This is a genomic window from Micromonospora echinospora, from assembly GCF_900091495.1.
Classification (GTDB): Bacteria; Actinomycetota; Actinomycetes; order Mycobacteriales; family Micromonosporaceae; genus Micromonospora; species Micromonospora echinospora.
The window spans coordinates 3,644,006-3,699,997 of the sequence record NZ_LT607413.1 but is presented as its reverse complement, the minus strand read 5'-3'; the positions used below and the strand labels follow the sequence as shown (position 1 = coordinate 3,699,997).

54 protein-coding genes, 1 tRNA gene and 1 pseudogene (2 of these 56 only partly in view) are annotated in these 55,992 nt (G+C 73.2%); 26 read left to right on the top strand and 30 right to left on the bottom strand.

All coding sequences use genetic code 11. From position 1 onward, the window contains the following. Positions 1-289, top strand: partial view of a hypothetical protein gene (locus GA0070618_RS16855; protein WP_088982496.1) — the 3' portion only. Its footprint begins 1,739 nt before the window's first position; 289 of the gene's 2,028 nt are visible here — the last part of the coding sequence; its start codon lies off the left edge, out of view; it ends in the stop codon at positions 287-289. 329 nt (positions 290-618) lie between these two features. On the opposite strand, the gene GA0070618_RS16850 is transcribed toward GA0070618_RS16855, so the two are convergent. After that, the gene (locus GA0070618_RS16850; RefSeq protein WP_088982495.1) at positions 619-1,158 is read right to left on the bottom strand and encodes a hypothetical protein; all 540 of its coding nucleotides are present in this window, start codon (positions 1,156-1,158) and stop codon (positions 619-621) included. Positions 1,159-1,268: 110 nt separating this feature from the next. Here GA0070618_RS16850 and GA0070618_RS16845 point away from each other — a divergent pair, with 110 nt between their 5' ends. Next, positions 1,269-1,595, top strand: coding sequence for a hypothetical protein (locus GA0070618_RS16845; protein ID WP_088982494.1), 327 nt, complete (start codon positions 1,269-1,271; stop codon positions 1,593-1,595). Between the two features lie 68 nt (positions 1,596-1,663). Here the strand turns inward: GA0070618_RS16845 and GA0070618_RS16840 are convergent, their stop codons facing one another. The 4 genes from GA0070618_RS16840 to GA0070618_RS16825 all read right to left on the bottom strand — a co-directional run bounded on the left by GA0070618_RS16840 (position 1,664) and on the right by GA0070618_RS16825 (position 4,485). Then, positions 1,664-2,131: a ribose-5-phosphate isomerase gene (locus GA0070618_RS16840; protein WP_088982493.1), complete on the bottom strand. Its 468-nt coding sequence runs from the start codon at positions 2,129-2,131 to the stop codon at positions 1,664-1,666. 86 nt (positions 2,132-2,217) lie between these two features. Further along, positions 2,218-3,417, bottom strand: a complete 1,200-nt coding sequence (locus GA0070618_RS16835) for a DUF1015 family protein (RefSeq protein ID WP_088982492.1) — start codon at positions 3,415-3,417, stop codon at positions 2,218-2,220. 46 nt (positions 3,418-3,463) lie between these two features. Beyond that, positions 3,464-3,676: a hypothetical protein gene (locus tag GA0070618_RS16830; protein WP_143740357.1), complete on the bottom strand. Its 213-nt coding sequence runs from the start codon at positions 3,674-3,676 to the stop codon at positions 3,464-3,466. Between the two features lie 188 nt (positions 3,677-3,864). After that, on the bottom strand, positions 3,865-4,485 hold the full coding sequence (locus tag GA0070618_RS16825) for a DsbA family protein (protein WP_088982490.1): 621 nt from the start codon (positions 4,483-4,485) through the stop codon (positions 3,865-3,867). A 238-nt stretch (positions 4,486-4,723) separates the two neighbouring features. On the opposite strand from GA0070618_RS16825, the gene pepN reads away from it, so the two are divergent. Further along, the gene (pepN, locus tag GA0070618_RS16820; protein ID WP_088982489.1) at positions 4,724-7,273 is read left to right on the top strand and encodes an aminopeptidase N; all 2,550 of its coding nucleotides are present in this window, start codon (positions 4,724-4,726) and stop codon (positions 7,271-7,273) included. Between the two features lie 201 nt (positions 7,274-7,474). Here pepN and GA0070618_RS16815 read toward each other — a convergent pair whose 3' ends face one another. From GA0070618_RS16815 to GA0070618_RS16800, 4 genes are all read right to left on the bottom strand, one after another. Continuing rightward, entirely contained in the window at positions 7,475-7,882 is a 408-nt protein-coding gene (locus GA0070618_RS16815) for a DUF5130 family protein (protein WP_088982488.1), read from the bottom strand. Beyond that, a complete protein-coding gene (gene ctaJ / locus GA0070618_RS16810) occupies positions 7,869-8,174 on the bottom strand; it encodes an aa3-type cytochrome oxidase subunit CtaJ (protein WP_435830280.1) in 306 nt (101 codons plus the stop codon). The genes GA0070618_RS16815 and ctaJ overlap by 14 nt, the downstream gene beginning before the upstream one ends. A gap of 54 nt (positions 8,175-8,228) precedes the next feature. After that, positions 8,229-9,695 (bottom strand): amidase, encoded by a 1,467-nt coding sequence (locus GA0070618_RS16805; RefSeq protein WP_088982486.1) that lies wholly within the window; start codon positions 9,693-9,695, stop codon positions 8,229-8,231. A gap of 77 nt (positions 9,696-9,772) precedes the next feature. Continuing rightward, positions 9,773-10,675 carry a tryptophan 2,3-dioxygenase gene (locus GA0070618_RS16800; RefSeq protein ID WP_088982485.1) on the bottom strand — a complete coding sequence of 301 codons (903 nt, stop codon included), beginning with the start codon at positions 10,673-10,675 and terminating at the stop codon, positions 9,773-9,775. Between the two features lie 144 nt (positions 10,676-10,819). On the opposite strand from GA0070618_RS16800, the gene GA0070618_RS16795 reads away from it, so the two are divergent. The 3 genes from GA0070618_RS16795 to GA0070618_RS16785 all read left to right on the top strand — a co-directional run bounded on the left by GA0070618_RS16795 (position 10,820) and on the right by GA0070618_RS16785 (position 13,129). Beyond that, positions 10,820-11,299, top strand: a complete 480-nt coding sequence (locus GA0070618_RS16795; protein ID WP_088982484.1) for an Lrp/AsnC family transcriptional regulator — start codon at positions 10,820-10,822, stop codon at positions 11,297-11,299. Between the two features lie 243 nt (positions 11,300-11,542). Continuing rightward, positions 11,543-12,079 (top strand): hypothetical protein, encoded by a 537-nt coding sequence (locus GA0070618_RS16790; RefSeq protein ID WP_088985586.1) that lies wholly within the window; start codon positions 11,543-11,545, stop codon positions 12,077-12,079. 285 nt (positions 12,080-12,364) lie between these two features. After that, complete coding sequence (locus GA0070618_RS16785) at positions 12,365-13,129, top strand: class F sortase (protein WP_231931910.1); 765 nt, start codon at positions 12,365-12,367, stop codon at positions 13,127-13,129. A gap of 261 nt (positions 13,130-13,390) precedes the next feature. Here GA0070618_RS16785 and GA0070618_RS16780 read toward each other — a convergent pair whose 3' ends face one another. Then, positions 13,391-13,948, bottom strand: coding sequence for an HNH endonuclease (locus GA0070618_RS16780; RefSeq protein WP_088982482.1), 558 nt, complete (start codon positions 13,946-13,948; stop codon positions 13,391-13,393). Positions 13,949-14,325: 377 nt separating this feature from the next. Between GA0070618_RS16780 and GA0070618_RS16775 the strand changes: the two genes are divergently transcribed. The 3 genes from GA0070618_RS16775 (at position 14,326) to GA0070618_RS16765 (ending at position 17,557) form a co-directional block, all read left to right on the top strand. After that, positions 14,326-15,303 carry a mechanosensitive ion channel family protein gene (locus tag GA0070618_RS16775; RefSeq protein WP_231931909.1) on the top strand — a complete coding sequence of 326 codons (978 nt, stop codon included), beginning with the start codon at positions 14,326-14,328 and terminating at the stop codon, positions 15,301-15,303. A gap of 287 nt (positions 15,304-15,590) precedes the next feature. Beyond that, on the top strand, positions 15,591-17,021 hold the full coding sequence (locus GA0070618_RS16770; RefSeq protein ID WP_231931763.1) for an MFS transporter: 1,431 nt from the start codon (positions 15,591-15,593) through the stop codon (positions 17,019-17,021). A 149-nt stretch (positions 17,022-17,170) separates the two neighbouring features. Beyond that, positions 17,171-17,557, top strand: a complete 387-nt coding sequence (locus tag GA0070618_RS16765) for a globin (protein ID WP_088985585.1) — start codon at positions 17,171-17,173, stop codon at positions 17,555-17,557. A 126-nt stretch (positions 17,558-17,683) separates the two neighbouring features. Here GA0070618_RS16765 and GA0070618_RS16760 read toward each other — a convergent pair whose 3' ends face one another. From GA0070618_RS16760 to ettA, 4 genes are all read right to left on the bottom strand, one after another. Further along, entirely contained in the window at positions 17,684-18,274 is a 591-nt protein-coding gene (locus GA0070618_RS16760; protein WP_088982480.1) for a type III secretion system chaperone family protein, read from the bottom strand. A 131-nt stretch (positions 18,275-18,405) separates the two neighbouring features. Next, on the bottom strand, positions 18,406-19,116 hold the full coding sequence (locus GA0070618_RS16755) for a hypothetical protein (RefSeq protein WP_088982479.1): 711 nt from the start codon (positions 19,114-19,116) through the stop codon (positions 18,406-18,408). After that, positions 19,113-19,565: an acyl-CoA thioesterase gene (locus GA0070618_RS16750; RefSeq protein ID WP_088982478.1), complete on the bottom strand. Its 453-nt coding sequence runs from the start codon at positions 19,563-19,565 to the stop codon at positions 19,113-19,115. The genes GA0070618_RS16755 and GA0070618_RS16750 overlap by 4 nt, the downstream gene beginning before the upstream one ends. A 2-nt stretch (positions 19,566-19,567) precedes the next feature. Beyond that, positions 19,568-21,244: an energy-dependent translational throttle protein EttA gene (gene ettA, locus GA0070618_RS16745; protein WP_088982477.1), complete on the bottom strand. Its 1,677-nt coding sequence runs from the start codon at positions 21,242-21,244 to the stop codon at positions 19,568-19,570. 329 nt (positions 21,245-21,573) lie between these two features. On the opposite strand from ettA, the gene GA0070618_RS16740 reads away from it, so the two are divergent. After that, the gene (locus GA0070618_RS16740; RefSeq protein WP_088982476.1) at positions 21,574-22,974 is read left to right on the top strand and encodes an alpha,alpha-trehalose-phosphate synthase (UDP-forming); all 1,401 of its coding nucleotides are present in this window, start codon (positions 21,574-21,576) and stop codon (positions 22,972-22,974) included. Then, entirely contained in the window at positions 22,971-25,574 is a 2,604-nt protein-coding gene (otsB, locus tag GA0070618_RS16735) for a trehalose-phosphatase (RefSeq protein ID WP_088982475.1), read from the top strand. Before GA0070618_RS16740 ends, otsB begins: the two co-directional genes overlap by 4 nt. A 73-nt stretch (positions 25,575-25,647) precedes the next feature. Here the strand turns inward: otsB and cobA are convergent, their stop codons facing one another. From cobA to cobC, 3 genes are all read right to left on the bottom strand, one after another. Further along, the gene (gene cobA / locus GA0070618_RS16730) at positions 25,648-26,874 is read right to left on the bottom strand and encodes a uroporphyrinogen-III C-methyltransferase (RefSeq protein ID WP_088982474.1); all 1,227 of its coding nucleotides are present in this window, start codon (positions 26,872-26,874) and stop codon (positions 25,648-25,650) included. A 76-nt stretch (positions 26,875-26,950) separates the two neighbouring features. Continuing rightward, positions 26,951-28,024, bottom strand: coding sequence for a nicotinate-nucleotide--dimethylbenzimidazole phosphoribosyltransferase (gene cobT / locus GA0070618_RS16725; RefSeq protein ID WP_088982473.1), 1,074 nt, complete (start codon positions 28,022-28,024; stop codon positions 26,951-26,953). Then, a complete protein-coding gene (cobC, locus tag GA0070618_RS16720) occupies positions 28,018-29,109 on the bottom strand; it encodes an Rv2231c family pyridoxal phosphate-dependent protein CobC (protein WP_088982472.1) in 1,092 nt (363 codons plus the stop codon). Before cobC ends, cobT begins: the two co-directional genes overlap by 7 nt. 155 nt (positions 29,110-29,264) lie before the next feature. Between cobC and GA0070618_RS16715 the strand changes: the two genes are divergently transcribed. Next, on the top strand, positions 29,265-31,397 hold the full coding sequence (locus tag GA0070618_RS16715; protein ID WP_088982471.1) for a transglycosylase domain-containing protein: 2,133 nt from the start codon (positions 29,265-29,267) through the stop codon (positions 31,395-31,397). Positions 31,398-31,417: 20 nt separating this feature from the next. Here GA0070618_RS16715 and GA0070618_RS16710 read toward each other — a convergent pair whose 3' ends face one another. Then, positions 31,418-31,987, bottom strand: a complete 570-nt coding sequence (locus tag GA0070618_RS16710; RefSeq protein WP_088982470.1) for a GNAT family N-acetyltransferase — start codon at positions 31,985-31,987, stop codon at positions 31,418-31,420. After that, entirely contained in the window at positions 31,984-33,432 is a 1,449-nt protein-coding gene (locus GA0070618_RS16705; RefSeq protein ID WP_088982469.1) for a cobyrinate a,c-diamide synthase, read from the bottom strand. Before GA0070618_RS16705 ends, GA0070618_RS16710 begins: the two co-directional genes overlap by 4 nt. A gap of 304 nt (positions 33,433-33,736) precedes the next feature. Here GA0070618_RS16705 and GA0070618_RS16700 point away from each other — a divergent pair, with 304 nt between their 5' ends. Continuing rightward, positions 33,737-34,603 (top strand): SURF1 family cytochrome oxidase biogenesis protein, encoded by an 867-nt coding sequence (locus GA0070618_RS16700; protein ID WP_231931762.1) that lies wholly within the window; start codon positions 33,737-33,739, stop codon positions 34,601-34,603. 21 nt (positions 34,604-34,624) lie between these two features. On the opposite strand, the gene GA0070618_RS16695 is transcribed toward GA0070618_RS16700, so the two are convergent. The 4 genes from GA0070618_RS16695 to GA0070618_RS16680 all read right to left on the bottom strand — a co-directional run bounded on the left by GA0070618_RS16695 (position 34,625) and on the right by GA0070618_RS16680 (position 38,659). After that, on the bottom strand, positions 34,625-36,217 hold the full coding sequence (locus GA0070618_RS16695) for an ATP-dependent DNA ligase (protein ID WP_172900301.1): 1,593 nt from the start codon (positions 36,215-36,217) through the stop codon (positions 34,625-34,627). A 150-nt stretch (positions 36,218-36,367) separates the two neighbouring features. After that, positions 36,368-36,574 (bottom strand): hypothetical protein, encoded by a 207-nt coding sequence (locus GA0070618_RS16690; protein ID WP_088982468.1) that lies wholly within the window; start codon positions 36,572-36,574, stop codon positions 36,368-36,370. A gap of 67 nt (positions 36,575-36,641) precedes the next feature. Further along, positions 36,642-38,009 carry a dipeptidase gene (locus GA0070618_RS16685; RefSeq protein WP_088982467.1) on the bottom strand — a complete coding sequence of 456 codons (1,368 nt, stop codon included), beginning with the start codon at positions 38,007-38,009 and terminating at the stop codon, positions 36,642-36,644. Beyond that, positions 38,006-38,659 (bottom strand): nucleoside/nucleotide kinase family protein, encoded by a 654-nt coding sequence (locus GA0070618_RS16680; RefSeq protein WP_088982466.1) that lies wholly within the window; start codon positions 38,657-38,659, stop codon positions 38,006-38,008. The genes GA0070618_RS16685 and GA0070618_RS16680 overlap by 4 nt, the downstream gene beginning before the upstream one ends. Before the next feature lie 92 nt (positions 38,660-38,751). Between GA0070618_RS16680 and GA0070618_RS16675 the strand changes: the two genes are divergently transcribed. Beyond that, positions 38,752-39,153, top strand: a complete 402-nt coding sequence (locus tag GA0070618_RS16675) for a rhodanese-like domain-containing protein (RefSeq protein WP_088982465.1) — start codon at positions 38,752-38,754, stop codon at positions 39,151-39,153. A gap of 46 nt (positions 39,154-39,199) precedes the next feature. On the opposite strand, the gene GA0070618_RS16670 is transcribed toward GA0070618_RS16675, so the two are convergent. The 4 genes from GA0070618_RS16670 to ssb all read right to left on the bottom strand — a co-directional run bounded on the left by GA0070618_RS16670 (position 39,200) and on the right by ssb (position 43,878). Next, positions 39,200-39,808: a hypothetical protein gene (locus GA0070618_RS16670; RefSeq protein WP_143740358.1), complete on the bottom strand. Its 609-nt coding sequence runs from the start codon at positions 39,806-39,808 to the stop codon at positions 39,200-39,202. 190 nt (positions 39,809-39,998) lie between these two features. Next, complete coding sequence (locus GA0070618_RS16665; protein WP_088982463.1) at positions 39,999-41,540, bottom strand: cobyric acid synthase; 1,542 nt, start codon at positions 41,538-41,540, stop codon at positions 39,999-40,001. After that, a complete protein-coding gene (locus tag GA0070618_RS16660) occupies positions 41,537-42,679 on the bottom strand; it encodes a cobalamin biosynthesis protein (protein WP_088985582.1) in 1,143 nt (380 codons plus the stop codon). Before GA0070618_RS16660 ends, GA0070618_RS16665 begins: the two co-directional genes overlap by 4 nt. 248 nt (positions 42,680-42,927) lie before the next feature. After that, the gene (gene ssb / locus GA0070618_RS16655) at positions 42,928-43,878 is read right to left on the bottom strand and encodes a single-stranded DNA-binding protein (RefSeq protein WP_088982462.1); all 951 of its coding nucleotides are present in this window, start codon (positions 43,876-43,878) and stop codon (positions 42,928-42,930) included. 419 nt (positions 43,879-44,297) lie between these two features. On the opposite strand from ssb, the gene GA0070618_RS16650 reads away from it, so the two are divergent. The 3 genes from GA0070618_RS16650 to GA0070618_RS16640 all read left to right on the top strand — a co-directional run bounded on the left by GA0070618_RS16650 (position 44,298) and on the right by GA0070618_RS16640 (position 45,980). Beyond that, positions 44,298-44,720 carry an HPF/RaiA family ribosome-associated protein gene (locus tag GA0070618_RS16650; protein ID WP_231931761.1) on the top strand — a complete coding sequence of 141 codons (423 nt, stop codon included), beginning with the start codon at positions 44,298-44,300 and terminating at the stop codon, positions 44,718-44,720. Between the two features lie 111 nt (positions 44,721-44,831). Then, a complete protein-coding gene (locus tag GA0070618_RS16645) occupies positions 44,832-45,788 on the top strand; it encodes an alpha/beta hydrolase (RefSeq protein WP_088985581.1) in 957 nt (318 codons plus the stop codon). A gap of 119 nt (positions 45,789-45,907) precedes the next feature. Further along, positions 45,908-45,980: transfer RNA gene (locus GA0070618_RS16640), tRNA-Arg, on the top strand. A 35-nt stretch (positions 45,981-46,015) separates the two neighbouring features. Here the strand turns inward: GA0070618_RS16640 and GA0070618_RS16635 are convergent. Beyond that, positions 46,016-46,672: a TetR/AcrR family transcriptional regulator gene (locus tag GA0070618_RS16635; RefSeq protein WP_170107873.1), complete on the bottom strand. Its 657-nt coding sequence runs from the start codon at positions 46,670-46,672 to the stop codon at positions 46,016-46,018. 132 nt (positions 46,673-46,804) lie between these two features. On the opposite strand from GA0070618_RS16635, the gene GA0070618_RS16630 reads away from it, so the two are divergent. The 3 genes from GA0070618_RS16630 (at position 46,805) to GA0070618_RS16620 (ending at position 50,046) form a co-directional block, all read left to right on the top strand. Further along, on the top strand, positions 46,805-47,830 hold the full coding sequence (locus GA0070618_RS16630) for a hypothetical protein (RefSeq protein ID WP_197701763.1): 1,026 nt from the start codon (positions 46,805-46,807) through the stop codon (positions 47,828-47,830). Between the two features lie 203 nt (positions 47,831-48,033). Beyond that, positions 48,034-48,474, top strand: coding sequence for a hypothetical protein (locus GA0070618_RS16625; RefSeq protein ID WP_094977973.1), 441 nt, complete (start codon positions 48,034-48,036; stop codon positions 48,472-48,474). Positions 48,475-48,627: 153 nt separating this feature from the next. After that, a complete protein-coding gene (locus GA0070618_RS16620; protein WP_088982460.1) occupies positions 48,628-50,046 on the top strand; it encodes a hypothetical protein in 1,419 nt (472 codons plus the stop codon). 169 nt (positions 50,047-50,215) lie between these two features. Here the strand turns inward: GA0070618_RS16620 and GA0070618_RS16615 are convergent, their stop codons facing one another. Beyond that, positions 50,216-50,821: a hypothetical protein gene (locus tag GA0070618_RS16615; protein ID WP_088982459.1), complete on the bottom strand. Its 606-nt coding sequence runs from the start codon at positions 50,819-50,821 to the stop codon at positions 50,216-50,218. A gap of 158 nt (positions 50,822-50,979) precedes the next feature. Between GA0070618_RS16615 and GA0070618_RS35560 the strand changes: the two are divergent. Together GA0070618_RS35560 and GA0070618_RS16605 are read left to right on the top strand one after the other, a co-directional pair. Then, positions 50,980-51,081 (top strand): annotated as a pseudogene (locus GA0070618_RS35560) (DUF397 domain-containing protein); the annotation flags it as partial. A 155-nt stretch (positions 51,082-51,236) separates the two neighbouring features. Then, positions 51,237-52,139, top strand: a complete 903-nt coding sequence (locus GA0070618_RS16605; RefSeq protein WP_088982458.1) for an NlpC/P60 family protein — start codon at positions 51,237-51,239, stop codon at positions 52,137-52,139. Positions 52,140-52,219: 80 nt separating this feature from the next. On the opposite strand, the gene GA0070618_RS16600 is transcribed toward GA0070618_RS16605, so the two are convergent. Next, complete coding sequence (locus GA0070618_RS16600) at positions 52,220-52,735, bottom strand: M23 family metallopeptidase (RefSeq protein ID WP_088982457.1); 516 nt, start codon at positions 52,733-52,735, stop codon at positions 52,220-52,222. 213 nt (positions 52,736-52,948) lie between these two features. Here GA0070618_RS16600 and yidD point away from each other — a divergent pair, with 213 nt between their 5' ends. The 4 genes from yidD to GA0070618_RS16580 form a co-directional block, all read left to right on the top strand. After that, the gene (gene yidD / locus GA0070618_RS35190) at positions 52,949-53,338 is read left to right on the top strand and encodes a membrane protein insertion efficiency factor YidD (RefSeq protein ID WP_269148493.1); all 390 of its coding nucleotides are present in this window, start codon (positions 52,949-52,951) and stop codon (positions 53,336-53,338) included. A gap of 65 nt (positions 53,339-53,403) precedes the next feature. Beyond that, entirely contained in the window at positions 53,404-53,730 is a 327-nt protein-coding gene (locus GA0070618_RS16590) for a hypothetical protein (protein WP_088982455.1), read from the top strand. A gap of 104 nt (positions 53,731-53,834) precedes the next feature. Beyond that, positions 53,835-55,064: a sensor histidine kinase gene (locus GA0070618_RS16585; protein ID WP_088982454.1), complete on the top strand. Its 1,230-nt coding sequence runs from the start codon at positions 53,835-53,837 to the stop codon at positions 55,062-55,064. Next, positions 55,054-55,992, top strand: partial view of a hypothetical protein gene (locus tag GA0070618_RS16580; RefSeq protein WP_088982453.1) — the 5' portion only. The gene runs 288 nt beyond the window's last position; only the first 939 of its 1,227 coding nucleotides appear in the window; the start codon lies at positions 55,054-55,056; its stop codon lies beyond the right edge, outside the window. Before GA0070618_RS16585 ends, GA0070618_RS16580 begins: the two co-directional genes overlap by 11 nt.

Sequence of the window (55,992 nt, the reverse complement as noted above, 5' to 3'; positions counted from 1 at the left end):
AGCGCGTCTGCGCACCCCGGCGCTGGCGGCCGGTCGCAGCCCCGACGTCGTGCCGTTCTGGGGCATCCCGGCGGTCCCGGCGCTGCCCTACACCGGAAGCGTGCTGGTCATGGTCGACAGCGGCTCGCCCGCGCCCCCGACCGGAAACACCCCGCCCCGCGAGGGTCTCGACCCGCACGGGCACCCCAGGAACTCACCGGAGATCCGGGCGATGATCGCGCGCTTCCTCGACTCCGGCACGCTGGTGGACACCTGCGCGGGAGTCCCCTGCACCGCTCCCACCGGCTGACCGCTCGGGCGCTCGCCGCGTGTGTGCGGCGTTGGGTGTTTCAGGGCGTTGAGTGTTTCGAGGCGTTGGGTGTTCGCAGGCGTTGGGTGTTTGCAGGGGCCCCCTGCTCGGCAAAAAGCGGTAACAAGGGGCCCCTGCTACCACCCACACCGGGCGGCGACACACCCGCCGGCCGTCCGGCGGCCCGGTGGGATGAACCGCGGTCGACCGGGTAAGCCCGGTCGGCCTGGTGGAGGAGGACCGCTGTCGCGGTGGGCCGCGACGACGACGCCCGGGCGGGGTGGCAAATGCCGACCCACCCGGGCGTCATTTCTGCCCTGCGGTACGCCTCAGCCGCCGGTGACCCAGTTCCAGGCGGAGACCACCCAGTCGGTCTGCTGGAGATAGGCGATACCGACACCGACCAGGAAGACCGCGGTCACCGCGTGGGCTCCCCGCGCGCTGCGCCGCACCCGGCCGAGCTGCCGTTCCCAGACCAGCCGGCCGAGCAGCCGGGCGAGCGCGAAGAGACCGGCGGCGACCAGGAGCGTGAGCAGGAAGGTCACCACCGGGGAGGTCAGGTCGCCTCGGGAGGAGATCGCCCAGATGCCCCAGCAGACGAAGGCGAACAGCCCTCCGGCGGCGCTCCACTCGGCCCCGTTGCGCCACTGCGCCAGATACCAGCTCAGCGGACGGCTGGGGCCGGGCGAGAACCAGCCTGTCGGCTCCTCCGGCTCGACCGCCGGGAACGCCTCGGTACGCGGGGCCTTCGGCCGGCCGACCGACGCCACTCCCCGTTGGAACCCGTCCCGTTGGGGAGGAACCACCGGGCCGGAGTCCTTCGGCACCTCCACGGTCCGCTCCGCCCACGGCTGTGTCTGGTCTGACATCTCATTTCCTCCCTGACGCCGGCCCTGCGGATCGGTCTGTCCCTTCCGAGGGTAGCCAGCGCGTACCGCAGGCCCCGCGCGCGCATCCCCCGGTGCGGTACCGTCGGCTGATGGCGGACACCGAGCGTCGGCGACGGCGCCTGCGTCACCCGACCGGGCACGACCGGGAGCAGGCGGGCGGTTCGGCGACGACCGCCGGGACGCACGACGGGACACCCGCCCCGAGCCGACGTGGTGGTCCGGAGGAGCGCGACGGCGACCGGGGCCTGCGTGGTCTGGTCGGCTCGGGCACCTCGCAGGTCGGCATCACGGCGGCACTGCGGGCGCGGGACGCCAGCCGCCCCACCGAGCAGGACCTGGCCGAGGCCGAGGCCCGCCTGGTGCTGGTGCGACGCAACTGGGTGCCCCGCGACGAACTGCCCCGCTCCGGTCGCTGACCCCCCGGCTGCGGGCCGGTCCGCCCATCCGGACCGGTCCACCCACCGCAGGGCAGGTCCGCCACGCCTCAGGGCAGGTCGGGCAGCTTGCCGGACGTCTCGTACGCGGCGACCTGGGCGATCCGGCGGGCATGCCGCTCGTTGCCGGAGAACGGCGTACCGAGGAACGCCTCCACGATCGCGGTGGCCTCGTCCAGCGTGTGCTGCCGGGCGCCGACCGCGACCACGTTGGCGTCGTTGTGCTGCCGTGCCAGCTGGGCGGTGTCGGTGTTCCAGGCGAGCGCCGCCCGTACCCCGGCGATCTTGTTCGCGGCGATCTGCTCGCCGTTGCCCGAGCCGCCGATGACCACCCCGAGGCTGCCCGGGTCGCGCACCACCCGGTCTCCGGTGTGCAGGCAGAACGCGGGGTAGTCGTCGTCGGGGTCGAAGGCGTGCGGGCCGACGTCGACCAGCTCGTACCCCTGCGTGGCCAGGTGGTTGGCGAGGTGCACCTTCAACTCGAAACCGGCGTGGTCGGAACCCAGGTAGACGCGCATACCGCGCAGTCTGTCAGGCCGTCCTCCGCGGTGTCGCCGAGGGCGGCACCGCGGAGCCGGTTCGTCACATCACCAGGGGGTACGGGTCAGCGGGACAGCTCTGCCACCACCAGGCCACCCCGGGCCTTCGGGGTGAACCAGGTGCTCTTGCGGGGCATCTTCTCGCGGGCCAGGTTGACCGCCACGAAGTCGTCCACGGTCACCGGCGCGATCAGGACGGCGAGTTCGGCGCGACCCGCGTCCACCTCGCCGGCCAGCCAGCTCGCCGGGTAGTCGCCGCCGACGTAGGTGATCCGCTTGTCGCCCGGGTCGAGCCCGAGGGCGTCGCGCAGCAGCAGCCGCTCGACCAGCGCGTGGTCGAGGTTCTCCAGCCGTCCCTGCTCGTCGTGGGGCAGGGTGACCGCGTACCCCCGGCCGGGGAGGCGGAGGTGCACGGTGCCGCCGGCCGCCGGGACCTCCACCGGGCCGTCGATCGGGCTGATCTCCGCGCCGGCCGCGCGGAGTCGGTCGAGCAGTTCCTCCGGGCTGGTGGTCAGCTCGCTGACCAGCCGGTTGTAGGGCTGGATCGCCACCGAGCGGGGCGTGGTGACCACCGCCAGGAAACGCGGCAGCTCACCGGTCTGGGCGGCCAGGCTGCGGTGGTTGCCGTCCGCGACCACCAGTTCGCCGCCGCCCGCGAGGGCGGTCAGCGCGTCCTGCTCCGGGCCCGCCCCGACCAGCCAGATCGCGTGCGTCCGACCGGCCTGGTCGGTGTCGGTGGCGGCGGGCGGGCCGGCCGCCTCGGTGGCGGCGGCGAGCCGGGCGTGCAGTTCCTCGCCGGTGCCGGTCTGCAACAGCAGCACCGGGGACAGCAGGTGCCCGAGCGTCTCGGCCAGCGCGACCCGTTCCCGCACCTTGGCGATGAAGACGTCCTCGTTCCGGATCACCAGGCCGGGTTCGTCCCGGCTCGTGGAGATCTGGTCGGTGTCGACCATCGCGAAGATCCCGTACGCGGGCTCCTCCCCCGCCGCACTGATCCGGTAGAGCACGACCACCTGCTCCGCAGGGGTGTAGCTGCCGTCGGCCTTGGCCTCGGCGAGCCGGGCCGCCGCGTCGGGCAGGGCGTCGAGGAACGACTTGCCCAGGCTTTCCGGCGCCCGGTGGGGCATCTCGATGCCCAGGGCACTGTGCGGGTTCGCCTCAATGATCGCGGTGATTTCCGCGTCGTCGGCGAACTCGTCGTAGTTCTGCGCGCCGGTGCCGCCAGTGGTGATCCAGGCCCGGGCGATCGGATGCACGACCGTCATGTGCGTTGACGCTACCGGGTCCACCAGGTGAAAAGAGGGCCCCCTGTCACCGCGGCCCCGAGCGCGGGACTCCTCCGCCGGAGGGGCCCGGCCGGCCGGGAGCCCGCGCCACCCCGACCACGATCGGTGGGGCCAGCAGGTCCACCAGGTGCGCGGGCAGGCCCGGCCGCACCGACGACCAGGCACCGGCGTCCACCGACCAGTACGACTCAGCGGCCGGCTCGGCGACGGGCCGGCGGGCGGCCTCACGGGTGGACACGCGGCGGTGGTTCGCCATCGGAATGCCTCCGGGTCGGGCACGGTCCGGTACGGACCGGCGGGAGCGACACCGGATGCAACGACCACCCCGATGCCCGGTGACGGGACGTGGCCGGCGAGCCGGACACCGGGTGCGGCCGGCGAGGGCCCGGCCGTTGCCTCGACAGGCGACGGCCGGGCCCGCCCCGGTCACTCGAAGCTGGGCTCGACGTCCCGGGAACGCTTCAGCTCGAAGAACCCGGGGGTGCCGGCGACCAGGAGGACGCCGTCCCAGAGTCGTCCGGCCGCCTCGCCCTTCGGGGCCGGGGTGACGACCGGCCCGAAGAACGCGACCGGCTTGCCGTCCGGGCCGGGAGCGTGGATCACCGGGGTGCCGACGTCGTAGCCGACCGGGTCCATGCCGGCGTGGTGGCTGGCCCGCAGCGCGTCGTCGTGGTCGGTGCTGGTGGCCGCCTCGGCCAGCGCCGGGTCCAGTCCCGCGTCGGCCAGGGCCGCGGCGATGGTCTCCGGGCCCCGCTGGCCGCCGAGGTGGATCCGGGTACCGAGCGCGGTGTAGAGCTTCCGGAGCACGTCGTTGCCGTACCGCTGCTCGGCGGCGACGCAGACCCGGACCGGCCCCCAGGCCGACCGCATCAGCTCCTGGTAGCGCTCGGGCAGTTCCCGACCCTCGTTGAGGACCGACAGGCTCATCACGTGGAAGCGGACGTCCACGGGACGGACCCGCTCGACCTCCAGCAGCCAGCGGGAGGTGACCCACGCCCACGGGCAGGTCGGGTCGAACCACATGTCGACGGTGACGCGTTCGGTCACGGTGATTCCCTTCGCGAACCCGGCCGCGCCGGCGGCGCGACACCTACCCCGATCTTCGTCTCCCGCACCGCCGCCCGGCATCGCATCCCACGGTGACCTCGGCCACCGGGCGGGACAACCTCGCCACCCCGGCAGGGCGTCTGCATGGAAGACTCGAATCCGCTGTCGGTCCGGCCACCGGGCCGGCAAGCTGGCAAGGACGCCGTTGACAGTGGGATGGAGACATACAGTGCCGGGAGTGCGCAACCTGACGCAGGTCGAGGCGACCGAGCGGGCCCGTCTGCTCGACGTGACCGGGTACGACATCAAGCTCGACCTGTCGTCGGCGGTCCAGCCAGCCGACGGGCACACGTTCAACTCGGTGACCGAGGTCCGGTTCCGGTGCAGCGAGCCGGGGGCGAGCACCTTCATCGAGGTGGCGGCCGAGGCGCTGCGGTCCGCGACGCTCAACGGCACGCCACTGGACACCGGCGGCTGGTCGGCCGAGAAGGGGCTCACGCTGCCGGGGCTGGCCGCCGAGAACACCCTGGTGGTCGACGCCGACTTCGCGTACTCGACGAGCGGGCAGGGCCTGCACCGCACGGTCGACCCGGTGGACGGCGAGACCTACCTCTACAGCCAGTTCGAGACCGCCGACGCGCAGCGCGTCTTCGCCTGCTTCGACCAGCCCGACCTGAAGAGCGTCTACACCTGGCACGCCACCGTCCCCGAGCACTGGCGGGTGGTCTCCAACATGCCCGTCGAGCGGGAGGAGCCGGCCGCCGAGGGGTGCAAGACCGTCCACTTCGTCGAGTCGGCGCGGATGAGCACCTACATCACCGCGCTCTGCGCCGGCCCGTACCACGAGGTGCGGGACAGCCACGACGGCATCGACCTGGGCCTCTTCGTCCGGGCGTCGATGGCCCAGCACCTCGACGCCGACGACCTGTTCCTCGTCACCCGGCAGGGCTTCGACTTCTTCCACGAGCAGTTCGGCGTGCGGTACCCGCTGCCGAAGTACGACCAGCTCTGGGTGCCCGACTTCAACGCCGGGGCGATGGAGAACTTCGGTTGCGTCACGCACGCCGAGTCGCACTACATCTTCCGCTCGCAGGTCACCGACTTCGAGTATGAGCAGCGCGCCAACACGATCCTGCACGAGATGGCGCACATGTGGTTCGGTGACCTGGTCACCATGCGCTGGTGGAACGACCTGTGGCTGAACGAGTCGTTCGCCGAGTGGGCCAGCCATTGGTGCAACACCCACGCCACCCGGTTCACCGACGCCTGGACGACCTTCCTCTCCGTCCGCAAGAACTGGGGCTACCGGCAGGACCAGCTCTCCTCCACCCACCCGGTCTACTGTGAGATGCCGGACCTGGAGGCGGTCGAGGTCAACTTCGACGGCATCACGTACGCCAAGGGCGCGAGCGTGCTCAAGCAGCTCGTCGCGTACGTCGGGATGGAGCCGTTCCTGGCCGGTCTGCGCAGCTACTTCGGCAAGCACGCCTGGGGCAACGCCACCTTCGACGACCTGCTCTCCGAACTGGAGTCGGCCTCCGGCCGGGAACTGCGCAAGTTCGCCGCGCAGTGGTTGGAGACCGCTCAGGTCAACACGCTGCGTCCCGAGGTCGTCATCAGCGCCGACGGCGGCTACGAGCGGGTGGTCGTGCACCAGGACGCCCCGGCCGGGCACCCGACGCTACGTACCCACCGCATCGGGGTCGGCCTCTACGACCTGACCGACGGCCGGCTGGTGCGCCGGGACCGGATCGAGGTCGACGTGACCGGGGAGCGGACCGAACTCGGCGCGCTGCACGGCAAGCCGGCCGCCGACGTGCTGCTGCTCAACGACGACGACCTCACCTACGCCAAGCTCCGCCTCGACGAGCGCTCGATGTCCACCGTGGTGCAGCACATCGCCGGGTTCGAGTCGTCGCTGGCCCGGGCGCTGTGCTGGACCGCCGCGTGGGACATGGTCCGGGACGCGGAACTCGCCGCCCGCGACTACGTGGCGCTGGCGCTCGCCGGGCTGCCCGCCGAGTCCGACATCAACCTGGTCACCGCGACGCTCCGCCAGGCGGTCAGCACGCTGGTCTTCTACGCCGACCCGGCGTGGGCCCCGACCGGCTGGGCGGAGCTGGCCCGCACCGCGAAGACGGCGATGCAGGCCGCCGAGCCGGGTAGCGGCTTCCAGCTCGCCTGGGCACGGACGTACGTCTCGGCGGCCCGCTCGGCGGAGGACCTGGCCACCCTGCGGGGCTGGCTGGACGGGTCGAACGTGCCGACCGGGCTCACCATCGACACCGAGCTGCGCTGGTCGCTGCTCCAGTCGCTGGTCGCCAACGGTCGCGCCGGCGCCCCCGAGATCGAGGCCGAGCTGGCCCGCGACAAGACCGCCAGCGGCGAGCGGGAGGCCGCGTACGCGCACGCGCTGGTGCCGACGCCGGAGAACAAGGCCGCGGTCTGGGCCCAGCTCACCGGCGCGGAGGCGCTGCCGAACTGGCGTAACCGGGCGCTGTTGCAGGGCTTCGCGCACCCGACGCAGGTGGAGCTGGTTGCGCCCTACCGGGAGCGGTACTTCGCCACCGTGGCACAGGTCTGGGCCAACCGGGACAGCGAGCCGGCGCAGGAGTTCACCCAGCTGGCGTACCCGGCGTACATGGTCTCGGAGGACACCGTGGCCGCGACCGACGCGTGGCTGGCCGGCGAGGGACACCCGGCCCCGCTGCGCCGGCTGGTCGCCGAGGGGCGCGACGGTGTGGTCCGGGCGCTGAAGGCCCGCGAGAAGGACACCCAGAGCGCCTGACGGGCACCGACCGGGGCGGGCGCGGGGGTAACCCGTGCCCGCCCCGGCCCGTCACGGTTACCGACGGAGGTGGACGTGATGGCACAGCCGACCCAGGGGACCCTCGACCCGGCCGCCTGGCCCCGCTGAGTCAGCGAACCCGCAGACACCGACACCCGGCCCGCCGAGCGGCGGACCGGGTGTCGTCGTGTCGAAGGTGGATCAGCCCTTGCCGGCGTGCGTGGCGAGCTGGTCGAGGCCGTTGATGATCCCACCGGCCAGGTCGCCGCCGCCGAAGGCCGCGACCATGGAGAGCGCGGCGAGCTTGGCGTACGTGTCGGGGATGCGCTTGCGGGCCTGCTTGCCGGTCACGACCTCCAGCCGACGCTGGTTGGGCGACACGGCGATCAGGACCGAACGCTCCGGCTCGGCGAGCTGCCGGTGCAGCCGCTCGGCGTGCTCGCGGGTCGGCTCGTCGAGCCCGCCGACGAAGACCGAGAAGACCAGCCCGGTGCCCTGGTCGGCAAGGCGCAGCGCCTCGTCGATGCGGAGCAGCTGCCGGGTGGTGAAGGGGCCGTCCAGCACCTCGGGCGGGTTGCCCGCCTCGGCCTGCTTCTCACCAACGGTCACTTGCGCCTCCGGTTACCCCGACCGGCGCCTCGATGCCGGCCTGCTCCTGCTTGCGGCTGCTCAACGCGGGGGCCTGTGCGCCCGCGGCCAACGCCGTGCCGGCCGAGTCGGCCAGCTGCTCGGGCCGGCCGAGGAACCAGACCGGCGTGAAGTCGAAGGGCCGGCCCGGCCGGTAGCGCTTGGCACCACCACGGCCGCCGCGACCACCACTGGCGAGGGCCAACCCGGCGATCACCAGCGTCGCCGCCGCCGGGATGCCGACGAAGACCAGCAACGTCTCGGTAACAGACAATCCCAACGCCCCCAGGCGGTAAGAGAGACCAGATCCACCGGGCCGGATCGGGCGTCATGGTGTCGCCCCTCCGACCCCGCTGCTGTTCACGTTAGCGGAGCCGACGGCCCGCCATATCGCGGGGTGGCGATGATCCCACCCGCCGTCGGCCCGTTCGACCTCGGCGGCAGCGGCCAACAGCCGCGCGTCGTCGCCGTACCGACCGGTGAGTAGGACGCCCACCGGGAGACCCTCGCCGGTACGGCCGACCGGAAGCGAGACGGACGGCTGGCCGGTCAGGTTGAAAACCGCGCAGTACGGCGAGAACCGTCGCTGCCGGTCGAAGTCCTCCGCCGGGTCGACACCGGAATGGAACCAGCCGACCGGCGCCTGCGGCGTGGCCACGGTCGGGCAGAGCAACAGGTCGACGCCGGCGGTCCGCCGGGCACCGAGGCGGACCAGCGCCTGGAGTTCGGCGAGGGTGCCGGTCAGGGCGGCGGCGGAGATCCGGCTGCCCCGCTCACGCATCAGCCGGGTCAACGGCAGCAGGTCGCCCTCCCGTTCCGGGGTGACCGGGGCGAGCGACAGCACGTACCAGAGGGTCTCGAAGAGCGGCCAGCACTCCGGCCCGAGCGGCGGCTCCACCTCGACCACCTCGTGCCCGGCCCCGGCGAGCAGCGCGGCGGCCCGGTCGACGGCGGCCACGCAGTCCGGGTGGACCGGTCCGTCGACGAGCATCGGGTGGGTGAACCGCCCCACCCGCAGCCGGCCGGGCGCAGCCCGACGGGCCGCGGCCAGGTGACCACCGGCCGGCGGCGGAGGTGGCAGGTAGGGCTCCCCCGGCACCGGAACGGCCATGACGTCCAGCAGCGCGGCCACGTCGGCGACGGTCCGGCCGATCGGACCGTTGGTGGGCAGGCCGAACGCGCCGGAGCCGAGCGGACCGCCGGAGACCAGCCCGCGGCTCGGCTTGTGGCCGACCAGGCCGCACAGGGCGGCCGGGATGCGCACCGAGCCGCCCCCGTCGGAACCCTGCGCGACGGGCACCAGCCCGGCGGCGACCGCTGCCGCCGCGCCACCGGAGGAGCCACCCGCCGTGTACGCCAGATGCCACGGGTTCCGGGCCGGCGGCGCGACCAGCCCCTCGGAGTAGAGCGAGCAGCCCAGTTCCGAGGTCGTGGTCTTGCCGAGGCTGACCAGCCCCGCGTCCCGCAGGTGCCGCACCACGTCGGCGTCGACCATCGGCACGAAGTCGGCGAAGGCGGCCGAGCCGAACGTGGTCCGTACCCCGGCGGTGAGGGTCAGGTCCTTCACCGCCGTCGGTACGCCGTGCAGCGGCCCCCGCTCGGCGGGCGGCACCGCGTCGGCGGCCCGGGCCGCCCGGCGGGCCTCCTCCGGGGTGACGGTGACGAACGCCCCGACGGTGTCGCCCAGCGCCTCGACCCGGGCGAGATGGTGCTCGACCAGCTCGACGCTGGAAAGGTCGCCCCGGGCCACGGCGGCGGCCTGCTCCAACGCGTTCAGGTCGTGTGGCTCGGCCATGACGCCATCCTGCCCCACCCGAGTGCCCGGTTGAGGTAGCTGAGGTGGTCGGGGCACATCACCCCGGCGGAAGGTGGTCACATGGCGGTGCGGGCCGACCAGAGTTCCGGGAAGACCACCCGCTCCATGCTGCGGCGCAGCCAGGACAGGCCGGCCGAGCCGCCGCTGCCCACCTTGGCGCCCATGGCGCGCTGCACCGCCTTGAGGTGCTGGTACCGCCAGTCGCCGAACTCCTCGGCGACCGTGGTGAGCGCCTCGCCGAGCAGCCGGAGGTGGTTGTCGGGTCCGGCGTCGGCGTAGACGTGCACCCAGGCCGACTCGACCAACGGGTGCGACTCGTGCTCGACGGTCACGTCGCGGTCGAGCAGGTCGGCCGGCAGGTCGAACCCGTGCCGGGCGAGCAGGGCGATCACGTCGTCCCACACGCTCGGCGCCTCGAGTCCGGCGCGCAGTTGCGCGTACACCTCGGTCTGCCGCCGGAACGGGCGGATCAGCTTCGCGTTGCGGAGCCCGAGCAGGAACTCCAGTTCCCGGTATTTCGCCGACTGGAATCCGGAGCCCTCACCGAGCAAGTCGCGGAACCGGTTGAAGTCGGCCGGCGTCATCCAGCGCAGGCTCTTCCAGGCGGCGTTGAGCCCCTCCAGGTGCAGGGCGGTGCGACGCAGCGGAGCCAACGCGTCGGCGATCCGGTCGGCGCGGAGCAGCCGCTGGGTCTCCCGAAGCTCGTGGCAGGTCAGCCCGAAGTACAGCTCCATGATCTGGCTGACCATCAGGAAGGACATCTCGCCCGGGTCGTCACTGAGCGGCTGTTGCAGTGTGTGCAGCGTGCTGGCGTGCACGTACGCGTCGTACGGCACGCGGTCGGTGAACTCCAGCGTCGGGCTGCCACCGTTGCGGACCGCCTGGGCCGCGCGCTGCCGCGGGGTCAGCGGGCGAACCGTCGCGGTCAGGGTGGGCGCCCGCAGGTCCGTCTTCTCCACCTGTGTCTCCCTCCGTGAGCCGGTCTACTCATGATCTCGCGGGCGGAACGTCAGATGGAATGCCGGAACGACGGTCCTTGCCCTTAGCCACCTGTCGGAGCAAAGGTGGAAGGGTCGAAGCACTTCAGGAAAGGAAGGTTCAGCGTGGACGACATGGACTGGGCACTGCTGCGGGAGTTGCAAGCCGACGCGCGCCTGTCGTTCAGCGAGCTCTCCCGCCGGGTCCACCTCTCCCCACCGGCGGTGGCCGAGCGGGTACGCCGGCTGGAGGAGTCCGGGGTGATCACCGGCTACCACGCCCACGTGGATCTGGCCCGGGCGGGCCGGAGTGTCCTCGCCCTGATCAGGATGTCCTGCTACGGCCCCCGGTGCATCCTGCACGACCCGACCGTCACCGACTGGCCGGAGATCCTGGAGATCCACCGGATCACTGGGGACGCGTGCAGCATGCTCAAGGTCGCGGCCGGCTCGATCGACGAGTTCGAGGCGGTGATCGACCGCCTCGCGCCGTACGGCCAGCCGTCCAGCACCATGGTCCTCTCCACGCCGCTGGGCTGGCAGCCGGTCACCCCGCTCACGTCGGAGCCGACCGACCGCCCGGAGCCACCCGGCCGTCGCCGCTGATCCGCCCCCATCCGGCCACCGCCGAGCCGGTCCGCTTCACCCCACCGCCGCCGCTCATCCGCTGAGCCGCCCGGCCACCGCCCCGAATCGGCCGGCGCGGGGCCGTCCGGGGGCGGGCGGGGCCGGGTTTGCCTCTCCGGCAGCGGGAATGCAGGGCGGGTCACCCAGTGCACCACCGGTGCCGGGAAGGGGAGGATCATGCGGGGTCACGGACCCGGCCGCGCCGTGTCGACGGCGTTGGTCATGATCGCACTGGTCGGGGTCTTCGTCCTGGCCACGCGGGCCCCCGCCCACGCGGGGGAGAACGTCTTCATCGAGGTCCGGCCGAGCACCGTCCAGGCCGGCAGCCGGGTGGACATCCGGGCCAGTTGCGACCGGAACAACGACCGGCAGGCGGAGGCGACGTCCGACGCCTTCGGCCGGGTGGTGCTCCGCCCGCACGGCGACCGGCGGGGCGGCAACGACCCGAACGCCAACGAACCCGACCCCAACGGCAACCGCGACGACAGCGGCTTCCTCACCGGGGCGGTGACCGTTCCGCCCGGCACCGACCCGGGTGACTACCCGGTGGAGCTGCGCTGCCCGAACGGCAGCCGGGCGAGCGCCGTGCTGACGGTGCTGAACATGACCCAGCCGAGCAAGGGACCGGCGACCGGCGGCGGGGGGACCTCCGGCGGCCGGGGGGCGGGCTCGCTGCTGCTCGTGGGCGGCCTGGTGACCGCCGCCGTCGCGGCCGGGCTGGGTCTGTTCGGCAGCCGCCGCCGGCCCGGGAGCCCCTGACCGGGGTACGCCATGGCCGGCTCACGCCAGCGCCACCCGCGTCGGGACCGTCGGACGACCCTCCGGTGGGCTCCCGCTCGTGCCACCCGGCACCACGAACCCGGCCCACCGCGACGGGCCGCCCCGGGGCGGCTGTTCGTCCTGCTGGGGCACGGCGCGGTCGGGCTGGTCCGTGCCCTGTGGTGGTCGCTCGTCCTCGTCGGGCGGGGACTGCGACACGACGGTGTCCTGGTGTGGCACGGGGGTGTCGCCCTCGGCCACGCCGGCCTCGGGCTCGGTCGCGGCCTGGGACGCGGGCTGCACCGGTTCCGGCGGGTAGCGGCGGAGGCGAGCCGGGCGGGGTTGCTGGTCGTCGATCCGGCCGCCCGGCGGCAGGCGGTCGACCCGCGGCGGACGACGCCCACCCGACGCTGGGCGGGCCGGCGGTCGGCGCGCTCGGGTCCGGGGGCTCCGGTGCTGGTGGTCGCCACGCTGATGGTGCTGGTCATGGGAATGCTCGGGGTCGAGCAGGTCACCGGGACCAGCCTGCTGCCGGACCGGCTCGGTGCCGGACTGCGCCCGCCGCCCCGGAAGTTCCCGGTGCTGCCCGAGAGCCCACCGGTGGAGATCGAGATCCAGGCGCTGGACCTGCGCGCGCCCGTCCACCACGTCGGGCTCGCCGCCGACGGGACGATCGGCGTACCGGACGAGAAGCGCGCCCAGGAGGCCGCCTGGTACGACCAGGGCCCGACCCCGGGTCAGTACGGTCCGGCGGTCATCGTCGGCCACGTGGACACCTCGACCGGGCCGGCGGTCTTCCACGACCTGAAGCGGCTGCGGTCCGGCGATCGGATCGAGGTCGACCGGTCCGACCGGTCGGTGGCGGTCTTCGAGGTGAACGCGGTGGAGCGGTTCGACAAGGAACGACTACCGGTGGACGAGGTCTTCGGCGACTTCAGCCGCCCCAACCTGCGGCTGATCACCTGTGGTGGCCGCTGGGTGGGCGGCGCGACCGGCTACGCCGACAACGTCGTCGTCTTCGCCTCGCTGGTCAACGCACGCCGGCCCTGACCGAACCACGGAACCGACCACCCGGACCGGGTCAGGGAACCGACCACCCGGACCGGATCAGGAGACCGACCACCCGGACCGGATCAGGGTTCCGGGCAGCCCGGCCCGCGCAGGGATCAAGCCTGACCGCCCGGAGCGGGTCGGGCTGCCCGGAACCCCGCCACCCACGGAACCCCGCCACCCACGGCCACCCGGACACGGGGTGCCCGCCCGGCCGACGGCACCGGACTCGGCCCGCACCCAGGGCCGCACAGGACCCCGTCAGGCCGCCTCGGCGACCGGCGCGGCCACCGACTCGCCCTCCCGCAGGTCGAGCCAGTCCGCCCAGCGGGGGTCGGGCGCACGGTGGCCGAGCACCCGCCACGCCGTGCCTTTGGGGGCCACCGGCAGGGCGTGCAGTCGCCAACCCAGCTCCGCCGGGGTCTTGTCGCCCTTGGTGTGGTTGCAGCGCGCACAGGCGGCGACCACGTTCTCCCAGGCGTGCCGGCCGCCCCGGCTGCGCGGGAAGACGTGGTCGATGGTCTCGGCGGGGCCCCGGCAGTACGCGCACCGCCACCCGTCCCGGGCGAAGATCGCCCGTCGGGAGAGCCCGACGTGGGTGCGGTACGGCACCCGGACGAACCGGGTGAGGCGGACCACCGAGGGAACCGGCAGCGCGTCGAAGGCGCTGTGCAGGACCCCGTCACCGTCGGCCACGCAGACGGCCTTGGCCGTGAGCACCAGGATCGCGGCCCGCCGGACCGACACGACACACAACGGCTCGTAGGTGGCGTTGAGGACCAACGCGCCGGAGCCTATTGCGGGTCGTATGTCAGGCATCGTGCTCACCCTCCGGGTCTAGCCGCGTCGCGTCCTCGCGGCCGACCGCGGGCAACACGAGCCCAGCCGCGGTCGACGCCGGAAGGATCACCGACGTTCCGTGCGCCAATCGTCCCTGATCGGACCCCGGATTGCACGTACTAATCCGGGGTCCCTCGTGAAGCTTTTTTCGACTGTGCAACGATGGCCGGTTTCGCCGTGGTTGATCAACGGTGTCGCCCGGCGAAGCCGGGTGGGTCGGCCGGGGACGAGGGTGACCACGGACGGGCCGGTCGGGCGACGGGGTGGCCTGCGCTCCCGGCGCAGCGTGCGGTACGAAGACAGACGTGACTGCTGCTGCCCCGACGCCACCTCCCGCGGAGACCCCGCCGCCGGAGCTGAGCCCCGACTGCCTCTCCGACGCGCTCTGCAAGAACGTCTACGAGCTGACCGGCTCCACCTGGTTCGCCGAGGGCAGCTACTGGATCCTGCTCAAGCCGTTGCGGATCGTGCTGATCATCCTGCTCGCCGCCGCCGCCCGGTTCCTGCTGCAACGGGCGATCAGGCGGCTGGTGCGGAGCACCACGGACGCGTCGGTGCCGACCCTGCTGAAGCCGTTGCGGGAGCGGATCCCCACCGCCGCCACCGATCCCGGGGAGTTCGTGCCCGAGCGGCGCCGGCAGCGGGCCGAGGCGATCGGGTCGGTGTTGAGCAGCCTGGTCACCGCGTTCGTCTTCGGCATCGCCCTGCTGATGATCCTCCGGGAGTTCAGCTTCGACCTGGCACCCCTGCTGGCCAGCGCCGGCATCGTCGGCGTGGCCCTGGGCTTCGGCGCGCAGAGCCTGGTCAAGGACCTGATCGCCGGGCTGTTCATGCTGCTGGAGGACCAGTACGGCGTGGGTGACACGGTGGACGTGGGCGAGGCGACCGGCGTGGTCGAGTCGGTGGGTCTGCGGGTCACCACGGTCCGGGACGCCCGTGGGGTGCTCTGGTACATCCGCAACGGCGAGATCATCCGGGTCGGCAACAAGAGCCAGGGGTGGGCCCTGGTCGTGGTCGACCTGCCGATCGGTTTCGCCAGCACCGAGGAGGCGACGGCGGTGCTGCGGACCGCTGCGGCGTCGGTGGCGCTCGACCCGGACCTGGCCCCGCAGATCGTGGAGCCGCCGGAGGTGCTCGGCGTGGAGCAGGTGACCATCGACGGCGCGGTGATCCGTACGGTGGTCAAGACGAGCGCGGACGGGCAGTTCGCGGTTGGTCGGGAGTTGCGCCGGCGGCTGGCCGAGTCGTTGGAGAACTCGGGCATCACTGCCAAGATCGCTGCGGCCCGCTTCTATCCCGGCATCCCCACGGCCGGGCCGACCGCCACCGTCTGACCTGCGGGCCGGGCCGACCACCACCGTCTGACCTGCGGCTCGTTCCGGTCGACCGGCCAACGTCGAGGGGGCCGACCGCGGAGGGGTCGCGATCCGCCCGGCCCCTCGGGTATCGTCCGTTCGTTCAGTCGGAGATGCGACGATCAATCCGTTCACCCTAGCCAGCCTTCAGACGATCGGGCAGAATCCGGGAACGAGCTCCTCCGGAGCGTGATCACGTCCTCGCTGCTCCGTAGATCTGACGACGATTCCCGGCCCGACCACCACGAGTGGCACCGTCGGGGACGATGGAGGCCACGGTGTCCGACGAGCGACCCCTCCACGAAGGTCCGGCCACCTTCGGTGAAGTGTTCGCCCAGCGCGAGTACCGAGCGGTCCTGACGGCCACCACCCTCTCCTGGATCGGCGACTACATCGCGAAGGCCGCGGTGACCGTCCTGGTCTACCGGGAGACCGACTCGGTGGCCCTGTCGGCGGCGGCGTTCGCGGTGAGCTACCTGCCGTGGCTGATCGGTGGCCCGCTGCTGTCCACCGTGGCCGACCGGTGCCGCTACCGGTCCGTGATGGTCAACTCCGACCTGTTCCGGATGGTGCTGGTCGCGCTGGTCGCCGTGCCGAACCTGCCGGTGTGGGCGATCCTCGGTCTCCTCTTCGCCACCACGCTGGCCAACCCGCCGAGCCAGGCCGCGCGCTCCGCGCTCATGCCGGTGATCCTCAGCGGCGACCGGCTGGTGGTCGGCCTCTCCCTGAACAGCAGCGTCGGCCAGGCCGCCCAGGTGACCGGCTACCTGGTGGGCGCCGCCATCGCCACGGCCAGCCCCACCGCCGCGCTGCTGGTCAACGCGGCCAGTTTCGGCGCGTCCGCGTTGATCGTCCGGTTCGGGATCAGCGACCACCCCCGGGTGTCCACCGGCGAGCCGCGCAGTTCCCTGCTGCGGGAGACCGGTGCGGGCTTCCGGATGGTCTTCGGCACTCCGGTGCTGCGGTCGATCGCCGTGCTGGTGTTCAGCTCGATGCTCTTCTCCATCGTCCCCGAGGGACTGGCCGGAGCCTGGGCCGGCGAGCGCTCGGGCGGGGGCGTGGACGCCGCCGCCACCCAGGCCGTGATCATGGCCGCCGCTCCGGTCGGGTTCATCCTCGGCGGCCTGATCATCGGGCGAGCCGTGCGGCCCGCCCGCCGGGTGGCCCTGATCCGCCCGTTCGCCGTGCTGGCCCCCCTGGTGCTGGTGCCGGCTCTGCTCGACCCCCCGCCGGGCGTGGTGGCGGTGCTCGTCGCGGTCTGCGGCTTCTCGGTGGCCGGGCTGCTGCCGGTCGCCAACGGGCTCTTCGTCCGGGCCCTGCCCGACGGCTACCGCGCCCGGGCGTTCGGCGTGATGGCGACCGGCATGCAGGTGATCCAGGGCTTCGCGGTGATCGTCACCGGGCTGCTCGCCGAGCGGTTCTCCATTCCCGGGGTGGTCGGCCTGTGGAGCGCGGCCGGCGTGCTCCTGATGCTCGTGGTGGTGGCCCGCTGGCCGAGCGCCGCCGCCTTCGACGCCGCCATCGCCGCGGCGAAGGTGCCCGGCGCGCGGCCCCACGGCGAGTCGTCGCCGTCGACGCCTGCCGACACCGCCGTCGCGGCGACGGGTCGCGGTGTCGTCCCGGCCGCTGAGGGGTCCCGTGACGAGAGCCCGGTGACGGGACGGCGGGCAGCCGCCGGCGGCACCGCCACGCTGTGACTCGTCGCCTTACCGGCCGGTGACGGGAACGGCGTGCCGCCCCCTGTGACGGAGCCCGCACCGCAGCACGGGCGGCCGTACCCGCCGGGTCCGGCGGCACCTGGCAGGATGGAGCGGTGAGTGCCGCAGGTGACGCCGACCGGGACCAGATGACCCTCTTCGAGGCGGTCGGGGGTGAGCCGACCTTCCGCCGGCTGGTCGACGAGTTCTACGCCGGGATCGCCGACGATCCGCTGCTGCGCCCGATGTATCCGGAGGAGGACCTCGCTCCGGCCGCGGACCGGATGACGCTCTTCCTGATGCAGTACTGGGGCGGGCCGAACACCTACTCCGCCCAGCGCGGGCACCCGCGCCTGCGGATGCGGCACGCCCCGTTCCGGATCGGGCCCGCCGAGCGGGACGCCTGGCTGCGGCACATGCGCCGGGCGGTCGACTCCCTGGACCTGCCACCGGACGTCGCCACGGTGCTCTGGGACTACCTGGAGCGGGCGGCGTACTTCATGGTCAACGTGATGGACGACCCGGCCGCCCGCTGATCCGGCCCCAGTAACCGCTCGGGCTCGGGGGCCGCTCGGGGCACGAGACCCACCCGGGCGGAGATTCGGCAGAGCGACGTCAGCGGCCGGTCGGGGATCCCGACCGGCGTCGCCGACGACGTCACCTCAGAGCAGGGCACCCTCGTCGTGCAGCCAGTCGACGAAGTTCGTCGCGACCGCCGCGCCACAGTCGAGCAGCTCGACCAGGAGCGCGTCGTGCGTGCCCGCCCCGAGCGGCACCTGGAGCTCAGCGTAGATCGGCAACTGCCCACGCTCGGTGGGGTCGCCGATGTACGCCTTGCAGAACCGCCGCGTGTGGTTCCATTCGTTGACCACCCGGTAGGCCCGGTCGGCCCAGTCCGGCGGCACGGTCGCGTGTGGACGGGCCCGCATGACCAGGATCTCGTCCTCCGGCCCCTCCAGCGTGACCAGCACCGCGTGCCGTTCCCACATGGCCAGCAGGTTGCCGTCGCCGTCCGCCAGGTAGCGGACGTCCAACAGGTCGAGCGCGTCGCAGACCCGGCCGAGGGTCACCGGGGCGACGGCGGCCGACATTTCCTGGCGTGCCGGCCGGTCGGCCGCGGCGGCGAGACAGTCGTCCCCCGGCTCGCGTGGCGCCGGTGGTCCGACCCGGACACTGCCCTCCACTGTGATCCCACTCCGACTGTCCGGCTCGCCAGCACTGGCGTGGCCGGGGCGCCATGACCACCACGGCATCACTCGCGCACCTCACTCCCCAGCGGATCCGGACGCCTACCGTGCGTTGGATCCGAGGATGGACGGTACCCGGACAGCCGGCTTGAGGCATCCCCCCAACGCCAGCCCCGGGACAGAAGAAGGAATAGGGGTCATCCGTTCGGATGATCACCCTGGGGCTTTATGGCAAGGTCTGCCACCTTCTGCGACCACACCACTCCGTACGGCGCCACCAGGCCGGTCCAACGGTTGGCCAGGCGTACCTGCACCCCCTCCGCGACGGTGGCACCGGCCGGCCCGAGGAAGCCCATCCGGACCACCCCCTGGACCAGCCGCTGACTCACCTCGACCCGCTCCCCCGTCGCGCCGGTGGCCACCACCGCGACGTGGTCCAGCAGGGCGTCCCGGACCGCGCGCTGGCCGACCGCCCGTCCGGCCACGCCGTGCGTCGCGGCGGCGCGCAGGGTGCCGGCCGCCGCGTCGGCCAACCGGCGCAGCTCACCGGCGGGGATGGTCTCCACCACCCGGCCGGCGGCCGACGGCAGCGGCCAGCGCCACTGCGCGTCCCGCCGCACCGGCAGGTCCGTCCCCTCCCGGCCCAGTTCGGCCAGGAGGTCGGCGGCGGCGACCGTCGCGTCGCCCGGTCCCGGGCCGGCGACCGTCCGGCAGACCAGCACCCCCCAGGGCAGCCGGGCCCAGAGCGCCGTCGGGCCGGACCGGCCGACCGGCCGGAGCCGGACCACCGCCGCCGGGTCGAACCGGACCAATCTGGCCAGGAACGCGCCCGCGTCGGCGACACCGGCCAGGCCGTGGCCGACCGGCGCGGCGGACGCCGGCCGGCCGGCCACCGGTGTGCCGGTCACGCCGGCTCCCGTGCCGGCGGCAGCGCGTAGTTCTCCAGGAAGGTCCGCTCGGAGTCGGTGAGCCGACGCAGCCGCTTCTCCGCCAGGTCGTACGGGACCAGCACCGACCGGGCCCGGCTGGCCAGCACGTCACCGTCGTACAGCTCGTACGCGATGGTGAAGGCGGCCCGGCGGATCTCCTCCACCCAGAGCTCGATCCGGACGGTCGGGGCCGCGTCCGCGGTGGCCCGACCGAGCGCGTAGTCGACCGGGCGGACGTAGTCGATCTCGTGCCGGGCGATGACCACGCCCTCGGCGAACGAGCCGACCCCCCACGCCCGGCCGCCGGCGAACATCAACGCCACCCGGGCCTCCTCGTAGAGGGTGAGGAAGCGGGCGTTGTTGACGTGGCCGTACGCGTCCAGGTCGGACCAGCGCAGCGTGCAGTGGTAGACGAACCGGTCGCTCATGCTCAGTCGCGGGTGAGCTTGCGGTAGGTGATCCGGTGCGGGCGGGCCGCCTCGGCGCCGAGCCGGTCGATCTTGTTCTTCTCGTACGACTCGAAGTTGCCCTCGAACCAGAACCACTTCGCCGGGTTCTCCTCGTCGCCCTCCCAGGCCAGGATGTGCGTGGCGACCCGGTCCAGGAACATCCGGTCGTGGGAGATGACCACGGCGCAGCCGGGGAACTCCAGCAGCGCGTTCTCCAGGCTGGAGAGGGTCTCGACGTCCAGGTCGTTGGTCGGCTCGTCGAGCAGGATCACGTTGCCGCCGATCTTGAGGGTCAGCGCCAGGTTGAGCCGGTTGCGCTCGCCGCCGGAGAGCACCTTGGTCGGCTTCTGCTGGTCCGGCCCCTTGAAGCCGAACGCGGCGATGTACGCCCGGGACGGCATCTCGACCTTGCCCACCATGAGGTGGTCCAGTCCGTCGGAGACGACCTCCCAGACGGTCTTGTCGCCGGCGAGGCCCTGCCGGTTCTGGTCGACGTACGACAGGGCGACGGTCTCGCCGACCCGGACCCCACCGGCGGTCGGCTCCTCCAGCCCGACGATCGTCTTGAACAGGGTGGTCTTGCCGACGCCGTTCGGGCCGATGATGCCGACAATGCCGTTGCGCGGCAGCGAGAACGAGAGGTTGTCGATGAGCACCCGGTCGCCGAACCCCTTGGTCAGGTTGTTCGCCTCGATGACCGTGTTGCCCAGGCGCGGGCCCGGCGGGATCTGGATCTCCTCGAAGTCCAGCTTGCGGGTCTTCTCCGCCTCGGCGGCCATCTCGTCGTACCGGTCGAGCCGGGCCTTGGACTTGGTCTGCCGGGCCTTGGCGTTGGAGCGGACCCACTCCAGCTCCTCGGAGAGGCGCTTCTTCATCTTGGCGTCCCGGCGACCCTCGACGGAGAGCCGGGCGGCCTTCTTCTCCAGGTACGTGGAGTAGTTGCCCTCGTACCCGACGGCCCGGCCCCGGTCCAGCTCCAGGATCCAGCCGGCCACGTTGTCGAGGAAGTACCGGTCGTGGGTGATCGCCAGGACGGTGCCGGCGTACTTGGCGAGGTGCTGCTCCAGCCACTGCACGCTCTCCGCGTCCAGGTGGTTGGTCGGCTCGTCCAGCAGCAGCAGGTCGGGGGCCTCCAGCAGCAGCTTGCACAGCGCCACCCGGCGGCGCTCGCCACCGGAGAGCTGGGTGACGTCGGCGTCCGGCGGCGGGCAGCGCAGCGCGTCCATCGCCAGTTCGAGCTTGGAGTCGATGTCCCACGCGTCGGCGTGGTCCAGCTCCTCCTGGAGCTTGCCCATCTCCTCCATCAGCTCGTCGGAGTAGTCGGTCGCCATCTGCTCGGCGATCTTGTTGAACCGGTCGAGCTTCGCCTTGGTCTCGGCGACCGCCTCCTCGACGTTGCCGAGCACGGTCTTCGCCTCGTTGAGCGGAGGCTCCTGGGCGAGCAGGCCGACGGTGAAGCCGGGCATCAGCCGGGCCTCCCCGTTGCTCGGCCGGTCCAGCCCCGCCATGATCTTGAGTAGGCTGGACTTACCCGCGCCGTTCGGGCCGACCACACCGATCTTGGCACCGGGCAGGAAGCTCAGCGTCACGTTGTCGAGCACGACCTTGTCGCCGTGCGCCTTGCGCGCCTTTTCCAGGACGTAGATGTACTGGGCCACGGTGCGGGCTACCTCCGTACGTTGCGATTGGGAGCCGGCGAGCGAAGGGCGGATCGGCCCGCCCGCGTGCCGCCGGCCGTCGGCCGGGCACACACACGCCATCCTCAATCCTGACAGGTTCGCCGTGCTCCGCCCACATCACCCCGCCCCTACCGGCGCGCGCCGCCCGCCCAGGTCGCCGCAGCACCGTCAAGGGGACGTCAGGCAGATCACGTCCAGGTTCGGTGGTCGCCGACCTGGGAAGTAACTGCCGCACGGGGCCCCAGACACCGCAGATACGCTCAGTACGCTCGTGCGGTGGACCCGTCGTTTACCGGAGGTGGCCGATCGTGACCGTCCGTAGCTCCTTTGTCGTTGTGGCGAACCGTCTACCGGTCGACGAGGTGAGCACTCCGGAGGGACGGCAGTGGCGCCGTAGTCCGGGCGGCCTCGTCACCGCGCTGCACCCGGTCCTCGCCGAACACCAGGGCACCTGGGTCGGCTGGGCGGGCGGCACCGGAGCCGCTCCCGAGCCGTTCGACCTGGAGGGCATCCGACTGCACCCGGTGCCGTTGAGCGCTGAGGAGCTGGAGCGCTACTACGAGGGGCAGTCCAACGCCACGATCTGGCCGCTGTACCACGACGCCGTGGAGACCCCGGCGTACAAGCGGCGCTGGCGGGACGCGTACCGGCTGGTCAACGCCCGGTTCGCGGAGGCCGCGGCGGACGTGGCGGCCGAGGGCGCGACAGTCTGGGTGCAGGACTACCAGCTCCAGCTGGTCCCGGCGATGCTCCGCGAACTCCGTCCCGACCTGCGGATCGGCTTCTTCCTGCACATCCCGTTCCCGCCGATCGAGCTGTTCATGCAGATGCCGCTGCGCGCCGAGGTGCTGCGCGGCCTGCTCGGCGCGGACCTGGTCGGCTTCCAGCAGCGGCTGGCCGCGCAGAACTTCGTCCGGCTGGCCCGGCACCTGCTCGGGCTGCGCTACGAGGGGCAGATGATCCAGGTCGACGGACGCCAGGTCAAGGCCGGCGCGTTCCCGATCTCCATCGATGTCAGGGAGATGGAGCGGCTCGCCGCCGACCCGGCCATCCAGGCACGCGCCAAGCAGATCCGGGAGGAGCTGGGCAACCCCAAGACGATCATCCTCGGCGTGGACCGGCTGGACTACACCAAGGGCATCGAGCTGCGCCTCAAGGCCTTCCGGGAACTACTTTCTGACGGAAAGCTGACAGTTCCGGACGCCGTCATGGTGCAGGTGGCCACCCCGAGCCGGGAACGCGTCGAGCACTACCAGGCACTGAGAGTGAAGGTCGAGCGCGAAGTCGGCCGGATCAACGGCGAGTACGGGAGAGTCGGCGTGCCGGCGGTCCACTACCTCCACCAGTCGTACTCTCGCAGTGAGCTCGCCGCCATGTATGTTGCGGCGGACGTGATGATGGTGACCCCGCTGCGAGACGGAATGAATTTGGTGGCCAAGGAGTACGTGGCATCGCGCGCCGACCAGGGCGGCGCGCTCGTGCTCAGTGAGTTCGCCGGTGCTGCGACGGAGCTGCGCCAGGCATTTCTGTGTAACCCGCACGACCCGGAAGCGGTCAAGGAAGCCCTGCTGAAGGCTGTGCACGTGGAGCGGACGGAGGCCCGCCGCCGCATGCGAATCATGCAACGACACCTGCGGACCCATGACGTGGGTCACTGGGCCAAGTCGTTTCTCAGTGAACTCGGCACACCCGGCGTGGAGGCTGCGTGAACACGAGCGTCACCGAGCCCGCACAGACCCACGGGGTCATCGACCCCGAACTGCGGGCGGCGATCGGCCGGATCGCCCGGGTCCCCCAGCTTCTGGTCGCCTGCGACTACGACGGCACGCTCGCTCCGATCGTCGAAGATCCGAGCAAGGCGGTGCCGCTGCACGAGTCGGTGGCCGCCGTCCGGGCGCTCGCCGCGCTGCCGCAGACCAGTGTCGCGGTGGTCTCCGGACGCGCGCTGCGCGACCTGGCCGCCCTGTCCCGGCTGCCCAGCGAGGTCCACCTCGTCGGTAGTCACGGCTCCGAATTCGACATCGGCTTCGTCGAGCGGCTCAGCCCCGAGCTGATCGCCGTCCGCACCCGGCTCCGCAACGAGCTGCGCGAGATCGCCGCCGCCCACCCGGGCGTCCGGCTGGAGCGCAAGCCGGCCAGCGTCGCGGTGCACACCCGGGGGGTGCCGCCGCAGATCGCGGCCAGTGCCGTCGAGGCGGTCCGCAGCGGTCCGGCGATCTGGGACGGGGTCACGGTCACCCAGGGCAAGGAGGTCATCGAGCTGTCGGTGGTCGCCACCCACAAGGGCACCGCCGTCGACCAGCTCCGCACCCAGCTCTCCGCGAGCGCGGTGCTCTTCATCGGCGACGACGTCACCGACGAGAACGCCTTCGGCAACCTGCACGGGCCGGACATCGGCATCAAGATCGGCCCGGGTGACACGAAGGCGCACTTCCGGGTCGCCGAGCCGATCGAGGCCGCCCGGGCGCTGGCGCTGCTGCTGGAGACCCGGCGGCACTGGCTGTTCGGCGAGCGGGCGGTGCCGATCGAGCGGCACTCGATGCTCGCCAACGGGCGGACCGTCGCGCTGCTCACCCCGGAAGCCAAGATCACCTGGCTCTGCCACCCCAAGCCGGACTCGGCGGCCATCTTCGCCGACCTGGTCGGCGGCAGCCCCGCCGGGCACTTCAGTGTCGCCCCCGAGCGGGGCGGCATTCCGCTGGGACAGCGGTACCGCAACGGCACCATGACGGTGGAGACCCGCTGGTCCGGCCTGACCGTGACCGACTGGCTCGACCGGCCGTCCAGCGACGACGTGCCAAGCGGGTCGACGATCGTCTCCGGCGACTCGACCCTGATCCGGGTTCTCACCGGCTCCGGCCGGGTCAGGCTGGAGTTCGCCCCCCGGCCGGAGTTCGGCCAGGTGGCGGTGCAGCTCCAGCCGCTCGGTGACGGGCTGCTGGTGCTCGGCTCCAACGAGCCGGTGTCGCTCTACTCCCCGGGCGTGCAGTGGCAGGTGACCAACGACGGCGGGTACGAGACCGCCAAGGCGGTGGTGGACCTCTCCGCCGCCGGTGGACAGGTCACCTGCGAGCTGCGCTTCGGCACGCACAGCCTGGAGCACCACCGGCTCCCGGTGCACGAGCGGCAGGCCACCGCCGAGCAGCCGTGGAAGGACTGGGTGTCCTCGCTGCGCCTGCCGCAGACCGCCCGTGACCTGGTCGCCCGCAGCGCGCTGACGCTGCGCGGCCTCTGCCACGAGGCGACCGGCTCGATCCTCGCGGCGGCGACCACCTCGCTCCCCGAGGAGCTGGGCGGCGTCCGCAACTGGGACTACCGGTACTGCTGGCTCCGGGACGCGGCGATGACCGCGCGGGTGCTGGTCGACCTCGGCTCGCTGGAGGAGGCCGAGGCGCTGCTGCGCTGGGTGGACGGCTGCGTCGAGCGCACCGGCGGACACCCGGAGCGGCTGCACCCGCTCTACACGGTCGACGGGTACGAGCTGGGCGCCGAGGCGGTCATCGACACCCTGCCCGGTTACGCCGGCTCCCGGCCGGTGCGGGTCGGCAACCTCGCCAACCACCAGCTCCAACTGGACGTGTTCGGCCCGATCGCCGACCTCATCGCGGGCGTGGCCGACGCCCGGGGCTCGGTGCGCGAGACCGAGTGGCGGGTGCTGGAGAACATGGTCGAGGCGGTCCGCCGCCGCTGGCACGAGCCCGACCACGGCATCTGGGAGGCCCGCCTCCCACCGCGCCACCACATCTTCTCCAAGGTGATGTGCTGGATGACCGTCGACCGGGCGCTGCACGTGGTCCGGCGGCACGGCGACGGCGACCGGCCGGAGTGGGTGGAGCTGCGCGACCGGATCGGCGCGAACGTGCTGGAGCACGGCTGGCACGAGGGCGTCGAGGCGTACAGCGTGGCCTACGGGGACGAGGACATGGACGCCTCGTCGCTCTGGATCGGCCTGTCCGGGCTGCTCCCCGGCGACGACCCGCGCTTCCTCTCCACGGTCCTCAAGATCGAGGCGGACCTGCGCAGCGGACCGGTGGTCTACCGGTACCACTGGGACGACGGTCTGCCGGGCCGGGAGGGCGGCTTCCACATCTGCACGGCGTGGCTGATCGAGGCGTACCTGCGCACCGGTCGGCGCACCGACGCGGAGGAGCTGTTCACCCAGATGGTCGACACGGCGGGGCCGACCGGACTGCTCCCCGAGCAGTACGACCCGCTCGCCGAGCGTGGGCTGGGCAACCATCCGCAGGCGTACAGCCACCTCGGGCTGATCCGCTGCGCCCTGCTGCTGGACAACATGCTCAAGGTCTGACCTGACACCACCGGCGGCGGCGGGAGACTCCGGTCCCCCGCCGCCGTCGTGTTCCCCGCTCCGGGCGTCGAGCTCAGGGGTGGTCGAGGGCGGAGACGACGTCGCCGACCACCACCACGGCGGGTGGACGCAGACCCGCCCCGGCGGCGTCGGTCGCCACGCCGGCGAGGGTGGAGTGGATCGTGCGCTGGGCGGTGGTGGTGCCCTCCTGGACCACCGCCGCCGGGGTGGCCGGATCGCGACCGTGCGCGAGCAGGGTGGCGGTGATCGCCGGCAGGTTCTTCAAGCCCATCAGGATCACCAGGGTGCCGCGCAGCGCGGCGAGCGCCGCCCAGTTCACCCGGGAGTCCGGGTGGTCCGGGGCGAGGTGCCCGGAGACCACGGTGAACTCGTGGGCCACCCCCCGGTGGGTGACCGGGATTCCGACCGACGCCGGGACCGCGATCGAGCTGGTCACCCCGGGCACCACGGTCACCGGAACCCCGGCCGCCGCGCAGGCGAGCAACTCCTCGCCGCCCCGACCGAAGACGTACGGGTCGCCGCCCTTGAGCCGGACCACGAACGCGCCGGCCGACGCCCGGTCCACCAGGATCCGGTTGATCTCCTCCTGGGCCCGGGACGGCCCGTACGGGATCTTCGAGGCGTCGACCAGTTCGACGTCGGGGTGCAGTTCGTCGAGGAGCAGTCCGGGCACCAGCCGGTCGGCGACCACCACGTCGGCCTCGGCGAGCAGCCGCCAGCCCCGCAGGGTGATCAGCTCCGGGTCGCCCGGCCCCGCCCCGACCAGGGCCACCTGCCCGGCCCGCCGCCGCTTCCCCGTCCCCGCCTCCGGCCGCAGCGGGCTGTCCGGGCCGTCCAGCAGGTCCCGGACGGCGTCCCGGGTCGCCCGGGACCGGTGCGGGTCGCCGCCGCCGAGCACGGCGACGGTGACCGGACCGTGCCGGGTCACCGCCGGCGTCCAGGCGCTGGCGGCGAACCGGTCGTCGGCACGTACGCAGAAGATCCGGCGTTCGGCCGCGACGGCGCTGACCGCCGCGGCGGCGGTCCGGTCGTCCACGGCCACGTGGACCAGCCACGCCCCGTTCAGGTCCGCCGGGACGAAGCGACGCGGCTCCCAGTGCAGCCGCCCGGCGTCGACGTGCGCGCGCAGCGCCGGGGTGAGTTCCGGGGAGACCAGCAGGACGTCCGCACCGGCGTCCAGCAGCGCCGGCACCCGGCGGGTGGCCACCGTGCCACCGCCCACCACGACCACCCGCCGACCGGCCAGCCGCAACCCCAGCGGGTACGGGTTGACGCTCACGCCGCCGCCTCGCTCCGCTCCCCGGCGGCGCGAGACGCCCCGCTACTGAGCCCGATGGTTCGCTCGCCCCGCTCGCTCACTTCTCGGCCACTCCCGCGGAGTCGAAGGTGGCCACCTCGTGCAGCACCCGGGCCGCCCCGGTCACCACCGGCAGGGCGAGCAGCGCGCCGGTGCCCTCACCAAGGCGCAGCCCCAGGTCGACCAGAGGGTCGAGGCCGAGGTGGCGCAGGGCGACGGTGGCACCCGGCTCGGCGGACCGGTGCCCGGCGATCATCGCGCCCACCGCGTCCGGCGCGAACGCGGCGGCGGCGAGCGCGGCGGAGACCGCGATCACGCCGTCCAGCAGCACCGGGATCCGGCGGGCGGCGGCGGCCAGGATCAGCCCGGCCAGTGCGGCGTGCTCCAGACCACCGACAGTGGCGAGCACACCGAGCGGGTCGGCCGGGTCGGGCCGGTGCCGGTGCAGCGCCCGCCGCACCACGTCCACCTTCCGCCGGTACGTCTCGTCGTCCACCCCGGTGCCCCGGCCGGTCACCTCGGCCGGGTCGACCCCGGTGAAGGCGGCGACCAGGGCGGCCGACGGGGTGGTGTTGGCGATCCCCATGTCCCCGGTGAGCAGGATGCCGGCCCCCGCCTCGATCAGGTCGTCGGCGACCCGGATCCCGGTCTCCACCGCCGCCCGCGCCTCGTCCCGGGTGAGTGCGGCGGTGACCGAAAGGTCGCGGGTGCCGGGGCGGACGTTCGCCGCCACCAGCCGGGGTGCTTCGGCCGCGTCGGCGACGGCGACGGGCGGCAGCGGGGTGGCCACGCCGACGTCGACCACGGTGACCGAGGCGCCGGCCTGGCGGGCGAAGGCGTTCACCACCGCCCCGCCGGCCAGGAAGTTGCCGATCATCTGCGCGGTGACCTCCTGCGGCCAGGGGGTGACCCCCTGGGCGTGGACGCCGTGGTCCCCGGCGAAGATCGCCACCGCGGCCGGTTCGGGCAGTGGCGGCGGGCAGGCGCCGGCCAGGCCGGCGAGGCGTACCGAGAGCTCCTCCAGGGCGCCGAGGGAACCGGCCGGCTTGGTCAGCCGCGCCTGGAGATCCCGGGCAGCGGCCATGGCCGTCTGGTCGAGCGGGCCGATCGCCGCGATCGTGGTTGTCAACATGACGCCTCCAGGATTTCCGCCAGTACCTCGGTGAACGCGTCGGTGGTCGCCGGGTCGCGGACCGCCACGCGCAGCCAATCCGGGCCCAGCCCGGGGAACGTGTCGCCCCGGCGTACCGCCCAGCCCCGGTCGCGCAGGGCGAGCCGGATCCGGTCCGCGCCAGGAACCTCCAGCAGCACGAACGCGCTGGCCGGGCGACCCGCGACGCGTACTCCGGGCAGGGTGGCGAGGCGGGCCAGCAGGTGGTCCCGGTCGACGGCGAGGCGCGCGGCGATGGCGCGCTCGGCGGCGACCGCCGCCGGGCTCGCGCAGGCGGTCGCGGCGGCCAGCGCCGGGGTGGAGACCGCCCAGAGCGGCTGGACCCGGGCGAGGCGGGCCAGCAGGTCGGCCGCGCCGAGCAGGTAGCCGATCCGTAGCCCGGCCAGCCCCCAGGTCTTGGTGAGGCTGCGCAGCACCAGCAGACCGGGCAGGTCACGCCGGCCGGCGAGCGACTCCGGCTCACCCGGCACCCCGGGCGCGGTGGTGGTGTCGGCGAACGCCTCGTCCACCACCAGGACCCGGCCGGGGCGGGCCAGCGCGGCGATCGTCGCGGCCGGGTGCAGCACGGAGGTCGGGTTGGTGGGGTTGCCGATCATGACCAGGTCGGCGTCGGCGGGCACCCGGGCCGGATCGAGCCGGAACCCGTCGGCCGCGTCGAGCAGCACCCGCTCCACCCGGTGGCCGGCGGCGGCGAGGGCGGCCTCCGGCTCGGTGAACTGCGGGTGCACCACCACCGGTCGGCGTATCCCGCGCAGGGCCTGCGCGATCAGCACGAAACCCTCGGCGGCCCCGGCGGTGAGCAGCACCTCCGTCGGGGGACGACGGTGGCGGGCGGCGACCGCCGCGCGGGCCGGGGCCGGGTCGGGGTAGCGGGCGAGGTCCGCCAGGGTGGCGGCCAGCGGCTCGGCCAGCCAGGGCGGCATCGGGGCCTGACGGACGTTGACCGCGAGGTCGCGCAGACCCTCGCCGACCTCGACGTCACCGTGGTGACCGAGGTCGGGTTCCGGCATGACGCCCGGGGGCGCTCCGATCGGCTGACCACGCATGCCCGCGATCCTGCCGGGAAGCCGGCGCGTGGGACAGCGGATCGGGGCGTGGGGCACGTCACCACCGCCGGACGGCAGGCCGGTGACGTCCGCGTCCCTCGTAAGGATTATGAATATGACTCATCTCTTAACGGGATATGTCATAGCTTGACGGCGTGAGCTACCGACCCCTTTCTGCCCTCGGTCACTGTGTCCCTCTACTCCGCGCCGGGCTGATCGCCGGGATCATCCTGGCCGCCGTGGCGTACCCGATCGTGGCCGCCGCCGGCATCGGCGCCAAGGTCGGCGCCGAGTTCTCCGAACACCGGGCCGACCTGCTCCGTGCCTCGCTGCCCGCCGAGACCTCCTACGTCTACGCCGCCGACGGCAAGACCGTGCTGACCATGTTCTACGAGGAGTACCGGCAGTACACGAAGCTCAAGGACATCGCGCCGAGCATGCAGCAGGCCATGGTCGCCGCCGAGGACTCCCGCTTCTACCAGCACCGGGGCGTGGACCCGAAGGGCGTGGTCCGGGCCTTCGTCGCCAACTCGCAGTCCGGCGGGGTCTCCCAGGGCGCGTCGACGATCACCATGCAGTACGTCCGGATGGCCCTGCGGGACAGCGCCACCACGCCGCAGGAGGTGCAGGAGGCGACCGCCCAGACCAGCCTCCGCAAGGTCCGGGAGATGCGGCTCGCCCTGGACGTGGAGAAGCAGATGTCGAAGGAGGACATCCTGGAGCGCTACCTGAACTCGGCCTACTTCGGGCACCGGGCGTACGGCATCTACGCCGCCGCGCAGATCTTCTTCTCGAAGAAGCCGAAGGACCTGACCCCGGTCGAGTCCGCCACGCTGGCCGGCCTGGTCAAGTCCCCGTCCGAGTACGACCCGGTCACCTCCGACCAGCAGGAGGCCCTCGGCCGCCGCAACTACGTGCTGGAGCGGATGGGTCAGCTCGGCTACCTCTCGCCGGAGGCCGCCGCGCAGGCCCGCACCGAACCGCTGCGGATCGACCAGAGCGACCCGCGCAACGACTGCGCCTCGATCCCGCAGCAGCACAACAGCCTCGGCTTCGCCTGCGACTACCTGAAGAACTGGTGGAGCTCCCAGTCGGCGTTCGGCGAGAACCGGCTGGAACGCATCGACGAGCTACGCCGGGGCGGCTACCGGATCGTGCTCAGTATCGACCCGAAGATCCAGGAGGCCGCGGAGAAGAACATCGACGCCGAGGGCAGCACCGGCAGTCCGTTCGCGCACGGGCTGGTCGTCACCGAGCCGGGCACCGGCCGGGTGAAGGCGATGGCGGTGAACCGGAAGTACTCCCTGGACACCAGCGAGAACCCGCCGACCTCCAACCCGGAGGCCGACCCGAAGGTCAAGGCCAACTACCCGAACACGGTCGCCCCGCTGCTCGGCGGCGGCACCCTCCCCGGCTACCAGGCCGGCTCGACGTTCAAGATGTTCCCGATGCTCGCCGCGCTGGACGCCGGGATGCCGCTGTCCACCTCGTTCAACGCCCCGCACCGGTACCGTTCCGAGGTCTACAACGGCTGGTCCCCGTCGAACGCGAGCGGGGCGATGAGCGGGACGCAGACCATGTGGTCCGGCTTCGGCAAGTCGGTCAACACGTACTTCGTCTGGTTGGAGGAGAAGGTCGGCGCGGACCGGGCGGTCCGGCTCGCCGAGCAGCTCGGACTGCGCTGGCGCACCGACGTCGACCGGGACCACGCGTCGCCGGAGAAGGCGAAGACGTGGGGCGCGTTCACGCTCGGCGTCTCCGACGCGACGCCGCTGGAGCTGGCCAACGCGTACGGGGCGATCGCCGCCGACGGCCGGTACTGCGAGGCGATCCCGGTGCTGTCGATCACCAACCGGGACGGCACCCCGGCGACCTACCGGACCGCGGGCGGGCTGGAACGCGAGGTGGCCAAGCCGCGCTGCCGGCAGGTGGTGGACGCCGGCGCGGCCCAGGCCGCCACCGACGCGGCCCGCTGCCCGACCGGCGACACACCGGCCCGGGGAGGCTGCGGGGGCTGGTCCACCGCCGACAGCGTCCGGGGCACGGTCGGTCGCCCGGTGGCCGGCAAGACCGGTACCACCGACAGCACCCGGTCCGCCTGGTTCGTCGGCTACACCCCGGAACTGGCGGCGGCGAGCTTCATCTCCGACCCGGACAACCCGTTCAACGCGGTCGGCGACGGTCAGTCCCAGCGACCGATCGACGCGGTCGCCGGAACCCTCCGGGACGCTCTCAAGGGCCAGCCCAGCCGCGACTTCACCCCGCCTCCCGACCGCCTGGTCGGGTGACCCCGACCGGGATGGTGGTCTCAGCGGAGGTCGGCCGTGACGAAGGACCAGAGTTCCAGGTCGACGCGGTTGCCCCGGACGTAGCCGGCGTTGCGCAGCAGGCCTTCGTAGCTGAATCCGGCCTTCTCGGCCACCCGCCGGGACGCCACGTTGCCCGGGGCCACCCGCAACTCGACCCGCTGGAACCCGTGCTCCAAGATCAGCGCGATGGCGAGCGCGAGGACGGCCTCCGCCGCCAGGCCGTAGCCCCGCGCCTCCGGCGCCATCGCGTACGAGACCTCGGTGAGGCGGGCACCCCAGTCGGTCCGTCTGGTCCAGAGGCAGCCGACCACCCGGGCGTCCTCCCGGCGCACCACCGCGAAGTGGTCGCCGTCGCCGCTGTCCCGCCGTTGCCGGGCCAGGTCCGTGCACCAGGCCAGCCCGTCGATGTGTCCCGACTCGTCGGCCAGCGGCAGCCAGCGCTGGGTCAACCGGTCCGCGAAGATCCCCGAGACCGGGTCGGCGTCCCGCGCGCTGTGCCGGCGTACCTCGGTACGCGGGGTGGAGACGGTCAGGTCCGGGAAGCGGCGCACCGCCACCTGCCCGATCACGCCGGGACCTCCGGGGTGCGGCCGACCCGGGCCGGGGCGACGGCCACCGGTCCGGCGGGTCCGGGGCTGGTCGGAACCGGGGCACGCCGGGTGGCTGCCACGGCGGCGGCGACCAGCCGGGAGGCGACGTCCGGTGCGCCGGCCCAGTGCAGGGCGAGCTGTGAGGCGTACCCGCCGGACCAGACGTGCCCCTCGGGCGGCCCGCCCGGCCAGCTCCAGGCCGGGCGTTCCCCGGCCCGGGGCGTGAGCACCGCCCGGTGCTGCTTGTAGCCGTGGCGTACCGCGCCCCGGGTCGCCACCAGGCTCTCCGTCGCGGCGGTCGCCTCCCGGTAGCCGAGCACCGTGCCGTCGTGGGTCGTCCCGGTCGCGTCGAGCACCCCGCACATCGGCCGGCCGTCCAGCTCCCGGGCCAGCCAGAGCAGGCCCGCCCCCTCGGCCAGCACCGGACGCCCGGCGCGGGCCAGTTCCGCCACCGCCGCGCGGAGCGGGCCGTTGGCGGAGAGCTGCTCCGCGTACGCCTCGGGAAGCCCCGATCCCACGACCAGCGCGGCGGTGCCCGCCGGCAGGGCCTCGTCGCGGAACGGGTCCACCGGAACCACCTCGGCCCCGGCGGCGGCGAGCAGTTCACCGGTCTCGACGTACCCGTAGCCCCCACGCGCGGTGCCGGCGAGCGCGACCACCGGACGGTCGGGCCGGACGACGGCCGTCGGCGCGCCGGGTGACCAGGGTTCGACGGCCAGCGACGGCGCGGAGCGGGCCAGCCGGAGCAGGCCGTCCAGGTCGAGCCGGTCGGCGATGCCCTCCCCCAGCCGCCGCGCCGCCCGCGTCACCTCCGGATCGCCCGCCAGCGCCGGCACCATGCCGTACGACCGGGCGGGGAACATCGGGGGCAGGTCTCCCGGGCGCAGCGACCCGAAGACCGGTACGCCGATGTCGTCGAGCGCCTCGCGCAGCAGCCCCTCGTGCCGTGGGGAGGCGACCCGGTTCAGGATCACCCCGCCCAGCCAGAGCAGTTCGTCGAACGAACGGAAGCCGTGCACCAGCGCGGCCAGCGACTGCCCCATCGTCGACACGTCGACCACCAGCACCACCGGACTGCGCAGCGCGGTGGCGACCGCGGCGGTGGACTCGACCTCGGACGGGCCGGCGACACTGTCGTAGAGGCCCATGGTGCCCTGCACCAGCGCCAGTTTCGCCCCGGCCGCCCCGTGCGCGAAGAGCGGGGCGACGCGTTCCGGCCCGACCAGCCGCGGATCGAGGTTGCGGCCGGGTCGTCCGTCGGCGGCCACCCCGAGGTAGGCGGCGTCGGCGTGGTCCGGCCCCACCTTGAACCCGGCGACGTCCAGGCCCCGTTTCCGGAAGGCGGCGACCAGGCCGATCGAGACGGCGTTCTTGCCGTGCCCGGACGAGGGCGCGGCGACCACGAGACGTGGCACGACGCTCATTGATCGATCCTCCGTGGCGGCGGTACGCGGCGAACGCGCACGGTCGGTGGCGGCGCGTGGGCGGTCGTGCCACGGTGACCCGGACGCCGCCCGATGGTTCGTCCGCGTGACGATACCCAACCACCCCGCCGAATCGCGGTAACCGACCCGCCACGCACCGACGGGATCGCGCGGCGGCGGCACGGGTTCGGTGACGGTCCGGCCCTGGGTCCGGCCCTGGGTCCCGCGACGGTCCGGCCCTCCCCCGGTCCGTCCGGTACCGGTCCCGGGCAGTGACTGCCGGTCGGGCGAGTAGCCTCGGGGCGTGTACCGGTTCCTCCTGACGCCCCGCTGGCTGGGCTATCTCGTGCTGGCGCTGGTCGCCGCCGCGGTGATGGTGCAGCTCGGCAACTGGCAGCTCGACCGTTACCAGGGCCGCTCGGCGATCAACGAGCGCATCGACGCGACCGCGCGGATGACGCCGGTGCCGCTGGGCGACGTGCTCGCGGCCCCGACCGGGTCATCCGGCACGGCCGGAGCCGCGCCGGACGCGGAGGACGTCTGGACCCGGGTCACCGTCACCGGGCGGTACGACGCGGCCAACTCGGTTTGGATCCGAGGGCGGAGCGTCGACCGCCAGGTCGGCTTCGAGCTGGTCACCCCGCTGCTGCTGGCCGACGGCTCGGCCGTCCTGGTGGACCGGGGCTGGGTGCCGCCCACCCCCGGCGGGGACGCGACCGCACGGCCCGAGCTGCCCGCCACGCCGGGTGGGGAGGTGACGGTGGTCGGCCGGGTCCGGCTCAGCGAGAGCGGGGCGGGCGCCGTCGACCGGCGCGACGGCCGGTTGGAGACCCGCCGGATCGGCGTCGCCCAGCTCGCCCGGGAACTGCCCTACCCGATCCACGGGGCGTACGTGCTGCTCGACGAGCAGACCCCGGCTGCCGAACCGGTCTTCCAGGCGGTGCCGGTGCGGCACGAGAACAACTGGCAGAACCTCGGCTACGTGGTGCAGTGGTGGCTCTTCGCCGCGATGACGCTGGTCGCGTACGGCTGGGTGGCCCGGCGGGAGGCGCACCGGCTGGCCGGCGTCCGCCGTCCCTCGGGTGACCGGGTCGAGGAGGAAACCGGAGACGGGGCCGAGGAGCCCACCGGCGGCCGGGTCGAGGAACCCACCCGGACCGGCCCGGTCTGACGGGTCGGCCCGCCCGGTCGGTCAGCCGGTGGCCGACGCCGGACGCAGGGCCCGGACGGCGTTGATGGTGTCCGCCTCGGCGGCGCTCTTGTCGTCGCGGTAGCGCACCACCCGGGCGAAACGCAGCGCCACTCCGCCCGGATACCGGGGGCTGGTCTGCACCCCGTCGAAGGCGATCTCGACCACCTGTTCGGGGCGGACCCGCACCACGTGCTCGCCCCGCTCCACGGCGATCGAGAGGAACCGCTCGGTCTGCCAGCGCAACAGCTCGTCGGTGAGCCCCTTGAAGGTCTTGCCGAGCATGACGAAGCCACCGGTGGCCGGGTCCCGCGCGCCCAGGTGGAGGTTGGACAGCCAGCCCCGGCGCCGGCCGCTGCCCCACTCCACCGCGAGAACGACCAGGTCGAGGGTGTGCCGGGGCTTCACCTTCACCCAGGCCGCCCCGCGCCGGCCGGCGTCGTACCGCGCGTCGGGGGACTTGACCACGACCCCCTCCTGGCCGGCGGCCAGCGCGGCGGTGAAGGCCGCCGAGGCCGCTTCCGGGCCGTCGACCTCCGTCCGCCCGACCAGCAGCTCGGCGTCGACCGCCCCGGCCAGCGCGGCCCAGCGGTCCCGGCCCGGCGCGTCGATCAGATCCTCGCCGTCGAGGTGCAGCAGGTCGAAGAAGTACGGCGTCAGCACGGTGCCGCCGGTCGTGGCGGCGGCGGCGAGCACGGCCGGGGCGACCGGGGTCCGGGCGGCGACGCTGGGGGTGGTACGGCGGGCGGCCCGGCTGGAGGTCTCCTGGAACGGCAGCGGTCGCCCGGTGGCGTCGAGCCCGATCGCCTCCCCGTCGAGCACCAGTTCCCGGGCGGGCAGCGTGCGGACGGCCGCCACCACCTCGGGGACGCGCGCGGTGATCTCGTCGAGGCTGCGGGTGAAGACGGCGATGTCGGAGCCGGAGCGGTGCACCTGGATCCGGATGCCGTCGAGCTTGACGTCGACGACGGCGGGAGCACCGGTGGCGGTGAGCGCGTCGGCCACCGTGGGGGCGCTCTGGGCCAGCATCGGAGCGAGGGGACGCCCGACCCGCAGCCCGAACCCGGCCAGCGCGGCGGCACCCCCGTCGAGGGCGGCGACCGCCACCGCGCGGAGGTCACCGGCGACGAGCAGGGCCCGACGCACCGCGCCCAGCGGCACGTCGGCGGCGCGGGCGACGGCGTCGGCGAGCAGCCCGGCCTGCGCGCCCTGGCGTAGCTCACCGCTGAACAGGCCGACCAGCATGCGTTGCTCGGCGGCGGTGGCCGCGGCGAGGAGAGCGTGCAGCAGGGCACGGCGGCGGGCCTGGGAGCCCGGCCCGTGCACGGCGGCGATCTCGTCGATCGCCGCGTCGACCGAGGCGACGGTCAGCGTCGGCACGCCGGCCGGCGGCGGTAGGTCGCGGAGGCTGGCCCAACCCACACCGGTCTGTCGCTGGCGCAGTTCGCCGGCGAGCCAGCCGGCGCCGGCCGGCACCTCCGCCGGGTCGAGCGCGCGCAACGCCCCCGCGAGCAGTTCCACCTTGGCCCGCCGGCCGCTGGTGGCGCTGACCGCGGCGGAGGTGGCCGCCAGGTCGAGGAACCGCACGGTTCCCATCCTGCCAGCCACCTCCGACGACACCGGCGGTCCGCCGGAAGACCCGCACCGGCGAGCCCCCCGGGACCGACCGCCCGCAGACCGGGATGCCGGGACCGTCGAAGAGCGGGATGCCGGAACCGCCCGCCGGAAGACCCGACCGGGGACGGCTCAGGCCGACACCGGCTCCTCGATCCGCAGTCCACGGTCACGGACCTGACCGGCGACCCGCGCCAGGACGGCGTCGAGCGCCACCAGCGCGGTGGAGAGCTCGCCGAGCCGCTCGCGGAGCGTCTCGTCGGGCCAGGCGGAGACGTCGACGTCCCCCAGCGCGCTGACGGCGGCCTCCAGCCGCGCCATCACCTCGTTCGTACTCATGTTCGAGAGGCTAGCGTACGCACGTCCCTGACGTGCCGGAATCCCGGAAATCGGACCGCGTGTCCGGTCAGTTCCGCTTCGTGCCCGCCTCGGCGACCCTGGCCAGCAACAGCGCCTCGGCGAGGCAGACCCGGGCGAACTCGCCGAGATGCAGGCTCTCGTTCGGCCCGTGCGCCCGGGAGTGCGGGTCCTCGACCCCGGTCACCATGATCGCCGCCAGCGGGAACATCTCCTGGAAGGTCGCGATGAACGGGATGGAGCCGCCGATCCCGGTCTCCACCGGCTCGACGCCGTCCCAGGCGGTCCGGAAGGCCGCACGGGCCGCGTCGAACAGCGGGCCGGAGCAGTCGATGACACAGGGCGCGCCGTCGTGCTCCAGCGTGACCTCCACCCGTGCGCCCCAGGGGGCGTGCCGCTCCAGGTGGGCACGGATCGCCTGGTACGCCCGCTTCGGGTCGTCCCCCGCCGCCAGTCGTACGCTCAGCTTGGCCTTCGCCGCCGGGACCAGGGCGTTCGGGGCCTCCGCGGTGGCCGGAGCGTCGATGCCGAGCACCGCGACCGACGGACGGGCCCAGATCCGGTCGGTGATCCCGCCGGTGCCGATCAGCGACACCCCGTCGACCAGACCGGCCTCCGCACGGAACCGGTCCTCCGGGTAGTCGACCGTCGCGTCCGCCGCGCGGGCCAGCCCCGCCACCGCCACGTCCCCCACCTCGTCGTGCAGGCTGGCCAGGAGGCGGGACAGCGCGGTGAGCGCGTCCGGGACCGGTCCGCCGAACATGCCGCTGTGCACGGGGTGTTCGAGGGTACGCACCTCGACGAAGCAGTTGACGATGCCGCGCAGCGAGGTGGTCAGCGCCGGCACGCCGATGTCCCAGTTGGTGGAGTCGGCGATGACGATGACGTCCGCGGCGAGTTCGTCCCGGTGCTCGGCGAGGAGACGCTCCAGGGAGTCGGAGCCGTACTCCTCCTCACCCTCGATGAACAGCACCACCCCGACCGGCAGCGCGTCGCCGAAGGCGCGCAGCGCGGCGACGTGGGCCATGATGCCGGCCTTGTCGTCGGCGGCGCCCCGGCCGTAGAGGCGGCCGTCCCGCTCGACCGGCTCGAACGGGTCGGACTCCCACAGGGACCGGTCGCCGACCGGCTGGACGTCGTGGTGGGCGTAGAGCAGCACCGTGGGCGCGCCGGGCGGGGCGGGCCTCGTCCCGATCACCGCGGGCTGGCCGCCGGAACGCACGATCCGTGCCGCCAGGCCACAGCCGCGCAGCAGCTCGGCCACCGCCTCGGCGGAGCGCTCCACCTGCGCGTGGTCGAAGCCGTCGAACGCGATGCCGGGGATGCGGACGAGGCGTTCCAGATCGGCGCGGACGCCGGGCAGTTCCCGCTCGACGGCGGCCCGCAGCTCGGACTCGGTCATGATCGGAGTGGTCATGACCGGCATCGTATGCCGGCCTTACCGGGCCCGGTGCGGCGCACGAAGTAGCGCCGGCCGTCGTGCGGCAGGGTCGGCGCGCCGTCCACCACGAGGTCGACCCCGGTCGCCGTGCCGTCGACATCGAAGTGGGCCCGCTCCTCCGCGTGCCAGCGGCGCAGCTCGGGCAGGATCCGCGCGCCGTCGCGGGCCACCGCCCGCGTCAACCGCAGCTGGGCCGGCGCGGTGACCAGGACCGCGAGGGTCGTCTCGGGACGGACCGCCCGGCGGGCCGCGCTGACCCCCTCCACGATCAGCACCGGCGTGACCGGCACCGGGACCACCCGGGGCAGGAACTCGCGGCGCACCCAGCTGTAACGGTGGTAACCGCCGGGCCGGCCGGCGCGCAACGGGGACAGCACCCGCTCCTCCAGCCGGGACCAGAAGGTGAACTGGTCGGCCCAGCCGTCCAGCAGGTCGTCGGTGTGCACCACCGGCGGCCGGTCGCCGCCGGAGAGCGCGGCCAGGGCGTCCGCGAGCCGGTCGGCGAAGACGCTCTTGCCCGCGCCGCTCGGCCCGTCGACCGCCACCAGTCGGGTACGCCCCAACCGTGCCGGCCGGGTCAGCACCCGCCGGGCCAGTTCCGCGTACGCCTCCACCACCGCCACCACGTCCGCCGACGCTACCGATCGGGTGGCGGGAGGGGGTTCGGTGGGCGGCCCGCCGACCGGGTCGGCACGATCGGTTCGTGTCCCATTCCGTGATGAGTCCCGGTGTCGACGCCCTGCTCGAACAGGCGCGGGCCGGCGTACGTCGGTTCACCCCGCACGAGACGATCCAGGCCGCCGGCCGAGGCGCGCTCGTGGTCGACACCCGCACCGATCTGCAACGACGCGAGCAGGGCGAACTGCCCGGCGTGGTGGTGATCGACCGGACCGTGCTGGAGTGGCGGCTGGACCCGGCCAGCACCTGGCGGATCCCCGAGGCCACCGGGTACGACCTGGAGGTCGTCGTGGTGTGCCGGCAGGGCTACAGCTCCAGCCTGGCGGCGGCGAGCCTGCGGGCGCTCGGGCTGCACCGGGCGACGGACATGGTCGGCGGGGTCGAGGCGTGGCGGGCGGCGGGCCTGCCGATGTCCGACCGTCCCGCCGACGTCCGTCACTGAGCCGCCACCGCCGTCGCCGGTCGGGTCCGGCGACGGTTCCTGGCGGTCAACCGCCGAGCAGTTCGAGGGTCTGCCGCGCGTACCCGGTCAGAAGTGCCTCGGCGTCGACGACGGCCGGCGCGGTGCCGCCGTGACCGCTGTAGCTCAACTGCAAGCCCAGCCGACCCTCGACGACCCGGATCGTGCCCGTCTGCGACTGGATCTTCTGACCCTCGCGCACGGGATTGTCCAGGGTGAGGGTTTCGGCGACGTGGATCAACGCGCGGTCGCCCAGGTCCGTTACGGTCCGCTCCGCCCCCCGCGAGGTCAGCTTCCCCTCGGCCGGGTTCGCCGCGTCGTCGAGGCTGACGGTGACCTGGAGGCTGTAGACCCACGCGTTCTCCCTGTCGACGGCCGACAGCCCACAGCTCAGGCTCCGGTGCCGTGACTCCGGGCGGACCGGCTTGTACTTCGTCTGCGTGGTCGGGATGCCGCTCAGCGTGGTCAGCGGGGTCGGGTCGAGCTGGTCGCAGAGGTCGTCGACCAGGCGGTACTCGCGGGTCGGCGTGGCCCTGGCGTCCTCCGACGCCGCAGGTCGGGATCCGGCCGCGCAACCGGCGAGAACGAGGGGCAGCACCATCCCGGCAAGCGGCCACCGGGCCGTCAGCGTGAGCATCGGCAGAGTCTCACACAGTCCCCTCAGGACGGACGCCCGGCCCGCCCCCGGGCGAGCCACGAGCCACGTGGCGACACCGGACAGCCCCGGCCCGTCGGACCAGCCCCGGCCCGTCGGACCAGCCCCTGGCCCAGAAAGGTCCGGCCCCGGCCCGGAAAGGTCCGGCCGCCCCGGGAGGGACCGCGTGCACTCAGCCGGTGGGTGCGCCCGGGGGAATGAAGGGCAGGCCGGTCGGGGGGCCGGACTCGACGAGCCGCCAGAGGGCGTCGGTGTCCAGGTGCTCCTCGACCAGGTCGCCGAGGAGGTCGAGGCTGCGTTCCCGGGCGGCGGCGAACGAGGTGGCCGGCGCCGGCCGGAAGCCCCGCCGCCCGGCCTGCCCCGCCACCTCGGCAAGGAAGCGGCGGCGGAAGTCGTCGGATTCGAAGGCCCCGTGCCAGTGCGTGCCGTACACCGCGCCGAGCCGGGCTCCCTCGCTCCGGCCGTCGGCGTAGGTGAGCAGCGGGGGCAGGTCGGGGTCGGCGGTGGAGACGTACCCGTGGTGGATCTCGTAGCCCCGGACCTCGACGTCGTCGAAGGCGGCGCCGGCGGACTGGCGGACGGTCTTGCGCGGGTCGAAGGTGATCTCGACGGGCAGCAGCCCGAGCCCCGGCACGCTGCCCCGCCGGCTCTCCACCGGGTCGTGGATCGCCCGCCCCAGCATCTGGAAGCCGCCACAGATGCCGAGCAGCGGCTTTCCCGCCGCCGCGTGGGCGAGGACCGCGTCGGCGAGCCCGGTCTCCCGCAGCCAGGCGAGGTCGGCCACGGTCGACTTCGAGCCGGGCAGGACGACCAGGTCGGCGGCGGCGAGTTCGGCCGGCTCGACGGTCAGCCGCACCCGCACGCCGGGCTCGGTCGCGAGCGCCTCCACGTCGGTGGCGTTGCTGACCCGGGGCAGCCGGACGACGGCCACGTCCAGCCACTCGTCGCCGTGCGGGGCGGCCGGCCGGCCGAGCACCCGGCCGTAGGCGAGCGAGTCCTCGGCGTCCAGCCAGAGGTCGAGGTGCCAGGGCAGCACCCCGTACGTGGGACGGCCGGTCACCTGGCGCAGCATGTCCAGTCCGGGCTGGAGCAGGCCGAGGTCGCCCCGGAACTTGTTGACCACGAAGCCGGCGACGAGCGCCTGGTCGGCCGGGTCCAGCAGGGCCACCGTGCCGAACATGGAGGCGAACACCCCACCGCGGTCGATGTCGCCGACGACGACGACCGGGAGCCCGGCGTGCCGGGCCAGCCCCATGTTGACGTAGTCGCCGTCCCGGAGGTTGATCTCGGCCGGGCTGCCCGCCCCCTCGCAGATCACCACGTCGTACTCGGCGCGCAACTCGGCGAGGGCGGCCCACGCCGTCTCGGCGAGCCGGGGACGCAGCACCCGGAAGTTGCCGGCGGTCACCGTGTCGACCGCCTCGCCGAGGAGCACCACCTGACTGGCCAGGTCGCTGCCGGGCTTGAGCAGCACCGGGTTGAAGCGCAGGTCCGGGGCGAGCCCGCAGGCGGCGGCCTGCATGGCCTGCGCCCGGCCGATCTCGCCGCCCCGACCGTCCGCCCCGACCACCACGGCCGAGTTGTTGGACATGTTCTGCGCCTTGAAGGGAGCCACCTTGACGCCCCGGCGGTGCAGCCAGCGGCAGATGCCGGCGGTCAGCACGCTCTTGCCCGCGTCCGAGGTGGTCCCGGCGACCAGCAACCCGCCGCTCATGCCGCTCTCCCTCTCCCCGCCCCGACCCGGGACGCCCCCGCCCGGATGTCACGCACCGACGCCACCCCGGCCGGCGTCGCCCGGCCCAGCGCTCCCCGCACCCGGTCTTCCACGCCTGTCGGACGTGGTACCGCCCGACCCAGCGCTCCCCGCACTCGCCCGTTCCGGTCCGGACCCGGTACCGCCCGACCCAGCGCCGCCCGGCCCACCGCGACGGCGACGGCCAACGCGAGCGCGGAGCGGCCGACCGCCCCGGAAATCCGTGCCGCCCGACGCAGGTGCCGGGCCTCCGGCCGGGGCCCGTCACCGAGGAACGGCCGCACCTCGGAGCGCCCGAAGTAGACGTTCCGCCCGCCCAGCCGCACCCCGAGCGCCCCGGCCATGGCCGACTCGCACTGCCCGGCGTTGGGGCTCGGATGGTCGTTCCGGTCCCGTCGCCACACGTGCCAGGCCCGCTCCCGGTCGCCCCGCGCCACCGGGGCCACGGCCACGGTGAGCAGCCCGGTCAGTCGGGCCGGGGCCAGGTTGAGCAGGTCGTCCAGGCGGGCGGCGGGGGTGCCGAAGCGGGCGTACCGGTCCGAGCGGTGACCGACCATGGCGTCCAGGGTGTTCGCCGCCCGGTAGCCGAGCAGGCCGGGCAGCCCGGCGACCGCACCCCAGAACAGCGGTGCCACCACGGCGTCGGAGGTGTTCTCGGCGACCGACTCGACGGTGGCCCGGGCGAGTTCCGGCTCGTCCAGGACGGACGGGTCGCGTCCGCAGAGGTGGTTGAGCCGACGTCGGGCGGCCGGCAGGTCGCCGTCGCGCAGCGCCCGGCCCATCATCTCGGACTCGTGGCGCAGGGTGCGACCGCCGAGCACCGTCCAGGTGCCGGCCGCCACCAGGACCGCCCGGGCCACCGGTCGCCGGCGGGTGGCGAGCGCTCCCGCCGCGCCGAGCAGCACCGGCACGCCGACCGCGAGCGCGGTGAACGCCGCGCCCGCCGCCCGGTCCGGGCGGTAGAGACGTCGCTCCAGGGCACCGGCGGCCCGACCGAACCCGGCGACCGGGTGCCATCGGCGCGGGTCGCCGAGGAACGCGTCCAGCGCGTACCCCGCCGCCAGCCCGGCCGCGTCGGCGACGATGACTGCCTGCCGCATCCGCACCCGCACCACCTCCGGCCGGTAAGCCTAGCCTTCGTCACCCAGCCGTCCCGGCGCCCGGCGAGCCGGTGACGGGAACGCGACGCGCCGATGGCGGAGGGTGTCCACCGGCCGGGGAGCAGAGTCACTCCCCAGCCGAACGCCGTGCTCCCCGTGCACGTCGAACCCTCGCTCGCCGCACCCGGGACGGGTCGACGGCTCCGCTGCCGTCGCCCCGCCCCGGATCCTCGCCACGGGCCGGGTGCTCAGGCCGGCACGGTCTCCCGCGTCCGGCCGCCGTCGGTGCGGGCCCCGCTGCTGACCCGGCCGCCCCGCCGGGACCGGCGCACCGGCAGTGCCGCCGACTCCCCCGCGGTCGACGACACCTCTTCGGCCGGCTCCGTGCCCTCGGGCAACGGGTCGAGATCCCCGAACGGCTCACCCGAGCCGATCCCCGTTGCCCCGTCGGTCGGGTCGTCCGCCTCCTCGGTCAGTTCGTCGGCCTCCCCGGCCAGCTCGGCGATCGGGGCGACCAACGGCTCACGGCCCGTACCGGCTCCGACGGTCGCCACCGCCCCGGACCCACTGCCCGGAGCGTCGAAGGGATCGGAGCCGAGATCCACCGCGCCGGCGGCGAATCCGGGCAGCCGGCGCGGGTCGCCGGGCACCGGCCGGTCGAGGCCACCGGGCAGCGGCCGGTCGAGGCCACCGGGCAGCGGCCGGTCGAGGTCGTCGTCCAGCGGCCGGTCGTCGAGGGAGACCGGCACCTCGTCGTCCGGCACCGGCTCGGTCGGCGTGCCGTGGACGCGCCGCTCCGCCTCGGCGTCCTCCACGCTGCTGGTCGCCATGCTGGGACGGTTGCGCAGGAACCGGCCCCGCCCCCGGGCGAGGTCGTGCCCGACGGTGACCGCCTCCAACTCGTAGAGGGTGCGCTGGTTGCCGGCGTCGTCGATCCAGTCCCGGGTGTAGAGCCGCCCGGCGACCACCACCGGATCGCCCACCATCACCGAGGCGGCGACTCCCTCGGCGAGCTTGCGCCAGCAGTTGACGCGGACCCGGAGGCTGTTGCCGTCGACCCAGCGACCACTCTCCCGGTCCAGCCGGCGGGCGGTCGAGGCGACCTTGAAGTTGGCGACCAGCGTGCCGCTCTGTGTGGTCCGCCGCCATTCCGGCGCGGTCAGGACGTTTCCGACGATCGTTACATAGGTATCGAACATCACATCACCCCTCCAGGGGATCGGGACCTGCGGTGACGAGTCGACTCGGCGCCGAGCGTGTCCCACCGCCGCCCAGCGGTCCACCGGCCTCCGCCTACCTGTGGACAACGCGGCCGGCTGTGGACAACGACCTGATCAAGGTCCCGATGTGCTAGGTCCACCGGCCCTGGTCAGCCTGCCGCACAGCGGGCGACGATCGGATCGCCCGGAGTCGCCGGGCGGTTTCCGCAGGGAGGTCGGCTGGGTATGGGTCCGATCAAGCGGGGAGCGTCCACACGTACCGCAGGAAAAGCCGACGCGGGCACGGGCCGGCACCGTCCGGAAGCCACCGCGCCACGTCGTCCAACGGAAAGGTCAGCGACCATGTGCAGAACAGCCTCGTCCGGTACGACCGTCGCCACCCGGCGTGAGGTGACCCGATGAGCGCCGTCGCGAATCCCGCCACCGTCGCCGAGTGCCTGCGTGTCGGTGCCGGATTCTCTCAGGGTGACCGGAACTGGATCGCCGAGCAGTTCGTCACGTTGGACGCCCGGCTGGCCTCGTTCCACGCCGACGCCACCGAGTTGGAAGTGTCGGTGAAGGACCGGGAGGCCCGGGGGCAGAAGGTCACCCTGGAGTGCTGGATCGCGGGCCGGCAGAAGATCGTCACCACCTCCTCCGAGGAGGACCTGCACGCCGCGCTCAACGACGTCCGCGACGACCTGCGCCGCCGGCTCAACGACGCGAAGACCAAGCAGGAACCCCGGCACAACAAGCACCTGCGGGAGGAGGGCCACACCGGCACCGACACCCCGTCGACCGACGACGACACGGAGGCCACGGCCCACACCGGCGTCGCCTGACCGCACCGTCCGTCGCCGCCCGCCGGGCTCCCGGTGGGCGGCGACGCGCGTGGGTACGTGAGACCGACACGGGTCTACCGCTCGGTAACCGGCGGGCGTAGCGTGACCGGCGTGGAACCGGACGTACTCGGACCGCCCTTCGAGCGGTACACGATCGAGCTGGACCCCGACGACGAAGGCCCGGTCGTCGCCACCCTGGTCCGCTGCCGGGCCGCCCGCCCGAGCCGGCGGGCCGTGCTCTACGTGCACGGGTTCGTCGACTACTTCTTCCAGACCCACCTGGCCGAGTTCTGGACCGACCGGGGCTGGGACTTCTACGCCCTCGACCTGCGCAAGTACGGCCGCAGCCTGTTGCCGCACCAGACCCCGAACTACTGCCGCGACCTGGGCGACTACTTCCCCGAACTGGACGCCGCCGCCACCTTCGTCCGCACCTCGGACGGCCACGACACGCTGCTGGTGATGGGCCACTCCACCGGCGGCCTGCTCGCCGCCGTCTGGGCAGCGGCGCGGCGTGACGCCGGCCTCGTCGACGGACTGCTGCTCAACAGCCCCTTCTTCGACATCAACGCGCCCTGGCTGGTCCGCCGGCCCCTCGCCGCCGCCGTGACCCGGCTCGGCCGTGGCGCGCCGCACCGCGTCCTCCCCTTCGGCCTGGGCACCGTGTACGGCGAGTGCCTGCACACCGACCACCGGGGCGAGTGGCGCTACGACCTGAGTTGGAAGCCGCTCGCCGGGTTCCCGGTCCGGATCGGCTGGCTGGCCGCGATCCGCCGGGCGCAACGGCAGCTCCGCGCCGGGCTGGACATCCCGGTGCCGGTGCTGGTGGCCTGCTCCACCCGCACCTTCCGGCGTAAGCGGTGGCACGGGTCGGCGATGCTCGCCGACGCCGTCCTGGACGTGGCGCACATGGTCCGCTGGGCACCCCGGCTCGGGCCCCAGGTGACCGTGGCCCGCATCGACGGCGGCATGCACGACCTGACGCTCTCCGGCCCCGCCGTACGCGAGAAGGTCTTCGCCGAGATCGACCGGTGGGTCGACGCGGCCCTCGTCGACGCCGGCCGCTGACCGGGGCGGCACGGGCTCGCACGGATCCGCCCCTCCCCGTACCACCGCGACACCCCCGGTCAGCGGTACCCTCTTGGCGCACACCCGGTACGGTCCGGCCCGCCGGACCACCACGCCATGCGCCTGTAGCTCAGCGGATAGAGCAGGGGACTTCTAATCCCAAGGCCGCAGGTTCGAATCCTGCCAGGCGCGCTGGACCTCAGTGGATGCCGCCAGCGGGGTCGGCTTCACGGCTGGGTGCGTCGCTCGGCAGCGTCGAACGCGGGCGCGAGCGGGGCCAGCGCCCTGCGGAGCTGGTCGGCCAGCGAGCCGGAGGGCACGACCAGTCCTCCGGCGGCGCTCTCGGCGGGGGTCGCTGTGTTCCCGGCGGGCTGGAGCCACCCTTCCAGCGCGATGCGAACTGCCGCGGCCACGCTTGCCGCGAGGACGCGGGCCGTGTGCGCTCCGGCGTCGTCCAGGCGTTCGGCGATCACGGCCGCGAGAGGGGGCTCGATGCCGGCGGTGGTATCGAGGAACGCGTCGCGTAGCGCGGTCTGGGTGGTGATCAGCAGCAGCGCCTTGTGTTCGCGCTCGCCAGTGTCCGTGTACTGCTCGACCACTGCTTGGGTGACGGCGTCAGCCAGGCGTACTCCTGCGGGCCGGGCCGCGACCGCCGCCGCGATGAGCGCTTCCCGGTCCGCGGTGACGGCAGAGACGATCGCCTGCTCGCGGCTGGCGAAGTAGTTGTTGTAGGTGCGCGGCGAGACCCCGGCCGCTTCGGCGATGTCCTCGACCCGCACCTTGTCCGGTCCGCGCTCCTCGGCCAGGCGTAGGGCCGCCTCGCGTAGCGCCTCGCGCGTGGCCTGCTTCTTCCGCTCCCGCAGCCCTGGTGGTGGTGTCGTCACGGTGCCAGCGTCCCATGCCGGACTGCACACACTCAAAGCCACACACATCAAACTTGCGCGCACGAAAACTTGCGTACACGCAAGTTTTCTGTCAGTCTCGGCTCGACCGGGACCGACAGAGAGGACGCCGCCATGCGGGCAAGAGGTATGACCTACGACACCGGATTCGTCGTGCACGACCAGGTGTCCCGCGAGCACTTCGACCCCGAGGTGGTCCGGCGCGAGCTCGCCATCATCCGCGACGACCTGCACTGCAACGCGGTCCAGATCATCGGCGGCGACCCGGATCGCTTGGAGCTGGCCGCCCGTGCCGCCGCCGAGCTCGGCCTGGAGATCTGGTTCTCGCCCTATCCGCTGGAGCTGGACCCGGAACAGATCCTCGTGCTCTTCCGCGACTGCGCCGAGAGAGCGGAACGGCTCCGACAGCAGGGGGCCACCGTCGTGTTCGTCGCCGGGGTCGAGCTGAGCGTGATGAACCGCGGGTTTCTGTCCGGAGAAAGCCCCGAGGATCGGGTCGAGCAGCTGATGCGCCAACCCGAGCGGCGGGCCGAAGCGGTGCGCGAGCTCTCCGTGCGCATCAACACCTTCCTCCGCGAGGCCGCGGCCACGGTCCGCGAGCGCTTCCAGGGCAGACTCACCTACTCATCCATCCAGTTCGAGCAGGTCGACTGGACTCCCTTCGACGTGGTGACGTTCGAGCTGATCCGTTCCGCCGAGGTCGCCGACCGGTTCCGGGAGGCGGTGCGCACCCTGGCCCGAGGTCCGAAGCCGCTCGCCATCACCGGGTTCGGCACCGCGACCTACCGCGGTGCGGGGGACCGCGGTGGGCGGGTGCTGGAAGTGGTCGAGCACGACCCGGAGACCAAGGCCCCCGTACGGCTGAACGGCATATACGAGCGTGACGAGGCCGGCCAGGCCGCATACCTGAGCGAACTGCTGGAGATCTTCGAGACCGAGGGCGTGGACAGCGCGTTCGTGTTCCTGTTCGCCCTGCCTGGCTACCCGCACCGCCCGGACGGCGACCCCAGGCACGATCTGGACCGGGCCAGCCTGGGCATCGTCAAACTCCTCGAAGGGCGCCGGGGACAGACCTACCCCGACATGGAGTGGGAGCCCAAGGCCGCCTTCACGGCAGTAGCGCAGCGGTATCGGAGGTGACAGGCCCCGCGCACGGTGACCACGGCTCGGGATCTGCACTGGCCGCAGTACGGATCCCGAGCAGATGGAAGCGGTAAAGGCCCCAGGAAGGAGGTGACGCTGCCTGTGTTGCCTCCTGTCCTACCAGTACACGTCGGCCCGGCGATCTGCTCAGCCGCTACCCTGCTCGCCGCAGCCTTTCGCCCACGTGTCAGGAGCCGGCCATGTCCGCAGAAGTCGCCGACCGGTCGGACCGGGACGACTCCGGGGCCCTGGCCGCCTACGTCCGGGAGTACCGCGCGGGCGGCTACCGGGTGCATCATGTCGTGGACGTCGCGTGCCGGCACTGCGACGGCAGGACGTTCCGGGTCGCGGTGGACGACGAGGAGGGCTGTGCGGCCGTCCTCTGCCTGGGGTGCGGAACCGAGGCGGCCCTCGCCGACAGCGACGACCATCTGGACGACGCCGAGCTGGCGGAGTGCGCCTGTCCCTGTGGGGCCGAGACCTTCGCCGTCGCCGTCGGATACGCCCTGACCGGTGACGGTGAGGTCCGCTGGGTCAGCGTTGGCCTGCGCTGCCTCGCCGACGGCACCCTCGGCGTCTACACCGACTGGAAGATCGACTACGCCCCCACGGCGCATCTTCTCCCGCCCAACACCCGGTAGTCAGCGCCGGCCCGCGCCGGCAAGAGTCCACTCAGGACTTGGGAATGATCTTCTTCACCACTCCAGTTAATTGATATACATCACTCGAATGGGCTTGGATGGGCGGGCATCGTCCCGGTGGGAACGCTTCCACCACGATCCCGGGAGATCCCCTTGCCCCGATCCCTGCTCCGGACGCGCCGGCCACGCGGTCTCGCCCTCGCCGCCACGGCCCTCCTGGCCACCGCCCTCGCGGTGGTCCACCCCACCCCCGCCCTGGCCTGGGGGCCCGGCGCCGAGCCCACGCAGCCATACGCGCTACCGGCCCTGCCCGACGTGCCCAAGCGCGGCTGCCAGTCGACCGTCGCCGACCCGGCCGCCCCCACCGGGGGGACCAACGCCCTCCAGGTGATCTACGCCTGGCACGACGGCAACGGCAACAACTACGAGGCCAACGTCGAGTACCTCGCCAAGGTGGTGGACCGGATCGACTGGGCGTTCGACCAGTCGTCCAACTACGACCAGCATCTCAATCTGAGCTGCCGGACCGGGTACGACACCAGCACGTACGCCGGCTATGCCCGGTCCCTGGTGGTCCCCGAGAAGATCGAGGCCGGAACCAACCCGAACACCCCGGCCGGTACGGTCCGCAGCGACCTGATCTCCGCCGGGTACCAGGACAGCAACCGGATCTACCTGGTCTTCACCGACTTCGCGTCGAACTCCGACGCGTACCTCTGCCCCACCGGCGGGACGTCCAGCGGGGTGCACTGCTCGGCGGTGACCGAGTCCTGGACGGTGGGGGTCGGTGGGCACGAGCTGTTCCACGTGCTCGGCGCGCCGCACGCCTGGTTCGCCGAGACGGGACAGCCCTACTACCAGGACATCATGTACGGCTGGTGGGACAACTGGAACGTCGACCCGGGCTTCCGCACCTACTACGACCCGAGTGAGCTCTCCGCCCAGTTCTACATCGACAACCATCCGTCCACGACCCTGGGCAACATCGCCAACCACCCGATGCTGACCACCCCGGTCTGCTGCGACAGCGGCGCCAGCAACGACCTGCTCACCGCCGAGCAACGGACCGTCGAGGCGGCCACCCCGGGAAGCACCACGTCGACGTTCACCTCGGCCGGCGGCTGGCACCAGGTCACGCCGGCCTGCGGGGTCGCCGCGAACTCCTGCGTCTACTCCGACGGCCGCCGCTCGGTGCAGTTCAACACCTACAGCGGTCCGCACAACGCGTCGTCTATCGCGCTCTCCAGCCGTCCGGCGGTCACCCCCGGCCGGACGTACAAGGCATTCGCCCGGCTGCGCAGCACCACCGCCGTCGACGCGCAGCTCCAGCTCGCCTGGTACAACGCGGGCGGGACGCTGCTCTCCACCACCTCCGGCAGCACCTCCACGGTCACCGGTAGCTGGGTGGAGTACCGGGTGACCGGCACGGCCCCGGCGAACGCCGCCAGCGTGCGGGTGACCGTGGCCGTGCCGAACCAGAGCACCACCGGCAACCACGCGCTGAACGTGGACAGCCTCCAGCTCGACGACTGCTCGGCGAACACCGGCGGGGTCTGTCGCTACGACAGCTGACAGGCCGTCCGGCCCCGGCCGCGTCGGTGGTACCGGCTGGTACGCCCGCCGGTGGACGATCCACGCGTCGTCCACCGGCGGGCCCCGGCTGCCGGGCGTACGGCCCGGAGGCACGCCGTGCGCCGGACGACGGACACCGGCCGGACGACGGACACCGGCCGGGGGCCGTTCAGCGCAGGCGGACGTCCTCGACGACGGGGAAGTCGTACCAGGTCACGTCGAAGGGTGCGCCGGCTCCCGGCACCACCGGATAGAGCGCCCAACTCATCGCCTGCGTGCCGGGCGCGAGGCTGAAGGACTCGCCGGCCCGCGTCGTGGAGCACCAACTGCTCTCGGCGTACACGGTCTGGTCGTCGCCCAGGACGACCTTCGACGAGATGCGGTCGATCTCGGCGACCGGGCAGGTCAACGGCCAGGCGATCAGCGCGTCGTTGCGGTACCGGAAGTTCAGCTTGAGCTTGTCGCCGGTGACCTCGGCGCTGACCAGCGTGACGCTCAACGACAACGCGTCGTAGACCACCTCGTTGATCTGGTACGTCCCGGGTTCCGCCGGCCGGGGCGACGCGGAGGGCTCCGTCGACGTGGCGGGGTCCGCCGAGTCCGACGGGGACGCCGACGGCTCCGGCGACTCTGACGATCCGGTGGTGCTCGGCGTAGGGTCGGGCGAGGGGGACGCGTTGCGGTTGGCGAGGTACGTACCCCCGACCGCACCGATGACGGCGAGGCAGGCCATCACCGCGATGACGGCCAACGTGCCGGCGTGCCTCTTCTCCACGGCGGGCTCCGACTGCTCAGGGGGCATTGGCCGTGAAGGTAGCACCGCTGTCACAGCCGCCGGTGTGCCGTCCGCACCCGTGACGTGGCGGACCGGGCCGACCGGCGGGGCACGGGAGCGGGGGCCGACCGGCGGGGCGCGGGGGCCGGGGCCGACCGCTGCCCCCGCAGCCCGGCCGGCTGCACGAAGATCGACGGGACAGCAATGATCCGAACGGCCCCGCGCTCGCCTTCCGCACCGGCACCTGGTCGGCGTTCGTCCGCGGCCTCCCGCAGCGCGGATGGCAGCCCCACTCCGGCATTGACGTCCACCTTTCCACGCGTAAGATCACGCGAATAGATTTATGTCAATCGATAGGCTTGCCGGGCCGTGGCGGTACCGGTAGCGCCGGAACCAGCTACGGGAGGCAGAGCGCATGTCGACAGCGCGTCGCATCGGTGCCGTCACGGCGGCCGTGGTGTTGGGCAGCACCGTGGCCGCGTCGGCCGCCCACGCGGACTTCACCTTCTATCGCACCAGCCCGCACGTCGGCGCCTGCTGGGACAAGGTCACCGCCTACGGCGGCGTCTACCAGGTGAGCAACAACCTGCTCAACGGCACGGGAAGCTGGCACACCGCCCGGGTCCTGGTCAACCGACCCGGGGTCGGCGTCCAGTCCGACCAGAGCTACACCGCCGCGCCCGGGGAGTGGAAGGTCGGTGCGATCGCCCACGTGGCCATCGTGCCGAACGACGACTACCTGGTGCACCTCGACGGCGTCCAGGTGGTCGGCATCCCGGCGCACGGCATCCCGTACTTCATGAACCACTGCAAGGTGAAGGAGTCGCCGTCGGTCAGGGTCCGGCAGGCGCTCAGCTACGGCCTGGCCCAGCTCGACTCGATCTACGTGGGCTGCGCCGCCGGGACGTACCGGTTCGGCACCGTACCCACCAGCACGCTCCACCACGATGGCCGGGTCTGCGGCCAGAGCCGGGTCTACAAGCAGCCCGCCGGGGTCAAGGGCTACGACTGCTCCGGCCTGATCCACGAGATGTTCCGGCACGCCGGGGTGTATTTCCCCTGGGCCAGTTCCAGCGCCATGAAGTCGGGCATCCCGCAGGTCGCCAAGTCGCAGATCCAGGTCGGCGACCTCCTCGCCAAGAACGGCCACGTCGCGGTCTACCTCGGCGACGGGGACGGCGACGGGGTGGCGTCGGTCCTGGAGGCGACCCCCAAGTGGCAGAACGCCGACGGCACCTGGACCGGTGTGGTGATCAGCAGTGCCACCAACTACCTGAACAGCTCGGAGTACACCGCCCACCGCGTCCCGGGGGTCTGAACCGGAACCGATCCACGGCAGCCGGGAGCCCCGCAGTCACCGACTGCGGGGCTCCCGTCTTTCAGCAGGGTCGGCCCGGTTCAGCAGCCGGCGGTACGGGTGTAGTTCGTCGTCCCCCAGTAGTGCGCCAGGTTGCCACTGAACCGCACCATGATGTCGCTGCCGTTCAGCCGCTGCTCGTAGTGCAGGTGCGAGCCGCTGGAGCCACCGCTGTTGCCCACGTACCCGATGGTGGTGCTGTAGCCGACGCTCTGGCCGACGGAGACGTTGAAGCCGCTCAGGTGGGCGTAGTAGGTGGTGTAGCCGCCCCCGTGGTTGATCCGCACGTACCGGCCGTAGCTGGTGTCACCGAGGTTGGCGACGATGTCGACCGTGCCCGGGGCGCTGGCCTTGACCGGCATCCCGTGGTCGTCGGCCCGGTTGAAGTCGATCGCGTAGGCCGGGCTGTGACTGGTCCGGGTCTCCCCGGACCACGTCTGGTGGCACGGGAAGGGCGTCCGGAAGGAGGGGGCCGCCGACGCCGGTGACGCCGGGAACAGGAACGTCGCAGCCAGCATCATGCCGGCGCTGAGGGCACTCGCCAGACGGATCCGCATCCGAGACCTCCATCGTCATATCTGTAGATGTCTCGATGGATCATGGCAGAGCGGACCGGTCCTGGAAAGATCCGAATCCGGCGCGGTGCGGCCGTACCGGGAACCTGCGGTGGCCCGACGACGGAGATCCTGCCGTTCCACCACGCACCCCCGCTCGGCTGATCGTCCGGACAGCCGTCCAGCCGGTGGCGGGCATGCCGCATCATGATCCGCATGTTCAAGGTCAAGAGCCACGGCCACGGCCGCAAACGGAAGAGCAGGCACCTCGACGGTTGCGACGGCTGCTCCGGTTGCGACAACTGCGACGGTCCGGACTGCTGCAACTTCGGCCTCTTCTCGTTCCTGCTGACCCTCGGGGCGACGACGGCCTCGGCGGTGCGCGCTCCGGTGGTGGACCGGGCGGGCCGGGCAGCGATCCTCGGCTACCGCCGCTGGCTGTCGCACCGCTGGCCCGGACAGTGCCGGTTCACGCCCACGTGCAGCGCGTACGGCCTCACCGCCGTCGAGCGGCACGGCCTCGCGGTGGGTGGTCGGATGGCGGCCGACCGCCTCCGCCGCTGCCGGCCGGGCGTCCGCCGGGGCACCCACGACCCGGTCCGCTGACGGACGCCGACAGCATCACGGGCAGGGGCGGGCTGGCCGCCCTCCCGCCCCGGTAGCATGCCCGGATGAGCCGGCACGCCGACCCGATCGAGGCCATGGAACGGTTCCTCGCCCGGACCGCCCCGTACGACGCCCCGGCGGGTTCCCCGACGACCACGGTGGAACTGCGCAGCGGCCGGCTGCGTGGGCGGTTCGAGCTGACCGACCGGCAGGTGGCGGCACTGGCCGAGGCGTTGGACGCCTGGCACGACCCGGACGACGCGGGACGCTGCGGGCAGTGCCACGGACGCCTCGGGCGTGACCTGAGCTGCCGGGAGTGCGGCCACCTGGACGGGATCTTCGGCGCGACGGTCGCGCAGCACGCGGCCCGGATCGCCGGCCACACCGACTGACCGACGTCACCACGGGCACTCGGTCGCTCACCCGTGGTATCGTCCGGCGTCCATCAGCTGTGGGAGCGCCCGTACGGATCACTGTTGGAAGGACGCCTGCCCTGATGCCGGCCGTCGTCGCCCCGTCCTCGCCGGTGGGTGCACCGGACCGTCCCGCCGACGCCCCGGTGCCGGCGAGCCCGGCCGGCGAGGCGCTGAACCGGGTCTCCACCACCCTGCCGATCATGCTCCGACTGACCTGCGGCCTCGCCGGGGCGGTCGCCGCCCTGGCGGTGCGCACCCCGCCGGTCGAGCCGGTGCCGCTGGCCGTCGCGGTCGTCGTCCTCACCGGCTGGTCGGTCTGGTTCGCCCGGTCGGCGACCCGGTCCGGGCTCACTCCCGGGCTGATCGGCGTGGATGTGGCGTTGACCGTGGTCACCTGCCTTTTCATCCCGCGCCTGGTCGCCGCCGAGGTGCTTCCCGGTGAGGTGAGCTGGGTGGCGATCCTCGCCAGCACCTCGGTGATCGTCGCCCAGCTCGCGCTGCGTCCCCACTGGGCGGTGCCCGCCGGGCTGCTGGTCGCCGCCGCGTACGCCCTCGGGGCGCATCGTGCCGGCGACGACGTGGAGGCCGTCGCGCACGCCACCACCCTCGTCGTACAGACCGCCTCGGGCACCGCCCTCGCCATGGTGCTGCGCGGCAGCAGCCGACGGGCGGACGCGGCGTTCGTCGAGCGGCAGCGCGTCCTGCGGGAGGCGTTGATCGCCCGGACCGCGCGGGAGACGGAGCGGCGGCAGAACCGGGACCTGCACGACACGGTGCTCTCCACGCTGACCATGGTGGGTCTGGGCGCGGTCCGCGCCGACTCCCCGCTGCTGCGCGCACGGGCCGCCGCGGACCTGCGTACCCTCGCCGCCGCCCGGAGCCCGGCGGACCTGGACGTCGACGCGACCGACCGGGGCGACGCGACCCACCCGCCGGTGGACGGGTGGCTGCGCGAGGTGGCCGGTCGTTTCCCGGAACTGCCGATGGTCGTGGACCTCGCGCCGGGTGTCACGGCCCCGGCGGCGGTCGCCGCCGCGGTCGCGGAGAGCACCGCCGCCGCCCTGGCCAACGTGCTGCGGCACGCACCGGGCGCGGCGGTGCGGCTGCGCCTGTCCGGGCTCGCCGGCGCCGTCGTGGTCGAGGTGGTCGACGACGGACCGGGTTTCGACCCGACCCGGGTCCCGGCCCACCGGTACGGGCTGCGCGAGTCGATCCGGGGTCGGATGGGATCGGTGGGCGGACGGGCGGTAATCGACTCGGCTCCCGGACGGGGCACCCGGATCCGGCTGGAGTGGCCGCATGCGCGCTGAACCGCCGGCCTCCACTTCTCCGGCACCGCCGGCCTCGACCCCGGTGCCGTCGACCCCGGTGCCGTCGACCATCGATCCGGTCGGTCCGCCCGAGCGCGGTCCGTCGCCGCCGGCCGTCGGGACGGCCGGCGCGGTGGCCAGCGCCTCCGACCGGGGTGCCCGGATCGCGGCGGTGGTCATCGCGTACGGCTGGCACCTGCTGATCAGCCTGCCCGCCATCGGAATGAACTGGCCGGACCTGCGGTGGCCGTGGGTGGTCGGCGGTGGCTGGCTGGCGGTGGCGCTGGCCGGGGCCTTCGCCGCGTGGCGGCTACTGCGTGACGCGCCACTGCCCGCGTGGCCGCTGGTGGTGGGACTGCTGGTGGTCGACGCGGCGGTCTTCCCGGCCAGCGGCGAGGCGTTCCTGTTCGCCTCGGCGAACTGGGGCTGGGGCACGGTCGGCTGGTTCGCGGTGCTGTTCCTCTGGGGACGGCCCCTGCGGCAACTGGTCGCCACCATCGCCGCCGGGGCGGTGATCGCGCTGGTCGCGGTCCTCGGCCAGGGCGCGGACGCCGCCGACCTGAGCCGGTACGCGATGTACGTCTACGGTGTGGCGGTGCTGCCGCTGGCGCTCGCCGTCGGCGCGGCGACCCTCACCACGCTCGCCGCCGAACGGGCCCACGCCGCCTCGGCCGGTGCCGCCGTGACCGCCCAGCGACTCGCCGCCGCGCACGCCCAGCGGGAGCGGCGGGAACGGTTGGCCCTGGTCGACGCTGCGGCCGGGGAGATCCTCGCCGACCTGGCCGCCGGCCGGGCCGACCCCGGTGACCCGGCGGTGCAGCGGCGCTGCGCCCTCGCCGCGGCCCGGCTACGCCGGCTGATCGCCGAGTCCGACGACGTGCCCGACCCGCTGCTGCACGAGTTGCGGGCCAGCGCGGACCTGGCCGAA

Bases quoted from the DNA above. Each gene is read 5' to 3' on its own strand.
- cobT (WP_088982473.1), bottom strand. From the start codon at position 28,024: ATGTTGACAACCACGATCGCGGCGATCGGCCCGCTCGACCAGACGGCC.
- GA0070618_RS16650 (WP_231931761.1), top strand. From the start codon at position 44,298: ATGAGCGCCGTCGCGAATCCCGCCACCGTCGCCGAGTGCCTGCGTGTC.
- GA0070618_RS16835 (WP_088982492.1), bottom strand. From the start codon at position 3,417: ATGACGGTCGTGCATCCGATCGCCCGGGCCTGGATCACCACTGGCGGC.
- GA0070618_RS16585 (WP_088982454.1), top strand. From the start codon at position 53,835: ATGCCGGCCGTCGTCGCCCCGTCCTCGCCGGTGGGTGCACCGGACCGT.
- GA0070618_RS16685 (WP_088982467.1), bottom strand. From the start codon at position 38,009: ATGACCACTCCGATCATGACCGAGTCCGAGCTGCGGGCCGCCGTCGAG.
- yidD (WP_269148493.1), top strand. From the start codon at position 52,949: ATGTTCAAGGTCAAGAGCCACGGCCACGGCCGCAAACGGAAGAGCAGG.
- GA0070618_RS16660 (WP_088985582.1), bottom strand. From the start codon at position 42,679: ATGCGGCAGGCAGTCATCGTCGCCGACGCGGCCGGGCTGGCGGCGGGG.
- GA0070618_RS16780 (WP_088982482.1), bottom strand. From the start codon at position 13,948: ATGCCTGACATACGACCCGCAATAGGCTCCGGCGCGTTGGTCCTCAAC.
- GA0070618_RS16675 (WP_088982465.1), top strand. From the start codon at position 38,752: ATGAGTCCCGGTGTCGACGCCCTGCTCGAACAGGCGCGGGCCGGCGTA.
- GA0070618_RS16840 (WP_088982493.1), bottom strand. From the start codon at position 2,131: ATGCGCGTCTACCTGGGTTCCGACCACGCCGGTTTCGAGTTGAAGGTG.
- GA0070618_RS16765 (WP_088985585.1), top strand. From the start codon at position 17,171: ATGACCCTCTTCGAGGCGGTCGGGGGTGAGCCGACCTTCCGCCGGCTG.
- GA0070618_RS16850 (WP_088982495.1), bottom strand. From the start codon at position 1,158: ATGTCAGACCAGACACAGCCGTGGGCGGAGCGGACCGTGGAGGTGCCG.
- GA0070618_RS16600 (WP_088982457.1), bottom strand. From the start codon at position 52,735: ATGCGGATCCGTCTGGCGAGTGCCCTCAGCGCCGGCATGATGCTGGCT.
- GA0070618_RS16790 (WP_088985586.1), top strand. From the start codon at position 11,543: ATGATCGCACTGGTCGGGGTCTTCGTCCTGGCCACGCGGGCCCCCGCC.
- GA0070618_RS16705 (WP_088982469.1), bottom strand. From the start codon at position 33,432: ATGAGCGTCGTGCCACGTCTCGTGGTCGCCGCGCCCTCGTCCGGGCAC.
- GA0070618_RS16845 (WP_088982494.1), top strand. From the start codon at position 1,269: ATGGCGGACACCGAGCGTCGGCGACGGCGCCTGCGTCACCCGACCGGG.
- GA0070618_RS16760 (WP_088982480.1), bottom strand. From the start codon at position 18,274: ATGCCGTGGTGGTCATGGCGCCCCGGCCACGCCAGTGCTGGCGAGCCG.
- ssb (WP_088982462.1), bottom strand. From the start codon at position 43,878: ATGTTCGATACCTATGTAACGATCGTCGGAAACGTCCTGACCGCGCCG.
- GA0070618_RS16750 (WP_088982478.1), bottom strand. From the start codon at position 19,565: ATGAGCGACCGGTTCGTCTACCACTGCACGCTGCGCTGGTCCGACCTG.
- GA0070618_RS16625 (WP_094977973.1), top strand. From the start codon at position 48,034: ATGTCCGCAGAAGTCGCCGACCGGTCGGACCGGGACGACTCCGGGGCC.
- GA0070618_RS16605 (WP_088982458.1), top strand. From the start codon at position 51,237: ATGTCGACAGCGCGTCGCATCGGTGCCGTCACGGCGGCCGTGGTGTTG.
- GA0070618_RS16695 (WP_172900301.1), bottom strand. From the start codon at position 36,217: ATGGGAACCGTGCGGTTCCTCGACCTGGCGGCCACCTCCGCCGCGGTC.
- GA0070618_RS16690 (WP_088982468.1), bottom strand. From the start codon at position 36,574: ATGAGTACGAACGAGGTGATGGCGCGGCTGGAGGCCGCCGTCAGCGCG.
- GA0070618_RS16665 (WP_088982463.1), bottom strand. From the start codon at position 41,540: ATGAGCGGCGGGTTGCTGGTCGCCGGGACCACCTCGGACGCGGGCAAG.
- GA0070618_RS16630 (WP_197701763.1), top strand. From the start codon at position 46,805: ATGCGGGCAAGAGGTATGACCTACGACACCGGATTCGTCGTGCACGAC.
- GA0070618_RS16590 (WP_088982455.1), top strand. From the start codon at position 53,404: ATGAGCCGGCACGCCGACCCGATCGAGGCCATGGAACGGTTCCTCGCC.
- cobC (WP_088982472.1), bottom strand. From the start codon at position 29,109: ATGCGTGGTCAGCCGATCGGAGCGCCCCCGGGCGTCATGCCGGAACCC.
- GA0070618_RS16770 (WP_231931763.1), top strand. From the start codon at position 15,591: ATGGAGGCCACGGTGTCCGACGAGCGACCCCTCCACGAAGGTCCGGCC.
- GA0070618_RS16805 (WP_088982486.1), bottom strand. From the start codon at position 9,695: ATGGCCGAGCCACACGACCTGAACGCGTTGGAGCAGGCCGCCGCCGTG.
- GA0070618_RS16670 (WP_143740358.1), bottom strand. From the start codon at position 39,808: ATGCTCACGCTGACGGCCCGGTGGCCGCTTGCCGGGATGGTGCTGCCC.